Source organism: Ruminococcus sp. AF20-12LB, from assembly GCF_003478985.1.
Lineage (GTDB): Bacteria > Bacillota > Clostridia > Lachnospirales > Lachnospiraceae > Blautia_A.
In genome coordinates this window covers 656-58,326 of record NZ_QUGH01000015.1, presented here as the reverse complement: position 1 = coordinate 58,326, position 57,671 = coordinate 656, and the positions used below count along the sequence as shown (strand labels likewise).

General features: G+C 44.9%; 59 protein-coding genes and 1 pseudogene. 48 read left to right on the top strand and 12 right to left on the bottom strand.

Annotated elements, in window-relative coordinates; genetic code table 11:
• Positions 1–211: 211 nt before the first annotated feature.
• The 8 genes from DWX61_RS16070 to DWX61_RS19595 all read left to right on the top strand — a co-directional run bounded on the left by DWX61_RS16070 (position 212) and on the right by DWX61_RS19595 (position 7,797).
• On the top strand, positions 212–967 hold the full coding sequence (locus DWX61_RS16070) for a threonine/serine exporter family protein (RefSeq protein ID WP_021653091.1): 756 nt from the start codon (positions 212–214) through the stop codon (positions 965–967).
• 89 nt (positions 968–1,056) lie between these two features.
• Positions 1,057–1,560 (top strand): threonine/serine exporter family protein, encoded by a 504-nt coding sequence (locus DWX61_RS16065; RefSeq protein ID WP_015526384.1) that lies wholly within the window; start codon positions 1,057–1,059, stop codon positions 1,558–1,560.
• On the top strand, positions 1,533–1,742 hold the full coding sequence (locus DWX61_RS16060; protein WP_118626313.1) for a hypothetical protein: 210 nt from the start codon (positions 1,533–1,535) through the stop codon (positions 1,740–1,742). Before DWX61_RS16065 ends, DWX61_RS16060 begins: the two co-directional genes overlap by 28 nt.
• A 418-nt stretch (positions 1,743–2,160) precedes the next feature.
• Complete coding sequence (metG, locus tag DWX61_RS16055; RefSeq protein WP_118626311.1) at positions 2,161–4,128, top strand: methionine--tRNA ligase; 1,968 nt, start codon at positions 2,161–2,163, stop codon at positions 4,126–4,128.
• Positions 4,129–4,140: 12 nt separating this feature from the next.
• Positions 4,141–4,620 (top strand): cyclic pyranopterin monophosphate synthase MoaC, encoded by a 480-nt coding sequence (gene moaC / locus DWX61_RS16050; protein WP_118626309.1) that lies wholly within the window; start codon positions 4,141–4,143, stop codon positions 4,618–4,620.
• Positions 4,620–5,609 carry a GTP 3',8-cyclase MoaA gene (gene moaA, locus DWX61_RS16045; protein ID WP_118626307.1) on the top strand — a complete coding sequence of 330 codons (990 nt, stop codon included), beginning with the start codon at positions 4,620–4,622 and terminating at the stop codon, positions 5,607–5,609. Before moaC ends, moaA begins: the two co-directional genes overlap by 1 nt.
• Positions 5,610–5,612: 3 nt before the next feature.
• The gene (locus DWX61_RS16040; protein WP_118626305.1) at positions 5,613–6,101 is read left to right on the top strand and encodes a MogA/MoaB family molybdenum cofactor biosynthesis protein; all 489 of its coding nucleotides are present in this window, start codon (positions 5,613–5,615) and stop codon (positions 6,099–6,101) included.
• Between the two features lie 487 nt (positions 6,102–6,588).
• Positions 6,589–7,797, top strand: coding sequence for a TatD family hydrolase (locus DWX61_RS19595; protein WP_118626303.1), 1,209 nt, complete (start codon positions 6,589–6,591; stop codon positions 7,795–7,797).
• A 90-nt stretch (positions 7,798–7,887) separates the two neighbouring features.
• On the opposite strand, the gene DWX61_RS16030 is transcribed toward DWX61_RS19595, so the two are convergent.
• Genes DWX61_RS16030 through DWX61_RS16015 form a run of 4 tightly spaced genes read right to left on the bottom strand, consistent with a single transcriptional unit; the run spans position 7,888 to position 11,163 of the window.
• Positions 7,888–8,406 carry a nucleoside-triphosphatase gene (locus DWX61_RS16030; RefSeq protein ID WP_225877019.1) on the bottom strand — a complete coding sequence of 173 codons (519 nt, stop codon included), beginning with the start codon at positions 8,404–8,406 and terminating at the stop codon, positions 7,888–7,890.
• Positions 8,407–8,420: 14 nt separating this feature from the next.
• Positions 8,421–9,305 (bottom strand): class I SAM-dependent methyltransferase, encoded by an 885-nt coding sequence (locus DWX61_RS16025; RefSeq protein WP_015542409.1) that lies wholly within the window; start codon positions 9,303–9,305, stop codon positions 8,421–8,423.
• A gap of 12 nt (positions 9,306–9,317) precedes the next feature.
• Complete coding sequence (locus tag DWX61_RS16020) at positions 9,318–10,115, bottom strand: ABC transporter ATP-binding protein (RefSeq protein WP_118626301.1); 798 nt, start codon at positions 10,113–10,115, stop codon at positions 9,318–9,320.
• A 4-nt stretch (positions 10,116–10,119) separates the two neighbouring features.
• Positions 10,120–11,163 (bottom strand): FecCD family ABC transporter permease, encoded by a 1,044-nt coding sequence (locus DWX61_RS16015; protein ID WP_118626299.1) that lies wholly within the window; start codon positions 11,161–11,163, stop codon positions 10,120–10,122.
• Between the two features lie 169 nt (positions 11,164–11,332).
• Here DWX61_RS16015 and DWX61_RS16010 point away from each other — a divergent pair, with 169 nt between their 5' ends.
• Positions 11,333–12,457 (top strand): ABC transporter substrate-binding protein, encoded by a 1,125-nt coding sequence (locus DWX61_RS16010; protein ID WP_118626297.1) that lies wholly within the window; start codon positions 11,333–11,335, stop codon positions 12,455–12,457.
• Between the two features lie 90 nt (positions 12,458–12,547).
• Here DWX61_RS16010 and DWX61_RS16005 read toward each other — a convergent pair whose 3' ends face one another.
• The 4 genes from DWX61_RS16005 to DWX61_RS15990 all read right to left on the bottom strand — a co-directional run bounded on the left by DWX61_RS16005 (position 12,548) and on the right by DWX61_RS15990 (position 16,491).
• Complete coding sequence (locus tag DWX61_RS16005; protein WP_270427798.1) at positions 12,548–13,351, bottom strand: TylF/MycF/NovP-related O-methyltransferase; 804 nt, start codon at positions 13,349–13,351, stop codon at positions 12,548–12,550.
• A 53-nt stretch (positions 13,352–13,404) separates the two neighbouring features.
• Entirely contained in the window at positions 13,405–14,430 is a 1,026-nt protein-coding gene (locus DWX61_RS16000; RefSeq protein WP_118515221.1) for an XdhC family protein, read from the bottom strand.
• 65 nt (positions 14,431–14,495) lie between these two features.
• Positions 14,496–15,569: a histidine phosphatase family protein gene (locus tag DWX61_RS15995; RefSeq protein ID WP_118626293.1), complete on the bottom strand. Its 1,074-nt coding sequence runs from the start codon at positions 15,567–15,569 to the stop codon at positions 14,496–14,498.
• The gene (locus tag DWX61_RS15990) at positions 15,562–16,491 is read right to left on the bottom strand and encodes an NTP transferase domain-containing protein (protein WP_117676728.1); all 930 of its coding nucleotides are present in this window, start codon (positions 16,489–16,491) and stop codon (positions 15,562–15,564) included. The genes DWX61_RS15995 and DWX61_RS15990 overlap by 8 nt, the downstream gene beginning before the upstream one ends.
• Positions 16,492–16,701: 210 nt before the next feature.
• Here DWX61_RS15990 and DWX61_RS15985 point away from each other — a divergent pair, with 210 nt between their 5' ends.
• The 8 genes from DWX61_RS15985 to DWX61_RS15950 all read left to right on the top strand — a co-directional run bounded on the left by DWX61_RS15985 (position 16,702) and on the right by DWX61_RS15950 (position 25,844).
• On the top strand, positions 16,702–16,962 hold the full coding sequence (locus DWX61_RS15985) for a hypothetical protein (RefSeq protein WP_117676729.1): 261 nt from the start codon (positions 16,702–16,704) through the stop codon (positions 16,960–16,962).
• Between the two features lie 36 nt (positions 16,963–16,998).
• Positions 16,999–19,761, top strand: a complete 2,763-nt coding sequence (locus DWX61_RS15980) for a molybdopterin-dependent aldehyde oxidoreductase (RefSeq protein ID WP_019160621.1) — start codon at positions 16,999–17,001, stop codon at positions 19,759–19,761.
• A gap of 83 nt (positions 19,762–19,844) precedes the next feature.
• Complete coding sequence (locus DWX61_RS15975) at positions 19,845–22,139, top strand: pyridine nucleotide-disulfide oxidoreductase/dicluster-binding protein (protein WP_118515217.1); 2,295 nt, start codon at positions 19,845–19,847, stop codon at positions 22,137–22,139.
• Positions 22,139–22,360, top strand: coding sequence for a DVU_1557 family redox protein (locus DWX61_RS15970; RefSeq protein WP_019160623.1), 222 nt, complete (start codon positions 22,139–22,141; stop codon positions 22,358–22,360). The genes DWX61_RS15975 and DWX61_RS15970 overlap by 1 nt, the downstream gene beginning before the upstream one ends.
• Positions 22,361–22,894: a class I SAM-dependent methyltransferase gene (locus DWX61_RS15965; RefSeq protein ID WP_118515215.1), complete on the top strand. Its 534-nt coding sequence runs from the start codon at positions 22,361–22,363 to the stop codon at positions 22,892–22,894.
• 3 nt (positions 22,895–22,897) lie between these two features.
• Positions 22,898–23,329 (top strand): DVU_1555 family C-GCAxxG-C-C protein, encoded by a 432-nt coding sequence (locus DWX61_RS15960; protein ID WP_118515213.1) that lies wholly within the window; start codon positions 22,898–22,900, stop codon positions 23,327–23,329.
• Positions 23,326–24,651 carry a radical SAM (seleno)protein TrsS gene (trsS, locus tag DWX61_RS15955; RefSeq protein WP_118626291.1) on the top strand — a complete coding sequence of 442 codons (1,326 nt, stop codon included), beginning with the start codon at positions 23,326–23,328 and terminating at the stop codon, positions 24,649–24,651. The genes DWX61_RS15960 and trsS overlap by 4 nt, the downstream gene beginning before the upstream one ends.
• A gap of 20 nt (positions 24,652–24,671) precedes the next feature.
• On the top strand, positions 24,672–25,844 hold the full coding sequence (locus DWX61_RS15950) for a DVU_1553 family AMP-dependent CoA ligase (RefSeq protein ID WP_118626289.1): 1,173 nt from the start codon (positions 24,672–24,674) through the stop codon (positions 25,842–25,844).
• 107 nt (positions 25,845–25,951) lie between these two features.
• Here DWX61_RS15950 and DWX61_RS15945 read toward each other — a convergent pair.
• Positions 25,952–26,155, bottom strand: a pseudogene (locus DWX61_RS15945) (3-deoxy-7-phosphoheptulonate synthase); the annotation flags it as partial.
• A gap of 199 nt (positions 26,156–26,354) precedes the next feature.
• Here DWX61_RS15945 and DWX61_RS19385 point away from each other — a divergent pair.
• Complete coding sequence (locus tag DWX61_RS19385) at positions 26,355–26,483, top strand: hypothetical protein (RefSeq protein WP_255639164.1); 129 nt, start codon at positions 26,355–26,357, stop codon at positions 26,481–26,483.
• A 162-nt stretch (positions 26,484–26,645) separates the two neighbouring features.
• On the opposite strand, the gene DWX61_RS15940 is transcribed toward DWX61_RS19385, so the two are convergent.
• Positions 26,646–27,674: an acyltransferase family protein gene (locus DWX61_RS15940; RefSeq protein ID WP_118626287.1), complete on the bottom strand. Its 1,029-nt coding sequence runs from the start codon at positions 27,672–27,674 to the stop codon at positions 26,646–26,648.
• Between the two features lie 77 nt (positions 27,675–27,751).
• Positions 27,752–28,840, bottom strand: a complete 1,089-nt coding sequence (locus DWX61_RS15935; protein ID WP_118626285.1) for a pyridoxal phosphate-dependent aminotransferase — start codon at positions 28,838–28,840, stop codon at positions 27,752–27,754.
• A gap of 174 nt (positions 28,841–29,014) precedes the next feature.
• Here DWX61_RS15935 and DWX61_RS15930 point away from each other — a divergent pair, with 174 nt between their 5' ends.
• The 19 genes from DWX61_RS15930 to DWX61_RS15840 all read left to right on the top strand — a co-directional run bounded on the left by DWX61_RS15930 (position 29,015) and on the right by DWX61_RS15840 (position 47,716).
• Complete coding sequence (locus tag DWX61_RS15930) at positions 29,015–29,332, top strand: ketopantoate reductase family protein (protein WP_270427792.1); 318 nt, start codon at positions 29,015–29,017, stop codon at positions 29,330–29,332.
• Positions 29,333–29,448: 116 nt separating this feature from the next.
• On the top strand, positions 29,449–30,015 hold the full coding sequence (locus DWX61_RS15925; protein ID WP_118626283.1) for a LemA family protein: 567 nt from the start codon (positions 29,449–29,451) through the stop codon (positions 30,013–30,015).
• 56 nt (positions 30,016–30,071) lie between these two features.
• Positions 30,072–31,019 (top strand): TPM domain-containing protein, encoded by a 948-nt coding sequence (locus DWX61_RS15920; protein ID WP_182434031.1) that lies wholly within the window; start codon positions 30,072–30,074, stop codon positions 31,017–31,019.
• A gap of 220 nt (positions 31,020–31,239) precedes the next feature.
• The gene (locus DWX61_RS15915) at positions 31,240–31,914 is read left to right on the top strand and encodes a TMEM165/GDT1 family protein (RefSeq protein WP_118626279.1); all 675 of its coding nucleotides are present in this window, start codon (positions 31,240–31,242) and stop codon (positions 31,912–31,914) included.
• 89 nt (positions 31,915–32,003) lie between these two features.
• Positions 32,004–32,261 (top strand): sporulation transcriptional regulator SpoIIID, encoded by a 258-nt coding sequence (gene spoIIID / locus DWX61_RS15910; RefSeq protein ID WP_118626277.1) that lies wholly within the window; start codon positions 32,004–32,006, stop codon positions 32,259–32,261.
• Positions 32,262–32,413: 152 nt separating this feature from the next.
• The gene (locus DWX61_RS15905; RefSeq protein WP_021653044.1) at positions 32,414–32,818 is read left to right on the top strand and encodes an ACT domain-containing protein; all 405 of its coding nucleotides are present in this window, start codon (positions 32,414–32,416) and stop codon (positions 32,816–32,818) included.
• Between the two features lie 524 nt (positions 32,819–33,342).
• Positions 33,343–35,883, top strand: coding sequence for a YfhO family protein (locus DWX61_RS15900; protein ID WP_182434030.1), 2,541 nt, complete (start codon positions 33,343–33,345; stop codon positions 35,881–35,883).
• A gap of 83 nt (positions 35,884–35,966) precedes the next feature.
• A complete protein-coding gene (locus DWX61_RS15895) occupies positions 35,967–36,566 on the top strand; it encodes a hypothetical protein (protein WP_118626273.1) in 600 nt (199 codons plus the stop codon).
• Positions 36,567–36,647: 81 nt separating this feature from the next.
• Positions 36,648–37,337, top strand: a complete 690-nt coding sequence (locus tag DWX61_RS15890) for a flavodoxin family protein (protein WP_118626271.1) — start codon at positions 36,648–36,650, stop codon at positions 37,335–37,337.
• A gap of 229 nt (positions 37,338–37,566) precedes the next feature.
• Positions 37,567–37,986 carry a 30S ribosomal protein S12 gene (rpsL, locus tag DWX61_RS15885; protein ID WP_015526360.1) on the top strand — a complete coding sequence of 140 codons (420 nt, stop codon included), beginning with the start codon at positions 37,567–37,569 and terminating at the stop codon, positions 37,984–37,986.
• Between the two features lie 229 nt (positions 37,987–38,215).
• Entirely contained in the window at positions 38,216–38,686 is a 471-nt protein-coding gene (gene rpsG, locus DWX61_RS15880; RefSeq protein ID WP_207660371.1) for a 30S ribosomal protein S7, read from the top strand.
• Positions 38,687–38,704: 18 nt separating this feature from the next.
• Positions 38,705–40,828 carry an elongation factor G gene (gene fusA, locus DWX61_RS15875; protein WP_226844532.1) on the top strand — a complete coding sequence of 708 codons (2,124 nt, stop codon included), beginning with the start codon at positions 38,705–38,707 and terminating at the stop codon, positions 40,826–40,828.
• 125 nt (positions 40,829–40,953) lie between these two features.
• Complete coding sequence (tuf, locus tag DWX61_RS15870; RefSeq protein WP_118515188.1) at positions 40,954–42,147, top strand: elongation factor Tu; 1,194 nt, start codon at positions 40,954–40,956, stop codon at positions 42,145–42,147.
• A gap of 355 nt (positions 42,148–42,502) precedes the next feature.
• Positions 42,503–42,865, top strand: a complete 363-nt coding sequence (locus tag DWX61_RS15865; protein ID WP_118626269.1) for a DUF3221 domain-containing protein — start codon at positions 42,503–42,505, stop codon at positions 42,863–42,865.
• Positions 42,866–43,006: 141 nt separating this feature from the next.
• Positions 43,007–43,144, top strand: a complete 138-nt coding sequence (locus DWX61_RS15860; protein ID WP_081019441.1) for a helix-turn-helix transcriptional regulator — start codon at positions 43,007–43,009, stop codon at positions 43,142–43,144.
• A 208-nt stretch (positions 43,145–43,352) separates the two neighbouring features.
• Positions 43,353–44,042, top strand: a complete 690-nt coding sequence (locus DWX61_RS15855; protein WP_199650792.1) for a response regulator transcription factor — start codon at positions 43,353–43,355, stop codon at positions 44,040–44,042.
• A complete protein-coding gene (locus DWX61_RS15850; RefSeq protein ID WP_118004665.1) occupies positions 44,039–45,070 on the top strand; it encodes a sensor histidine kinase in 1,032 nt (343 codons plus the stop codon). The genes DWX61_RS15855 and DWX61_RS15850 overlap by 4 nt, the downstream gene beginning before the upstream one ends.
• A 151-nt stretch (positions 45,071–45,221) precedes the next feature.
• Entirely contained in the window at positions 45,222–45,887 is a 666-nt protein-coding gene (locus DWX61_RS15845) for an ABC transporter ATP-binding protein (protein WP_117825499.1), read from the top strand.
• 14 nt (positions 45,888–45,901) lie between these two features.
• Positions 45,902–47,716: an ABC transporter permease gene (locus DWX61_RS15840; protein WP_118004623.1), complete on the top strand. Its 1,815-nt coding sequence runs from the start codon at positions 45,902–45,904 to the stop codon at positions 47,714–47,716.
• 3 nt (positions 47,717–47,719) lie between these two features.
• On the opposite strand, the gene DWX61_RS15835 is transcribed toward DWX61_RS15840, so the two are convergent.
• Positions 47,720–48,760, bottom strand: a complete 1,041-nt coding sequence (locus DWX61_RS15835) for a hypothetical protein (protein ID WP_118224832.1) — start codon at positions 48,758–48,760, stop codon at positions 47,720–47,722.
• A gap of 302 nt (positions 48,761–49,062) precedes the next feature.
• On the opposite strand from DWX61_RS15835, the gene DWX61_RS15830 reads away from it, so the two are divergent.
• The 11 genes from DWX61_RS15830 to DWX61_RS15780 all read left to right on the top strand — a co-directional run bounded on the left by DWX61_RS15830 (position 49,063) and on the right by DWX61_RS15780 (position 57,662).
• Positions 49,063–49,287, top strand: a complete 225-nt coding sequence (locus DWX61_RS15830) for a helix-turn-helix domain-containing protein (protein WP_008368839.1) — start codon at positions 49,063–49,065, stop codon at positions 49,285–49,287.
• A gap of 145 nt (positions 49,288–49,432) precedes the next feature.
• Positions 49,433–49,636, top strand: a complete 204-nt coding sequence (locus DWX61_RS15825; RefSeq protein ID WP_117825505.1) for a hypothetical protein — start codon at positions 49,433–49,435, stop codon at positions 49,634–49,636.
• Positions 49,637–49,922: 286 nt separating this feature from the next.
• Positions 49,923–50,240 (top strand): DUF3847 domain-containing protein, encoded by a 318-nt coding sequence (locus DWX61_RS15820; RefSeq protein WP_182434029.1) that lies wholly within the window; start codon positions 49,923–49,925, stop codon positions 50,238–50,240.
• A 2-nt stretch (positions 50,241–50,242) separates the two neighbouring features.
• Complete coding sequence (gene mobQ / locus DWX61_RS15815) at positions 50,243–51,715, top strand: MobQ family relaxase (RefSeq protein ID WP_117825509.1); 1,473 nt, start codon at positions 50,243–50,245, stop codon at positions 51,713–51,715.
• A 47-nt stretch (positions 51,716–51,762) separates the two neighbouring features.
• Complete coding sequence (locus DWX61_RS15810; protein ID WP_118626265.1) at positions 51,763–52,503, top strand: CHC2 zinc finger domain-containing protein; 741 nt, start codon at positions 51,763–51,765, stop codon at positions 52,501–52,503.
• On the top strand, positions 52,388–53,728 hold the full coding sequence (locus DWX61_RS15805; RefSeq protein ID WP_117825513.1) for a virulence-associated E family protein: 1,341 nt from the start codon (positions 52,388–52,390) through the stop codon (positions 53,726–53,728). The genes DWX61_RS15810 and DWX61_RS15805 overlap by 116 nt, the downstream gene beginning before the upstream one ends.
• A 270-nt stretch (positions 53,729–53,998) precedes the next feature.
• On the top strand, positions 53,999–54,184 hold the full coding sequence (locus DWX61_RS15800; RefSeq protein WP_004614956.1) for a hypothetical protein: 186 nt from the start codon (positions 53,999–54,001) through the stop codon (positions 54,182–54,184).
• 38 nt (positions 54,185–54,222) lie between these two features.
• Positions 54,223–55,914 (top strand): recombinase family protein, encoded by a 1,692-nt coding sequence (locus DWX61_RS15795; protein WP_004849806.1) that lies wholly within the window; start codon positions 54,223–54,225, stop codon positions 55,912–55,914.
• 138 nt (positions 55,915–56,052) lie between these two features.
• On the top strand, positions 56,053–56,442 hold the full coding sequence (locus tag DWX61_RS15790; RefSeq protein ID WP_182434028.1) for a hypothetical protein: 390 nt from the start codon (positions 56,053–56,055) through the stop codon (positions 56,440–56,442).
• Between the two features lie 700 nt (positions 56,443–57,142).
• Complete coding sequence (locus DWX61_RS15785; protein ID WP_182434027.1) at positions 57,143–57,283, top strand: hypothetical protein; 141 nt, start codon at positions 57,143–57,145, stop codon at positions 57,281–57,283.
• Between the two features lie 88 nt (positions 57,284–57,371).
• Complete coding sequence (locus DWX61_RS15780; RefSeq protein ID WP_118626263.1) at positions 57,372–57,662, top strand: hypothetical protein; 291 nt, start codon at positions 57,372–57,374, stop codon at positions 57,660–57,662.
• Positions 57,663–57,671 lie beyond the last annotated feature (9 nt).

Here is a 57,671-nt window from a genome sequence, read left to right as displayed (position 1 = left end):
TGGATTTTCAAACACCAACACCATCCGGACAGAAGAGATAGACATCTTTTTTGTCCGGGTGGTGTTTTATTTTGAACAAAAATATCTGCTTATTACTTTGAGGAAATATAGAAGAAATGAATATTAAGACAAAAAATCCTTGTTGATTTTAATATTTACGTGTCCTAAAATAGATAAAAATGAAATAAAGCAGGAAAGTGAGGGATGCCGGATGACGCGGGAGGAAGCGGAACAGTATTTATATTATGCGATGACAATTGGTGAACAGCTTCTTTGCTGCGGAGCAGAGGTTGGACGTGTGGAAGATACCATACGGCGGATCTGCCTGGCATATGGAGCCACCCGGGCAGATGTTTTTTCTATCACATCCAGTATTGTGACGACTATTTATGGAGAGGATTTCGGTATTTGCACCCAGACGCGGCGTGTGCCGGGAATGTCCAATGATCTGGGACGGCTGGATGACCTGAACCAGCTTTCCAGATACATCTGTGAGTATCGGCCGAAGCCGGAGGAGATCCAGAAGGGGCTGGAAAAGATCCGGGATAAACAAGGATATTCTTTTAAAACGCAGATTTTGATCTATGCTGTAATTTCAGGTTCTTTTTCCGTGTTTTTCGGAGGAGATGTCAACGATATGATTGCTTCTGCGCTGATTGGTATCGCCCTGAAGCTGTTTGAGGCTTTTGTAAAAAAAGGTGCATTAAACTCGCTACTGACAGTGCTTCTTTGCTGCGGAGCCGGCGGAGTACTTTCCAATCTTACAGTTCTAATCGGGCTTGGACATCATGCGGATCTGATCAGTATCGGAAATATCATGCTTCTGATACCGGGAATTGCATTTACCAATTCATTGCGCGATATGTTTTCAGGAGATACCATTACAGGTTTGATCCGATGTATGGAGGCACTTTTGCTGGCATTGGTCGTGGGCCTTGGTTTTACGGTGGCGAATCTGTTGTTTTAACCGAATCAGGGAAGTTCTCTTGAAGGTTGCGAAAAGCAATAAGCAGTGAATGAGGAGTTTAGATACTGCATCAATTGCGGAGTAGCGAAATGCAGCAGATGATGGGAGTATTTGAGAGTAGTTATGATTTTATTCAGGAGGAAAACATGCGGGAAATCATACAGCTGGTCGTATCCTTCACAGGATCCCTCGGCTTTGCGGCATTATTTAATATCCATGGAAAAAAACTCTGGTTTGCGGCATTGGGTGGATGTCTGTCCTGGGCTGTATATCTGGCAGTAGAGTTCATAACGCCAAGTCCGTATGTGTGCGGTTTCTGGTCAACAGTAGCTATTACTTTGTATGCAGAATGTATGGCAAGAATTCATAAAACGCCGGTAACTGTATTTCTGGTTTCTGCGACAATTCCGTTGATTCCGGGAGCAGCACTTTACCGGACAATGAACTGGATGTTGATGAAGGACTGGGCAAAATTCCAGAAAGACGGAATCTATACGATCCTTTTTGCGGTGAGCATGGCAGCAGGAATGACGCTGACAACCATTGCGTTCCGGATGGCGTGGCGGTGGATGTACAGGCAGAGGAGAATGTAATACAGTATCGAAATTCCCCGTTTACAAACCATCGGAAATGTGTTACGATTTTCCCATATGGAAAACTCATGGAAGAAGAGAGTACATGTGTACACCGTACTACAGGGAAATCCCCGGAGGACTTTTTAGATGCAGGCTGTGATGCAGTTGAGGTCATAGATCTGCAGCAGGGTGAATGGTAAAGGTTCACTTTATGCAGGAGTTCCGAGACTGAGAGGGATGTGCAGGCGCAGATGGAAGATGGCTTCGGAGAGGCATTGCTGACTCGGTTTGAACGTGATAAGCGAAATGTGAATGTCCCGTTTAATGGACACCGGCAGGTAATGACAGGACCGCCTGTTATAGCGGAAAGGTATAGAAACTGCTGTACCTGATGAGGTTTTTGCCGCGAGGCAGGAACGAAAAGAAGTGGTAACACGGGTAATAACTCGTCTTCTCATATCGTTATGGTATGAGAAGGCGTTTTTTTATGTCGCTGAGAATTACTTGGTAATCTTCCAATGTCCCCGGACAGGAATTTTCCTGTTCTGACGGAATATATTTTCAGTCCGTTATGAGTAAGTACACAATTTATTTTTATATTTATGGAGGAAAGAAAAGATGGAAAAGCAGAGATATTATATCAGCACTGCCATTGCGTACACATCCGGCAAACCGCATATCGGAAATACCTATGAGGTTGTTCTTGCGGATGCGATCGCACGTTTTAAAAGACAGCAGGGTTATGACGTATATTTTCAGACAGGTACTGACGAGCATGGTCAGAAGATCGAGCTAAAGGCTGAAGAGGCTGGTGTTACACCGAAGGAATTCGTAGATAACGTTTCCGGCGAGATCAAACGTATCTGGGATCTGATGAATACATCTTATGATAAATTCATCCGTACAACAGATAAAGACCATGAAGAGCAGGTCAAAAAAATCTTCAAAAAAATGTATGCGAAGGGAGATATCTACAAGGGTCATTATGAAGGAATGTACTGTACACCATGTGAGTCCTTCTTTACAGAGTCCCAGCTTGTAGACGGTAAATGTCCGGACTGCGGACGCCCATGCGTACCTGCTAAGGAAGAGGCATATTTCTTCAAAATGAGCAAATATGCAGACAAGCTTATTGACTACATCAACACACATCCGGATTTCATCCAGCCGGAGTCCCGTAAAAACGAGATGATGAATAACTTCCTTCTTCCGGGACTTCAGGATCTTTGTGTATCCAGAACATCCTTTAAATGGGGAATCCCGGTAGATTTTGATCCGAAGCACGTTGTATATGTATGGCTGGATGCTCTGACAAACTATATCACAGGTATTGGTTATGACTGTGACGGAAACAGCAGCGATACATTCAACAAATACTGGCCGGCAGATCTTCACCTGATCGGAAAAGATATCATCCGTTTCCATACCATTTACTGGCCGATTTTCCTGATGTCTCTGGACCTTCCGCTTCCGAAACAGGTATTCGGACATCCATGGCTGCTTCAGGGTGATGGAAAAATGAGTAAATCAAAAGGAAATGTAATCTATGCAGATGAGCTGGTTGAGTTCTTCGGTGTAGATGCTGTCCGTTATTTCGTACTCCACGAGATGCCATTTGAGAATGACGGTGTGATCACATGGGAGCTGATGGTTGAGAGACTGAATTCCGACCTTGCAAATACACTTGGAAATCTTGTAAACCGTACAATTTCCATGTCCAACAAATATTTTAACGGAGTCGTTGAGAACAAGAATGTTACTGAGCCGGTTGATGAGGATCTTAAGAACTTCATCCTTCAGGTTCCGAAGAACGTTTCCGCAAAAATGGACAAGCTTCGTGTTGCAGATGCTATCACAGAGGTATTCTCTCTGTTCAAACGCTGCAACAAATATATCGACGAGACAATGCCATGGGCACTTGCAAAGGATGAGACAAAGCAGGATCGTCTTGCAACAGTTCTCTACAACCTGGTTGAGGGAATCTGCATCGGCGCATCTCTTCTGAAATCCTTTATGCCGCGTACAACAGAACGTATTCTTGTACAGCTCAACGCAAACGAGAGAACTCTTGAGGAGATGGAACAGTTTGGTCTTTATCCTTCAGGAAACCGCGTAACCGACAAACCGGAGATCCTTTTTGCGAGACTTGATCTGAAAGAGGTTCTTGAGAAGGTTGAGAAGCTTCATCCGAAGAAAGAAGAGCCGAAGGAAGAGGCAGAAGAGGAGAAAACAGAGAACGTGATCGATATCGAGGCAAAGCCGGAGATTACTTTCGATGATTTTGAGAAGCTGCAGTTCCAGGTTGGTGAGATCATCGCCTGTGAGGAGGTTAAAAAATCCAGAAAACTTCTCTGCTCTCAGGTTAAGATCGGAAGTCAGGTTCGTCAGATCGTATCCGGAATCAAAGCTCATTACTCAGCAGAGGAAATGGTGGGCAAAAAGGTTATGGTCGTTACAAACCTGAAACCTGCCAAGCTTGCCGGAATCCTCAGCGAGGGTATGATCCTCTGTGCAGAGGATGCAGACGGAAATCTTTCCCTGATGGTACCGGAGAAAGAGATGCCTGCAGGCGCTGAGATCTGCTAAGTATAGACAGATATGGAATTGAATCATTTTGATAAAAATGGAAATGCTGTTATGGTGGATGTGTCCGACAAACCGGTCACTCACCGTACAGCAATAGCCACGGGTTCCATTCAGGTAAGCCCGGAGATCATGGCCGCGGTAAAAAGCGGAAATGTGAAAAAAGGTGATGTACTTGGTGTGGCCCGTGTGGCAGGTATCATGGGTGTGAAGCGTACTTCTGAGCTGATTCCCATGTGCCATCCACTTCCCATCCAGAAATGTTCCGTGGATTTTGAGATCGATGAGGATGCGGGAGTGATCCGTGTATTCTGCACGGTAAAAACAGAGGGAAAAACAGGCGTGGAGATGGAGGCCCTGACAGGTGTTCAGGTGACGCTTCTGACTATTTATGATATGTGCAAGGCAATTGACAAGCACATGGTCATGTCTGATATCCATCTGGAAGAAAAAACAGGAGGCAAAAGCGGAGATTTCCGTTTTGAGGAAAAATAATGATAGACAGGTGCGGAAGAAATATTGATTATCTCAGGATTTCCGTAACTGACAGATGTAATTTGCGGTGTATTTATTGTATGCCGGAGGAGGGAGTGCAGCATGTGGAGCGCTCCCTCATTTTGCAGGAAGAGGAAATTTTGAGGATCTGCCGGGTGATGGCAGAGCTGGGTATCCGGAAGATCAAGCTGACCGGCGGGGAACCGCTTGTGCGGCCGCGGATGCCTCAGCTGGTGGAAAAACTGAAAAATATGCCGGGGATCGAGAAGGTGACTCTGACTACAAATGGTGTGCTTCTGAAAGATCAGATGAGTGATTTTGCCCGGGCGGGGCTGGACGGATTGAATATCAGCCTGGATACACTGGATGAAGCCTGCAGCAGGAGGATCACGCGGCGGGATGAACTTGGGCGGACGCTGGAAGGGATTTCGGAGGCAATGAAGTATCCGGAGATTTCACTGAAGATCAATTGTGTGCCTCTTGGGATCCCGGAGCAGGATCTTTGCCGGGTGGCGCTTTTTGCCAGGGATCATAGGGTGCATGTGCGGTTTATTGAGATGATGCCCATTGGGATGGGAAAAGAATTTCATGGGGTGTCGGAAAAGGAACTGCTTGGGATCCTTGGGGAAAAGCTACCACAATTTTCGCCGTATGTTGGGGAGCCCCTTGGGAATGGACCGTGTCATTATTATGATGTGGATGGGTTTTCCGGAAAGATCGGGTTTATCAGCGCGGTGAGTCATAAGTTCTGTGGGGAGTGTAACCGGATACGGCTGACTTCACAGGGCTTTTTGAAGACCTGTCTGCAGTATGCGGCGGGAAGGGATCTTCGGGAGGTGATCCGCGGTGGTGGTTCGGATGAGATGCTGAAGGCTGTGATCCTGGAGGCTCTGGCGGAGAAACCGGACGGGCATGCTTTTGGCGGAAGTCTGGAGAAACAGAAGGATGATAAGACGGAGAAGCTTTGTATGGCACAGATCGGAGGTTGAGTGATGAAGAGAGTTGCTGTGATCACTTCTAGTGATAAGGGTTACAGAGGGGAGCGTGAGGATCTTAGTGGTCCTGCTGTGAAGGAGATTATGGAGGCGGCCGGGTATGAGGTTGTTTCTGTGGATGTTTTGCCGGATGACCGTGGGATGCTTGGAAGCCGGATGGCTGAGATCGCAGATCTGGGGCTTGCGGAGCTGATTTTGACTACGGGTGGTACCGGGTTTTCTCAGAGGGATGTGACACCGGAGGCTACGGAGGATGTGATCGAGCGGCGTGTGCCGGGGATTCCGGAGGCGATGAGGGCGTTTAGCATGACGATCACGAAGCGGGCGATGCTGAGCCGGGCTACGGCTGGGATCCGGAAGGGAACGTTGATCGTTAATCTGCCGGGGAGTCCTAAGGCTGTCAGGGAATGCCTGGAGGTTATTATTGAGGCGTTGGGGCATGGGATTGAGATTTTGACTGGAGATGTGGGGGAGTGTGGTCGGTAGAACGGGGGTGTTAACGAACGGACGGTCCGCGCAGCCGGGGCCGTCCTGCAGACACGCTTCGTGCCCTGTTCGGCTGCGGCGCCGGTTTGCTGCCAGTCGCGCCAACTCGCCTGCGGCTCAAACAGGGCGCTTGGTGGCAGCAGCTATCCTCGCCTCTCGACGGGCACTTCGCTGACGTCTGCAGGACGGCCCCGGCTGCGCGGGCCTGACGTTTGGGGATGTTAGGTTCTACCGGACATAGAGAGAAGTGTGGCTGCGCGGGCCTGGTGTTTGAGGATAGTAGGTTTTAGCGGACATGGAGAGAAATGAGAGAGGTGTGGGCGGGTATACTAACGGACGCTCAACGGAGGCAGGGCCAGTTCGATGACACGCTACGCGGCTTGTTTTTTTACGGGTGTTGAGCTCTGCTGGTGATGATGGTTAAATGGTGTGAGAGATAGAGAGAAATAAATTTGGTAATGATGTGTAATTAATAGGAGTTATTATTATGGGAAAAGTACTTGCGGTTTGTATCAGTGAGAAGAAAGGAACACAGAAGAAGAATGTTGGTTCGGCGGTTTTTGTGGAGGACTGGGGGCTTGAGGGGGATGCTCATGCCGGAAAGTGGCATCGACAGGTGAGTCTTCTTTCCGGTGAAAAGATCGATGCGTTTCGTGCGAAGGGCGCAGAGGTCGAGGATGGTGCTTTTGGTGAGAACCTGGTTGTGGAAGGGATTGATTTTGCAAAGCTTCCGGTTGGCACCAGATTCCGTTGTGGTGAGGTTGTGCTGGAGCTGACTCAGATCGGAAAGGAGTGCCACAATGGCTGTGCCATTTTTCAGAAGATGGGTGAATGCATCATGCCACGGGAAGGTGTGTTTACAAGAGTGCTGAAAGGTGGAAAAGTTTCCGTCGGTGACGAGATGACTGTGGATAAAGCTATGATTTTTGATACCCATGCACATTACGATGATGAGGCTTTTGATGAGGATCGTTCTGACATACTGGATAGTATGCAGGAGAACGGGATCGGGCATATTGTGGATGTGTGTGCTTCTGTGGGACATTTTGACCGGGTTTATGATTTGGTGGAGAAGTATCCTTTTATTTATGGCGCAGTGGGTGTTCATCCGGATGATGCGGATAAGGTGGATGCAGCAGTTCTGGATGAGATCCGCAGATATTGCGACATGGAAAAGACTGTGGCTGTAGGTGAGATCGGTCTGGATTATTACTGGCATAAGGAGAAGGAGGAGCATCTTCTCCAGCAGAAGGTATTCCGCCAGCAGATGGACATTGCCCGTGAGAAACAGCTTCCGTTTATCATTCATAGCCGTGACGCTGCGGAGGATACGTTGAATATCGTGAAAGAATATATGAAGGACGGGATGTATGGTGGAGTTATCCATTGCTTTTCCTATAGCAAAGAAATTGCGAGAGAGTATCTGAATATGGGACTTTATCTCGGAATCGGCGGAGTGGTTACTTTTAAGAATTCCCGGAAGCTGAAGGAAGTGGCAGAGTATGCACCGCTGAATCAGATTCTGCTGGAAACCGACTGCCCGTACATGGCACCTGTGCCGAACCGTGGAAAAAGAAACAGCTCCCTGTATCTGCCGGAGGTTGTGAAGACGATTGCGGAGATTAAGGGGATCAGCTGCGAGGAGGTTGTGGCTGTGACGGAGAGTAATGCGATGAAGGTGTTTGGGGTGATTTGAGAATAAAAATATTGAAAATACACAAAGAGACTTCTCAAAAGCTACTTGACCCTTTGGTTAGTTCCGAGCGCATAGCCCCGGGAGTAATTATTAAGGAGATGAGATTTTATATTGAATGTGATTAAGTAAAGAGCAATCATTTCGATTGTCTTCAGAAATTATAATGATTTCTACCTTTGGGTGATTTACGATTTCAGGCCAGAAAGATTCTGCAGGTTCTTGCAATACCCCTAAAATGGGAGTCTGCCCATCCAAAAGGTTTAGGATTTTTCTCCGAAATAAAGCTGCGTCTGCTTCATGTGGACCAAGCTCATCCATAACAATTAAAGAGCAGTCAGAACACATGGAAAGAATATTGCATCCAAGGCGATCAAAGGTATCGGCAGTGTGTTCATCTGTTTTTCCGCATAAAAACAAAAGATTAGATTCGTTTGGGAGCTCCTTCTCTTTTAGATGGTACATATGAACTGAATACTGATCCTTCAGATAGTTTTTTGTGCGGACAGTCAGGAATCCATCAGAGGTTTTCTTATAATCATCTAATATCTTTTGGATCAATGTAGATTTTCCAATGTGTTTTTTACCAGTTAAAAATATATGTTGAGTCATAGTAAAGTCCCATTTCATTTTATAATAGTTCTATAGTCAGGTCGTATTGTTTTGTTTCGAACATCCCAGAGAATTCTTCCATAAGTGGAATCAGTTATTTCCTTGATCTGCCCATCTTTGTTTAAGTGAGATTGAATCCATTGCATGATTTTATTTGCGTTTTCCTGTGTATATTCTTCAGAAGGAAGCATGTGCTCCATGAGGGAATCAATATATTGTTCATCCGGAGTTACCCAGGTTTCACGATGGAGTTTTTCATAGCTTGTTTCAGGATTATATCCAAGCAGAAATAATATATTGAAAAGAGAGAAAAACCATCGCCCATTCCATTGGGGTGCTGTTTGTTTGCCAAATACTTCCTGTAAGATCTGTTCCCTGAGTGAATTTCGTCTGTCAAGATGCGTGATATTACAGCACCATGCCCTGCTCATTTCCATAGATTTTATCAGTCCGTCCATATTGTGGATTGCAGGTGTCATGGAACTGAATACCAAATCAAATGCATGCGTATACCCCGATTTATCAATATCTAATGTCTGAAAATTACATGTATAGAGTATAGCGTTATTTAAGCCTTCATTTTGGATATGTTCCATTCCGTGTTTAACCATTTTATCAGAAATATCCAGCCCCACTACTTTGTGTACATATTTGGCAAATGCAGCAGCAAACCGTCCGGGACCGCATCCAATATCTGCGACATCATAATTTTTTTCAAGAAGTCCTTTGGAATCCAGGTAGTTTATTGCGCTGATGACACGTTCATCACCTTTTTCTTTCTTTTTGCGTGCGTCTTCCCAAAAGTCTGCACGTTTATTCCATCTTTCTATAGCCCGCTCAGGTAATTCTGCAGGCTCAGATTCCTGCAGAGAAATAAAATAATCCAATATAGAGTCCATGTATCATTTCTCCTAAAATGCTTTTGTTGAGCTATTTACCGGTAAACAGATAGTTCGTTCACGGCCATAGCGGTCGTGTGTAGTTATCACATCCATTTCAATATCGTAAACAGATTGTAAGGTTTCAGATGTAATGATTTCTTTGGGAGAGCCGAATCCCATAACCTTTCCGGATTTCATGAGAAGAACTTTGTTTCCCACGGAAAAGGGATGCTCAGGACTATGTGTTGACATAATAATGCAATAGCCCTGATTGGCCAGCCCTGAAATTACTTCCATGAGAAGCTGATGATTGGCATAATCCAGATTGGCGGCTGGCTCGTCCATGATGAAGATTTTTGCAGACTGACAGATTGCACGGGCAATTAAAACCAATTGCCTTTGTCCTCCGCTTAAGGAAGTATATTTCCTGTTGGCAAGAGGCAGGGCATTTACTTTCTCCAAGGCAGCAAAAGCTGCTTCCTGATCAGGCTCTTTTGGGGTTTCAAATGCGGAGAAATGAGAAGCACGCCCCATAATTACCATATCAAGAACTGTATAGGCAAATACAGGGGAATGATATTGGGGAATATATGCAATCATATTTGCCAGTGTTTTGGTTGTAAAGTCACTAATATTTTTTCCGGCTATCTTTATTTTTCCATTAGAAACAGGAAGGGAACCTAATATCATGCGGAACAGAGTGGTCTTTCCGCAACCATTAGGGCCAAGCAGACAAAGCACATCACCATAGTCTGCGCTGCAGCTGATACCCTTTAAAATATCACCATTGCCGTAACCGCCAAAAACATTTTCAATTTCCAGAAGCATATAATTACGCGCGCTCCTTTCGTTTGATGATAAGATAGATAAAGAAGGGGGCGCCCATGATACTTGTGACAACGCCAAGTGGAAGTTCCATGGACAAAAGGGAACGGGAAATATCATCAACAAGTATCAGGTATCCGCCGCCAAGGATCGCACTTGCAGGTATCAGCCTTCTGTAATCAACGCCAACCAGTGCACGTGCCAGATGGGGGATCATCAGCCCGACCCATCCGATCAATCCTCCAAGACAGACTGCAGCGGCGCTGAGTAATGTGGAAGCGACTATAAAAATCAGACGATATTTACGCACATTGATTCCTAAACTTTTGGCTTCTTCTTCATCCAAAGTCAGCAGATTGATCTGCCATCGAAAAATAAAAATCAGACTTAATCCAATGATCATTGGAAGAACACTCCAGCAAAAGGATTTGGTTGTGGTTTTGGTTAAGCTGCCCATAAGCCAGAAAGTAATTTGCTGGAGAACATCATTGGGGTCTGCCACATATTTGATCATTGTGACACCGGCATTGCAGAGTGACATGATCATAGTTCCGGTCAGAACAAGACTGAGGGTCTGGGAATGTGCGGATTTTCGGCTGATAAGATAGGATGCGGCTACTGCGGCCACACCACCTGCAAAAGCAGAAAGCTGAATCATCCAGTTGGAAGCTCCGTTTAAAATTGCAAAAGCAGCTCCGAGACTTGCACCGGAAGAAACTCCAAGGATATCCGGAGATACCAGTGGATTGCGAAACATTCCCTGATAGGTTGCACCTGCTACCGAGAGGGAAGCACCAATAAATAAAGCAGACAGAATACGGGGCAGACGGATATTCCAGAATATGGTAACTGCCTGGGGTAAAATATCTCCTTTAAAACCAAATTTTGATAAAAATGCATTTAGTACCTGCACTGGTGTAAGCGGATAATATCCCACCCAGAATGAGAGTACTATAATGATAAACAAAAGTACCAGCATAACCGCCAACAGCAGAACATATCGTCTTTGTCGGGCAGCGGCGGCATTTTTTTCATTATTTGTCAGATTCATAATCCTTCATCCTTGTAACTTGACTAATCAAATTTACGGTGTTATACTCAGAAAAACCGAATTGTTTTTAAAAACTATTCGCATATACATTATAATACTTAAAAATTGTATAGTCAATTTCAATAAGCGTCAATTATGAGTAATGCGGAGAAAAGAAAGGAGAGAGTCTATGAAAAAGCACAGACAACTTTTGGCTCTGTTTATATGTCTGGTGATGTCAATCAGTCTTTTAACAGGATATTCTGAGACGAAAGCTGCTACTGAAGAGCCGACGCAGAGTGCGGAGCAGGATGCCACGCAGGAAACTGCTGAAACCCGTGAGATCACAGACATGGCAGGAAGAAAAGTAACTGTCCCAACAGCAGAAAATATTGAATCTGTTTTTTCAGCGGGTCCTGTAGCTGCAATTTTTCTGTATATGGTTGCACCGGATAAGCTTCTTGGGTGGAATTATGAACTGAATGATGTTGAGAAATCTATTATTCTGGACAAATATCAGGATCTTCCTAATTTTGGAATGGGTGATGCTGTCAATTATGAAGCAGTAATTGCTGCCAATCCTACAATTGCTATTAATAGTGGAAAGATTAATGATGCAATGGTTTCTGATTGCGATGCGTTATCAGAAAGCCTTGGAATTCCGGTTGTTGCAGTAGACAACGAGCTTAATAATTCTGCGGAAGCTTTTCGTTTTATGGGCGAACTTCTTGGTGTAGAAGATCATGCAGAAGAGCTTGCCCAGTATGCGGAGCAGGTATTTACTGATATTAATGCACTTTCAGATATTCCAGAAGAAAAGAAAGTCAGTGTATACTTCGGTAATGGAGAGGATTCACTGGAAACTGCACCCAGGGGATCCCAGCATGCACAGATTCTTGATGTCATCAATGCAGTCAATGTTGCAGATCTGGAATTGGGAGATGGATCTCGTGTTCAGATTTCAGCAGAACAGCTTCTTGCATGGGATCCGGATGTGATTGTTGTAAATGGTGAACCAAAGGCAGATAAAAGCGGAAGTTCTGCAGCAGAAGATATCCTGAGCAATCCTGATTATGCTTCATTAAAAGCAGTACAGGACCAAAAGGTTTATGGAACTCCGAATGCACCGTTTAGCTGGGTGGATCGTCCGGCAGGACCAAATCGTCTGATCGGTATGCGATGGTTCTCAGCATTGATTTATCCGGAATATATTAAATGTGATATCAATGAAGAAATACATAAATTTTTCGATCTTTTTTATCATGTTGATCTGTCCGATGAACAGTTGGAAAATGTTCTGAAAGGAACTTTATAAAGGTTAGGCATGGACGTGAAAAAGGGCTATACAATAAATAAACGAAAAAGAAACGCTGGTTCCGGTAAATACCGGTTCCGGCGTTTCTTTTTATAATTTTCGGATTATTGCGCTTCCATGCAGATCGCATACAGGATCTGCAAACAGATGGTTTTTCAGACAGAATTCCCCAACCGCTTTTCGGCATCCGGAAAACTGTGTACTGTACACATCGTGAACCAAGAGAACTCCTCCGGTGGCCAGGCGTTCATAGAACAGAGGAAGTGCAGCAGCAGTTGGAGCATAGAGATCCGCGTCCAGAGATACAAAACAAAAAGTTTCATCTCTAACATCGGAAAAGGTATCTGGAAACCATCCTTTGTGGATCACAGTACGTGTAGGATCTGGCATAACATGAAGAACAGAGTCAATATCAGTAGAAGAAAAATCACCTGTTTTGGCGCGGGACAGATTACCGGAGGCTTCTATTGTGATATCCTTTTCTGAAAAGCCCTCAAAAGTATCAAAAAGATGGATTTTTCGGTCTGGAAAGGCTGCACTGATCAGGGAAGAAAATTCACCTCGGAAAACACCCAGTTCTGCAACATTTCCCGGAATATCCAATTGATAGATCTGCTCAGATAAAAGACGCATAACAGCAACCCGTGCGTCAAACATGCGAAGGACGGAGGGATCACGAAAAGGTCCGTGATAACCCAGGTTTTCCATCTGTTTTATCATAGAATTACGCCGTTCTTCATCCAGAACTCCCAGGATGACCAGATCCGGGAGAAGTGCTACTGCAGCATCCGGAGAATAGACTGGAATATTCCCAATATAGGATCCGTGTTTATGGGGGTCATTATCAGCAAAGCACAGGAGCTGACAGGGACTGTTGAGAAGTCTTGCTGTCATTTGTCCAATTTGTCCGGCACCAAATATTACAGCTTTATATACTGATTTTGCCATCATTTTGATGTAGCCTTTCTGTCAGCACGAACCTGGATCATCTGTCCTGTGATGGAAATGGCGATTTCAGCCGGTGTTTCTGCTTTGATCTCCAGTCCTATAGGTGAGATGATACGGTTTAAATCTTGTTCATTAATGTTGTATTCTTCAATCAGACGGCGAAATACAGCAGCTTTTTTTGCGCGGCTTCCAATGACGCCTATATAGCATGCAGGTGTAGCAAGAAGCTGTGCCTGTACAATGGTATCATAGGAATGTCCGCGTGTCATGACGCAGCAATAATCAGCAGCTGTGATAGAAACATACTGCTTTAGATGGTTGAAATCACAAAGTATTGTTTCAACTGCTCCCGGGAAAAGAGCAGGATCTGTAAATTCCGGCCGGTCATCCAGGACAACACAGCGAAAATCAACGCTTGCAAGGATTGGGACAAGCTTTTGTGAGACATGTCCGCCGCCGAATACATAGACAGTTCCTGAGGTTCCAATCTGCTCAGAAAACAGATCATAATCTTCACTATGATATCGGTGTGGCTTTGCAGATAAAGAAGATAATACAGAAGAAGGAACATTGGCAGTTCCGATGAGACCGCATGCAGGACTGTAGAGGCTCACACCGGAGGTGGTGAGAAGATCGCAGATCAGCCAGAAATCTTTTCGCTCTTCATAGAATTTTTCCGCAGTTTCCGTGATTTCCATAATAATCGGATCGTTATGATCAAGATACTGGAAAAAGGCCGTAACATCACCACCACAGATCATACCAATATTTTCAACATCTTTATGATTCAGCCGGAATTCATGCTGGCAGGATTCCTTTTTTTCAAGAATATCCAATGCCATACATTCAGCACGATATTCTACAGCTCCACCTCCGATGGTTCCGGAAATTCTGCCGCTTTTTCCGACCAGCATGCGGGAACCGGCACCTCTTGGTGTAGACCCTGAGGATGCTGTAACGGAAACAAGTACAAGATCGTTTTCCTCTAGGAATTGTTGTTTTATTGTCTGAAATAATGTTCTCATATAATAAAATACCTCCTAACTAAATTAAGTGATTTTTTTGCTCCAGTTGTGTATGTCTGCCTGGACTAAAGCGTGATATGGCAGAGCGACTGTATCATGTCCTGCAGTTTGCGGGCTTGTTCTAACTGCTGCTCATGAGCTTTGCAAGCTTCCGGACTTTTGCATTTACTCATGCTGTCGGCAAATCTTTTTTCTATGGTTACACGTTGTGTTTCCTGAATCAGTTTATCAGCCAGAAATACAATAGCTGCTTCATCCAGCTTGGTTTCCAGCAGACCATGGTGCTGTGAAATAATCTGGCTGATCTCAGGATAACCTAACTGTGAGAAAAGTTCACCGCCTGTTTTGGTGTGATGCCTCTGAAGTCTGGCAATATCATGCAGAAGTGCACCGGAGCGAACAAGCTTCTGATCAAAGATATAACCATTGGATTCCAACATATTGCATAAACAACAGGCAAGTTCAGTAACAGCATCACTGTGAGCCTGTACATGACGGGGCAGAGAAACCGCATTGCGAAGCCTGAAGCATAGCCCGTCATTTAATTCAGGATGAGGCAGTATATAACTGGGATCAGAGAAAGAAATATTATTTCTTTCATTCACTTCCAGATGATAGTAAGAGCCACAGGGAAGACGAAACCGCTGCCTGCTGTACATACCGGAATGTAATGCATATATATAAGAAGAGATTACATCTGTATGAGCTACCACTGCAATATCACCTTCAGAAGCGCAAAGAATCTTATGAACTGCCTGCGAAAAGCGAAAACCAGATGCAGCAGGAGTTTCTGCTCCCGGGATCGGATGATCAGGGTTATTTTCACGGGCTTTATAAATGTCCGGCCATCTCTGGCGTATTTTATCAAAAGAAAGGCCATCCCATTCTCCCAGATTTCGTTCTGACAGATCAGAAATAATTATATGTGGAAGCTCAGGTGCCATATGGCCTGCTGTCTCAACAGCTCTTAACAAAGGACTGCAGTATATCCTTGATATTTTATCGGACAATTCTTCATTAAGAAGGACTGCCTGCAAGTGTCCAAGCATGGATAGAGAGAAATCTGTCTGTCCCACACAGTAAGAATGTTCATCCGGATACTGTGGTTTTCCATGCCGGACCAGATAAAGGCTACGCATTTAAAAATCCTCCGAAACATTCTTCAAATATTTTTTTTGAACAGGAACGTGTTTCTTCTGAAAAACGGGCATATCGTTTCAGAAATTCTTCGCCGTATGGTGTCAGTTCGCTATGGCTTCCCCTTGTACCGCCCTGGCTTCTGATGATCAGAGGTTCATGAAGCTGTGATTCCAGGGTATGGATCAGGTTCCAGCTGGTAGAATAGGAAATGTGCATGCGCTCACAGGCATCACGGACAGATCCTGTTTCATGGATCAGTGTAAGCAGCGAATAGAGCTTTTCATCAAAAAAAACTTTTTCCCGGGCTAGCTGAATATGGATTTCAGAACGGATCAGGCTCTGGTTGTGTATGCGGAGGAGTTCATCGTAATCCTCTGGTGTATCAGCATCATGAATAATACCGGGATCCTCTACATTAAGATAATACATGGGTTCCCCGCAATTATCCACAGCACCTTTAAGTCCTGATTTTCCGTCATCACTTAGAATGGAATCAATCAGTGTGGAACGAATCAGAATGGGATGACCGGGATTGCCATTACAGACCGGAGTTACAAGGGGACGCCCCAGAGAGAGCATTTGCGTGACTGTCTGGGCTGTGAACAGCGGAACATCAACAGGTGTAAAGAGTACCGTATCCACTTTGTCTTTCAGATACTCAAGTCCGATCCTGACAGAATCAAACATATGAGTGTTTGCATAGTTCTCATTTCGAAGAAAGACTACATTATTGGAAGCCAGGTGGCATTCCAGAACATCTGCATGATATCCGGTTACCACTACTACTTTGGAGATTCCGGCCTGCCGGAAATTATTGATCACGCGCTGTGCGATGGAAATGGAGCCAAGCTGAAGCATGGGTTTAAAGTCTCCCATTCGTGATGATTTCCCCGCAGCCACGATGAGGGCGCCTGTCTGCATTCAGATACCTCCTTCTTTCAATGATATTATACAAATTTGATATTATTATAACATATAAAAGAATAAAAATAGTTAAAATTTACAATAAAACAAAATAAAATTGTCTGGAATATATAAAGTAGCCAACTGTTAATTATTTGTAATTTGTATAATTGTGCAAAATCATGGTAGTATGGATATATAAAATAACGTGGACAGGAGAACTTTTTTATGGATAAGATTTTTGAGATTACCGCAAAAGAAGTTACTGTACAGGTAAAAGATGAGCGTACAGGGGTTGTATACAGCCGGACGCTTCCCATCGATTATTATGAGAATGCAAATGTTTTAAAGCTCAGCGGTGAGAATCTGGACGGAAGCAGTTCTTCCATTGTTTTCTATTCCGCCAGAGGAATAGAGAGACTGAAAGATCTGACAGGCAGAGGAGCTGACCATGATCCGTGCGGAACGCATAAGCCTGAAGATCAGTAAGATGGAAACGAATATTTTTAAAAGGAGGAATGGGACATGATTAAAAAGACATTGAAGATTAATGGTGTTGAGAGAATACTTATTCTTGATAAGGATGAGACACTGGCGCAGGTACTCCGTAATCACCTTCTTCTTACAGGATGTAAGATCGGCTGCGGTGAAGGTCACTGTGGAGCCTGTAATGTTATTATGAACGGAAAAGTTACAAGATCCTGTATCTATAAGATGAGTCGTGTTCCCGATCATGCAGAGATCACAACCATTGAAGGTGTGGGAACAATTTCTGATATGCACCCGATCCAAGTTGCGTGGATGGCATATGGATGTGCACAGTGCGGTTTCTGTTCACCGGGATTTATTATTTCCGCAAAAGTACTTCTGGATAATAATCCAAGTCCTACCCGTGAGGAGGTAAGAGACTGGTTTAATAAACAGCGTAATCTCTGCCGTTGTACAGGTTATAAGCCGCTGATTGATGCTACTATGGCAGCAGCAGCAGTTATGCGCGGTGAGATGACAAAGGAAGACCTTGTGTTCAAACAGACAGGGGATTCTATTGTTGGAACAAATTATATCCGTCCGTCAGCAGCACAGAAGGTAACAGGTACCTGGGACTTTGGTGCAGATGATGCGTTAAAGATGCCATCAGGAACACTTCGTCTTGCTCTTACACAGGCAAAGGTTTCTCATGCAAATATCCTCAGCATTGACACAACAGAAGCAGAGAGCATGCCTGGTGTTGTCCGTGTTATCACAGCAAAAGATATTAAGGCAGCAGGCGGAACCAATAAGATCAATGGTCTTGTAATGCTTCCAAAACACAACAAAACAGACGGATTCGAACGTCCTGTACTCTGCGATGAAAAAATCTTCCAGTTTGGTGATGCGATTGCCATTGTAGCTGCTGATACAGAAGAGCATGCACGGGCAGCAGCAGAAGCAGTTAAAGTTGAGATTGAAGAGCTTCCTGCATACATGAATGCAATGGATGCCATCGCACCGGATGCAGCGGAGATTCATCCCGGTACTCCGAACGCATTCTTTGAGACAAACTGTATCAAGGGTCCTGATTTTGACTGGGACAGCATTCCGGATTCACAGCAGGTTGAGATAGAATCTTACTGTTCACGTCAGCCTCATCTTCATCTTGAGCCGGACTGCGGTTATGGTTATATTGACGAAGACGGTATGATAACTGTTCATTCCAAATCCATTGGTATCCATCTGCATATGCCTATGATCGCTGATGGTATCGGTGTGCCAATGGAGAACTTACGAATTGTTCAGAACCATGCAGGAGGAACCTTTGGTTATAAGTTCTCTCCTACAAATGAGGCTTTGATCGGTGCTGCTGTTAAGATTCTTGAACGTCCAGTATCTCTGGTATTTAATCAGTTCCAGAATATTACATATACGGGAAAGAGATCTCCTGCATTTATGAATATCAAGCTTGCAGCAGATGAAAACGGTAAGCTTCTTGCACTCTGGGGCAATAACTATGTGGATCATGGTCCATACTCAGAATTCGGTGACCTGCTTACAATGAGACTTTCCCAGTTTACAGGTGCAGGTTATGGAATCAATTCTATCCGCAATAAATCTACAACAGTATTTACAAACCACGCATGGGGTTCCGCATTCCGTGCTTACGGTTCTCCGCAGTCTTACATGGGATCTGAGATCGCGATAGATGTTCTGGCAGCAAAGATGGGAATCGACCCGTTCGATATCCGTGAAATGAACTGTTACAAAGAATCCGAAGGCAGTACAATCCCTACAGGTTATCCGCCTGAAGTATACTGTGAAGAAGATTTGTTCAAGACAGCACGTCCACTGTATGAAGCAGCTAAGAAACGTGTGGCTGAAAAGAATGCAGCTTCTGATGGCAAGATCAAATATGGCATCGGTGTATCTCTCGGTGTATATGGCTGTGGCCTTGACGGTGTTGATACATCAAACGCATTCGCAGAGCTGAATCCGGATGGAACAGTTACAATGTATGCTGCATGGGAAGATCACGGACAGGGCGCTGATATGGGTGTTCTTGTATCATCTCATGAAACACTTCGTCAGGCAGGAATCAGACCGGAACAGATCAAACTTGTTATGAATGACACCAAGACATGTCCTAATGCAGGTCCTGCAGGTGGATCACGTTCACAGGTTATGTCAGGTAATGCATGTCGTCTGGCAGCAGAAAACCTTGTGGCAGCTATGAAGAAAGAAGACGGAACCTTCCGTACTTATGATGAGATGGTGGCTGAAGGTCTTGCAACAAAATATGAAGGTAACTGGGTGACAACCTTCTGTGCAGATCATCCGATCGATCAGGATACAGCACAGGGTGATCCGTTTGCAACCTACATGTACACGATCTTCCTTCCGGAAGTTGCTGTTAATACAGAAACAGGTAAAGTTAAAGTTGAAAAATTCACCTGTGTGGCTGACGTAGGTACGATCATGAACAGACTTCTTGTAGAAGGCAACTTCTACGGTGGTCTTGTACAGGGTATCGGTCTTGCTCTTACAGAAGATTTCGAGGATCTGAACCATGATACTTCTCTGAAGAACTGTGGTATTCCGTATCCAAATGATGCGCCGGATGATATTGAACTTCATTTCAATGAAACATATCGCCCAAGCGGTCCTTACGGTGCTGCCGGCTGTGGTGAGGCTCCGCTGGATGCTCCTCATCCTGCGATCCTGAATGCAATCTACAATGCTACAGGCGCACGTATCACACGTGTTCCTGCCCGTCCGGAAAAGGTTCTTGCAGCATTAAAGGAACTTGAGAAATAATTCTCAGTATAATTTTATCATATGATATAATAAGGGGAGACGGGAGACTGTCTCCCCTTTGGAAATGAAAGGAGTATCGGGTTATGACATATATACAGGAGAGAGGTTCCACTCATGTTTATCACGTAAATCGAATGTCAAAGGAAGAGATGGATCATATGATCAGCCTCTGTGTTCATGAACAGCCGGCGTACTGTGTTGCAGCCTGTCCTTTCAAAGCAGATACAAAAGAAATGCTGTTTTATGCTGCAAAAGGAAATTTTAAGAAAGCTCTGGGGATCTATGAGAAGATCACACCATTTCCCATGATCCTCTGTAGCGGCTGTACTGCACCCTGTGAGGAGAAATGCAGGCTTTGTGAGCTGGGTGATGGCATATCCATACGTGAAGTAGAGCGTGCCATTGTCCGATATGGGGAACCTGGAAAACGGAGCAGTGTATTTCGTATCAGAAAGAAAAAAAAGGCTGTGATTTTTGGCTCAGGATTATTCCCGCTGTTTCTTGCAGGGGAGCTGGAAAAGAAGATGTATCCTGCAACCATTTACTGTCAGGAGAAAGATTATGAAGCCTATATTGCAGCAGCAGCACCAAAGCTTTCGGAATCAGATTGTAGGAATGAAGCAAAACGTCTCAGTTCCATGGATCTTTCCTTTGAATTCGGATGCAGTCTTGACCTTCCGTTTATCAGAGAGAAAATGAAGGAGGCAGATGTGGTCTGTGCTTCAGAGGAGGTGGCCAAAAAGCTGGCTCCTGAAGAAACAGCAGATGCAGAGATCATGCTGAGAGAACAGGCGGGAATTGTCAGCGGTCTGGCCCAGTCTGTGATGGATGCGGCTTTTGCTGCAAAGAGAGCTGCCCTGACTGTAGATCTCCTTGTACAGAATCTTTCGCCCCACAGCAACAGAGGCAGTGAAGGAGCAGTTACTACCAGGCTCTATACAAATATGGAAGGGATGAAAGGTTCCAAAAAGATTCCCTGCAGCATAGATGGATATTCAAAAGAAGAAGCTATGGAGGAAGCAAAGCGATGCATTCAGTGCCACTGTGATGAGTGTATGAAAAGCTGTGTCTATTTAAGTGAATATAAAAAGCACCCTGGTCTTCTTGCACGTGAGATTTATAATAATACCCAGATCATTATGGGAGATCACCAGATGAATAAACCGATGAATTCCTGTTCGCTCTGCGGACAGTGCACTGTAACCTGTCCAAATGGGTTTGATATGAGCCAGGTCTGCAAATCTGCAAGAGAAAATATGGTATCTACAGACAAGATGCCTCTGGCACCTCATGAATTTGCACTGATGGATATGCTGTTCTCCAATTCGGAGGCTTTCTTATGCAGACCTCAGCCGGGATATGAAACCTGCAGATATGTATTTTTTCCGGGATGTCAGGCAGGAGCCATAGCGCCGGATGTTGTCACAGAGGCATATGAGGATCTTTGCAGGAGGACAGAGGGCGGTGTTGCCCTGATGCTGGGATGCTGTGGTGCTATCAGTGAATGGGCAGGACGCTATGAAATGACAGAAAAGGTAAATGAACAGCTGAAGCAGGAGCTTGCAAAGCTGGGAGATCCCATGATCATAGCAGGCTGTCCAAGCTGTATGAAACAGTTAAAAGAGAGTCTTGGCGTCAGAGTCACAGGAATCTGGGAGATCTTAAAGGAAATCGGACTTCCCGCACAGGCAAAAGGGCTGGAGATACCTGTTGCAATACATGATGCCTGCGGAGCCAGGGGTGATGCGCAGACACAGGACATAATAAGAGAGCTTCTTGCAGATATGGGGTGCACTGTTGTAAACACAGAATATTCCAGAGATCTGTCTCCCTGTTGCGGATACGGTGGACTGACTTCCTACGCTAATAAAGAGATGGCAGATAAAATGACAGAAAAGTGTCTGGAACGATCCGATGCCCCATATATAACGTACTGCATGGCATGCAGGGACCGATTTGTCAGGGAAGGCAGGGAATCCAGACATATCCTTGAACTTCTGTATGGCACAAATGCCGTCAATATGCCGGATATCAGTGAAAAACGCTACAACCGGCTTGTGCTAAAAGAGAAGCTTTTAAAAAATATATGGAATGAGGAACTGATGATGGAGAAAAAAGATTATACCGTTGCATATACAGAAGATGCTATCAGTATGATGGATGAACGCATGATACTGAAAAGTGATGTGGAGCGTGTATTATCAGATTATAGAGAAAACCAGGAAGCGATTTTTGATGAAGAGACAAAAGAACTGGTGACAAGGAGCAGACTTGGAAATGTGACATTCTGGGTGCGATTTGTGGAAACTGAAGAAGGGTATCTGGTACGCAGAGCATACAGTCACAGAATGAATATTATGAAAAGGGTGGGACAGTAATGGCAGCAGAGAGAACATATTATACCATTGATCCTGAGGGAAAGCTGACCTGCATGAAATGCAAGGTTCCTCTTGTAAAAGGAAAAGCAAAATTTATGTATCTGGAGAACGGTTTTCCTGTTGAGATGCCGGTCTGTCCCAAATGTGGCTTTGTCTATGTTCCGGAGGAACTGGCTCTTGGAAAGGTTCTGGCAGTGGAACGTGCACTGGAGGATAAATAGATGAACAGACATCCCGGAGGGGAAGAGCAGACACTTCATCTTCTGAAAAGCATAGAACTGAAAAAAGGAATGAAAGCTCTGGATCTGGGAGCAGGAGAGGGAGAGACAGTGCGGATCATGAAAGCATTTGGTCTGAATGTGCAGGGGGTGGATCTTGCTCCGCGAAGCAGTGAGGTGCAGAGGGGAGATTTTCTGAACCTTCAGTATGCAGCAGACAGTATGGATCTCTGTATCAGCCAGTGTGCATTTTTTGTCAGCAGAGATCAGAAAAAGGCAGTTTCTGAATGCTGGCGTGTACTGAAAAAGGGAGGATTTCTTTTACTGTCAGATCTGGATCCGGGCAATCTTTTGGAAATTGTGAAAGAAACAGGGTTTACGATTCTCTGTCAGGAGGATCAGACTGCTCTCTGGAGAGAATATTATCTGGAAGCAATCTGGAATGATTCATTCTGCTGCGAGGATCATAAGCTTTTGCAGAATGAATATAAAGGCAGAAAAATAGGCTATACCATGGTGGTTGGCAGAAAGGAGTAATGTATGGATCTTTACGAAAGAATAATGGAATTAGGCAGCATGGGATATCATTGTTCACAGATCATTATGATCATGACTCTGGAAACCATAGGAGAGGAAAATCCACAGCTTGTAAAGGCAATGGGAGGACTTGGAGGAGGAATTGGTTACTGTGGAGATACCTGTGGGTGTTTGACAGGAAGTGCCTGTGCCATCGGATATTTTCTCGGCAATCTGGCTCCTGAAGAGAAGGAAGATACACAGATGAAGCCGGCTGTACAGGAATTATATCAGTGGTTCCGCCAAAAGACAGAAGAAGAATTTGGAGCTTTTTACTGTAAGGATATCACTCATCTGGACTGGGGCATAATTATGGAGAAATGTCCCGGACTTATTGCAGATACTTATACAAAAGTTATGGAAATACTGACAGAACGGGAGGTGCTGGAGCTTTGATCACCATTGGCAAAACAAAAAGTGTCTGTCCGGAATGTATGAAGGTAGTTCCTGCCAAAAAGTGTATTGGTGAAGACGGGATTTATCTGGTAAAAGAATGTAATGCGCATGGGAAATTTCAGACTCTGATCTGGGAGGGAAATGTAACAGATTATCTTTCCTGGGGAAGAGAAAATCTCTCAGCGGAAACTCCTGTAAATCCGAAGGTTAAAGAAAAATCCTGTCCGGATAATTGCGGACTCTGTGAGGAACATGAAAGAAAAGGGTGCTGTATGATCCTGGAAGTCACAAAACGCTGTAATATGCATTGCCCTGTCTGCTTTGCTTCAGCAGGAGAAGGCGGGGAAAACGGAGATATTCCTATCAGTGAAATAGAAAAACAGTATGATTTTCTGATGGCTCACGGAGGTCCTTTTAATATACAGCTCTCAGGAGGAGAGCCAACCATGAGAGATGATCTGCCTGAGATCATACATATGGGAAGAAAAAAAGGATTTACATTTTTTCAGTTAAATACCAATGGGATCCGGCTTGCCAGGGAGGATGGATATGCCAGAAAGCTGAAAAAAGCAGGACTGAATACAGTATTTCTTCAGTTTGACGGTGTGACAGATCAGGTTTATGAGACTTTGCGTGGGCAGGCTATGATGGAACTGAAGAAAAAGGCGATCTTAAACTGTTCAGAAGCAGAGCTTGGTATTGCTCTTGTGCCGGTCATAGCGCCGGGAGTAAATGATATGCAGGTAGGGGATATCCTGAAATTTGGTCTGAATCATATGCCCTTTGTCCGTGGCGTACATTTTCAGCCTATCAGTTATTTTGGCAGATGTTCCCAGAAGCGCCCCACAAATCCCATCACCATACCAAAGATGCTGAGACTTATGGAAGAACAGACAGAGGGACTGATGAAAATTGAGGATTTTGCAGGCGGCGGAGCAGAGAATCCCTACTGCTCCTTCCATGCAAGTTATCTGAGAAAAGGGGAGCGGGAACTGAAGCTTCTTGAAAAAAAATCAGGAAAAGGATGCTGCTGTACCACCAGTGATGATTCCAGACAGTATGTGGAAAATCAGTGGAGCTACAGTACAAAAAACTATGATGAAGGAGAAATGACACAGACAGATGCGCTGGATGAGTTTCTGATCCGGATACATAATGAAACCTTTGCAGTATCAGGCATGATCTTTCAGGATGCCTGGAATCTGGATCTTGACCGTCTGAAACGCTGTTATATCTGTGAAGTGGATCCTGATTATGGAATGGTGCCGTTCTGTGCATATAATCTGACTAATCTGAAAGGAACCTATTTATACAGAAAGTGAAACGATCCAATATAGATGCAATGATCTGTAAGCAGGAAGAAATTACAGATATTACAAGGGAAGCAATAAACAAAATACAGCTGGATAAACTGAATGCTGTTTTGAAAAAAGAAAAAGAAAGGCAGGGTTTTTACAGAGATCTGCCAGAAAGGCTGGAAAGCCTTGCTGATCTGAAAAACCTTCCCTTTACAACGGAATCCGACCTTGCTCAGAAAGGGGGCAGGATGTTACTGTGCTCCCAGGGAGAAATACAGAGGATCATTTCAGAACAGACAAGTGGAACAACCGGTGCAGGTAAACGTGTATTTTATACAGAAGGAGATTGTGAACATACCATAGAACTTTTTATGGCCGGACTTGGTGAGTTTATTTATCCGGGAAGCCGGACTATGGTTGCCATGCCGTTTTCCGGTCCTTTTGGACTGGGAGAGCTGATCGCAGAGGCAATCAGACGTATAGGTGCACACCCCCTTTTAACCGGGAACAATAAAACCTATGGTGAGTTAAAAACAATTCTGGAAGAGGAACAGTCGGACACTTATGTAGGTATGCCGACAGCACTGCTTTCTATGCTTAGAATGTGTGGAAAAGGAAGTATAAAGAGAGCACTGATATCAGGGGATGCCTGTTCGGAAACAGTAATGAAAGAAATAGAAAAAATTCTGGGAACACCTCTCTGGCCTCATTATGGTTCCAGAGAGATGGGACTTGGGGGCGCGATCTGCTGTCAGGCTCATGAGGGCATGCACATGCGAGAGAATCACTGTATCATAGAGATCATAGATAAAGAGGGAAATGTTCTGCCTGACGGTCAATGGGGAGAACTGGTGATCACAACCATTGGGATGGAGGCACAGCCTTTGATCAGATACAGGACCGGCGACCATACACGTATTATCCCCGGAAAATGTATCTGTGGAAGTGAGATAAAGCGTCTGGATTTTGTAAGGCGCATCGACCAGTCAAAAAGTATGAGAGAAATGGATGAATTACTGTTTCAGATTCCGGAACTGGTAGATTGCTGTGTAAGGAGTGTTGGAGAGACGAAAGAAATCACAGCACTTTTTACATCAGACAACGGAGAAGAACTGATCAGAAATGTCTGTGCAGAGAAAAATATTATTTCTTTGGACTGCAGAAAAGCAGAATGGAGCGATAGGGCATTGTATCCTGCGAAACGTATTATTTTATAGAGAAACTATTAGAAAACAGAACGAAATCCACAGACTGTCAGCCGGATTTCGTTCTGTTTATTGTTTTATGAATAGTTATTTGTTCACATTTGTATTATCCATAAAAATCAGCATTTCTCAGCAATATCATAAATCAGCCGTTCTGTATCTTCCCATCCGAGGCAAGGATCTGTGATGGAACAGCCAGGAGTCATATGATCACTGATATCCTGACGGCCCTCCAGAAGATAGCTTTCAATCATAACACCCTTCACCAGCTTTTTAAGTTCCGGATTATAATTACGACTGTGAAGTACTTCTGAGACAATTCGGCTACATAAGCTTTAGATTTGCCTCTGAGTGGTATGCAGGGGGAGTTGGAGAAAGCAGAGAATATGGCTTAACATATCGTCTTAAAGACGGAAAGAAGTTGGCGGTTCAAGATGTTGCGTCTGGAAAAAAAGTAATGTAAAGAAAAATATAGCAACAGCATATTCGAAAAAACTTTCCGGCCAGGGGTATTCTTATGTTATGAAAATGAAGTATTCAGACTTTCAGTTTTATATTAAACCCGGAAAAAAAGTCGTTGTATGTTTTGGTCCATATGGAGCATTGGGAGCACATGGAAAAGTTGTGGTTGAAATAAAAGGCAAATTATAAGGATTGATCAGCTGCAAATTCTGCTTGAACGGTACGCCTATTCTGAAATCGGCGGTACATTCATTCTGATTTAGCGGTATGCGTTTTCTCTTTAGAGCTGACAGCACCAAACAAAAATATCCTGACAGTTACAGAGCTTTCTGGCTCTGCAACCTACAAAGTCTATGAAAAAATCTTCCCCAGTACTTTCTCATCCACCATCTCGCAAACCCAGCTAAACCCAATCCCCACCAAATACATAAGCAGAAAACAGACCACTGCATAAACATAAGCATTTGCTCCAATGGTGGTATGCTGCAGCAGGGCCATAGGCAGTCTCTGCATAATATACAATCCGAACAGATGCTTTCCGGTGAATTCCAGGAGTGAATTTCCAAGCTGCATTTTCATGGTAAACATCACAACCACCAGTGCGAATACAACAGCGCCGATGGCATACATACAGATCTGCTGGCGGGTTTTGTAAACTACGAGGAGCAGGGCCAGGAGTATAAGGGCTGCAAGGATGTAATTCTTTGTGGCCTTTAATTTTACATCAATTTTTTCCTTAAAGAATCCGTACCACATGCCGGCGGGGTAGCAGAGCATGGTGTTGTACCAGTAGTCGGTTTTGTGGAGGAACAGGATGTACATGCTTATCACGGTCAGAACTGTGATGAAAAGCAGAGAGGGTACAGGGCTGTTTTTTAAGATCCGGAATGCGAACCAGGTGATGAGGTACAGGATCAACATGACAAAAATGTACCAGTTGCTGTTGCCGAGGCTTTCCCAGCCCAGCAGTGCCAGGAAAATTTTTTGCATGGAAAAGGTTCTTCCCATGAAAGAATAGGCTGCCAGATAAAGCAGTACGGCCAGATCAAAATGCACCAGTGTCCGCAGCACTCGGTGAACTGGGATGCGGCGGACGTAGGGCGTGCCTTTTTTCATGATGGAGACGAAGACACCGTATCCGGAATAAAGCAGGAACAGGGTGACTACCAGCTGGCCAGAGTGGGTGCGCCAGAACTGGAAGATCCGGTCTGTGGGGCTGTTCATCTGGATGTACTGGCAGAAGTGGATCATGAATACCAGCAGCAGAAAAAATCCGCGGATGATGTTGGTCTGTTTCATCGAGATATATTCCGGATTGAATTCCACAGGCCTGGATGGAATGAGCAGCAGAAGGATTGCTGCCAGAATGAAAAAGTCCATAAAATAAATTCTCCTTGAGATGTTTTTGGAGTGCTGCCCCGTTTGTATACGCAGGTTATACAGAAAAACTTTGAGGACTACAGTGATTTCAGCACTTTAACAAGCCGTGAATTATCCTCCGGCATCATAATACAGAATCGCACAAATTCCCCGTCCAGGCACTGGAAGGAAGAACAGTCACGGATCATCATGCCTTGTCTGATGCAGGCTTCAAATACGTCATAGGAGGTCAGTCCGTTTTTCAGGATCCTGAGCAGGATAAAGTTTGCATAGGCGGGATAGATTTTGTAGGTGTCTGTATCCTTCAGCTCCCGGATCATCCGATCACGTTCGGAAAGGATCAGATTTCTGGTTTCTTTAATATAATCTTCATCCCGCAGCATGATCTCTCCTGCAAAGGCACCAAGGCTGTTAAGTGACCATGGTGTCTGTTTTTCGCGCATTTTTGCAAGAAATTCCATGTTTCCGGTGATGCCGTAGCCCAGGCGTATTCCGGGAGCGGCGAAGAATTTCGATACGCCGCGGAGTACCATGAGATTGGTGAATTCCCGTGTCAGCGGAACTGCGGTGATGGCGTTGATATCCGGGGCAAATTCTACATAGGTTTCGTCGATCATCACGAAGATATTTTTTTCAGCACAGAAACCGATGAGTCTGCGAAGCTCTTCCTGGGTGATGGCAGAGGAGGTTGGATTGTTGGGGTTGCAGAGAATGAGAAAATCATAGCCCTGCTCCAGCTTCCGGCAGAGATCCGGAATGTCTGGCTCGAAATCATTGCTTTCCTGAAGGTGGTAATATTCCTGGGTACTTCCGGAGAAGGATAGCTCTCTGGAGTATTCAGAATAGGTAGGCCCAAGGATCAGAGTGTGCTTCGGGGCACGCTCCTGGATCAGAAGGGAGATCAATTCGCTGGAGCCGTTTCCCGGAAGAATGAAATCAGCGGGAATATTGCAGTAGCCGGAAATCGTATTCCGAAGGGATGTGTATTCTCTGTCCGGGTAGGAGGAAAGAATATCCACGTGTTCTGCAATGGCTCTGCCGGCTTTTTGGGAAAGGCCCAGAGGATTGACATTTGCACCGAATTTGACGATGTTTTCTTTTTTCAGATTGTAGTAGCTGCAGATCTTTTCTATATCACTTCCGTGAAAAACGGGTTTGGTATCCATTTTTGTCACCTCACATTTTTATTTTTTTCGTAAAAAATTTATATCCAGTATACACCAGAATACGGGACAAAAAAAGACGGGATAAAAAGTTTCTGTATTTTTTTGAACAGGATATTACTGAAAATTGCTTTCTGGAAATGTATGGGAATATTTGATACAATGAGCAGGTAGCGAATGCGGATGGCGAATATCCATGCTGTTTGCCAATGTGGATTTTCCATTGCCCGGCAGGATGCGTTTACGTGGCTTTGTATTGGAGTCAAAGATGCGGATGAACGGCAGCAGAAGAAAATTGCAGAAGTGACAGAGATCCTGAAAGGTGCAGATAATGCAACCAGTTCCCTGCAGAGGGATTTTCGCATCCGGAGAAAACAGACGGAGCTGGAAACCTTCAGCGGCTATATTGTGAAAGAAGCGAAGAAACTGGGTGTTTCCATTCCGCTTTCCGAAAAAATATATCAGGGACTTATGGAAATGGCAGAAAAATTCTGACTGAAAAAGGTGAGTTTTTCTGGTGGAATCCTGTATGCTCTGGTACAATGGGGATATAAAAAATCCTGTATCGCGGGCTGACAGGTTATCTGTGATACCGGAAGGGAGGAAAAGAGATGAAAAAAGTATTTTTTGCTGTTATTGCAGTGATCGTGATCCTTGCCGGAGGACTTATGCTCAGTTACAACGGGCTTGCCGGAGGTAAAGAAGCTGTGGAAACTGCAGAGGCTGATGTGGATACCATGCTGCAGAGACGGGCAGATCTGATCCCGAATCTCGTCAGCACGGTAAAAAGTTACACGAAGCATGAGACGGAGATTATTGACAAGGTTCTGGCGGCGAGGGACCAGCTGATGAATGCGGATACTGTAGAAGAGAAATCTGAGGCAGATCAACAGATGGACAGTGCACTTTCCGGTCTGAAGGTTGTGGTGGAAAATTATCCGGAACTGAAAAGTGATACTACTTATGTGGGCCTGATGGATGAACTGTCCGGAAGCGAAAACCGGATCTCTGTAGCGAGAAAAGATTATAATGAGGCTGTGAAAGCTTATAACACAAGGCTTGTGAAATTCCCCGGGAATGTATTTGGTTCCATGCTTGGCTTTGAAAAGGCGTCATATTTTGAGGCCGATGATTCAGCAGCAGATACGCCGGATGTAGGGGATATGCTGGCAGAGTGATAAGATCAGACCATTGTTCTGATGAAATGAAAGAACGGATAGAGGGAGAATATCCTATGAAAAAATGGATCGGACGGATGGCTGTGTTGCTGGCTTTTGTATTGACGCTGTCCGGAAGTACGCTGGCAGTTTTCGGGGAGATCCCGTCTGCCACAAAAGAATTCTATGTTAATGATTATGCAGGGATTTTCAGCGATACCTGGAAGGAAGAGCTTTGCAAGGCTGGTGAACAGCTGTATGATGATACCACAGCGCAGCTGGTTGTCCTTACCGTGGATACCACCGATGGGGAAGACATCAGTGATTATGCAGTGGAAACCGGTCGCAAATGGGGAATTGGTTCAAAGAAGAAAAATAATGGTATTCTGATCGTCCTTTCGGTTTCAGACCGTAAAGTCTGGGTATCTGTCGGCTACGGTCTTGAGGGAAAGCTGCCTGATTCAAAGACCGGACGACTTCTGGATGAATATGCAGTTCCTTCCTATAAAGACAATCAGTTTGAAAAAGGTACCGTGGAGCTTTATTATGCACTGTTAAATGAGATCCGTGAGGAATACGGTCTGGATAAGATAACAGCTCCCAGATATGAGAAGGTGCAGCCGGATGTGGACGATGATGAGGATGAGGATGATGGAACTGTCTGGGAGATCGCACTGGGGCTTGTGATGATCGTTTTGATCATGGTGGGCGCATATCTGCTGTGCGTGATGCTTCCTGTATTTCTTATCGTAACTATGGTTCTGGTTCTGAAGGGCCTGATAATGAAATTGTCGGGAAAGGATACCGCAGACTACTGGAAAAAGAATTTTAACCGTATGAGTGTACTGCATCGGCTCTTTAATTCCCTGTTTCCGCTGAGCTGGATTCTGGGAAGAGGAGGAAAAAGCAGCGGTGGAAGTTCCGGCAATGACGATGACAGAGACGATGATTATGACAGCTACGACAGCGGAAGCTCCGGAGACGGAGGAAGCTTCGGCGGTGGCGGTGCCGGCAGGGATTTCTGATGCTATTGACAAAATTTCTCAACTTTGCTACAATGACGAAAATCAATTCCGTGAGGGAGTAATTCGCGTGTAGACGTGGTTTGTCAACATACTGGTGCATGCACCTGGCAAATCTTAAAGAATGAGACTCATGTATATTTTATTTCTGTTACAGAGATAGAGTATACGTGGGTCTTTTTTTATGGCTCCGGAGCGGATGAATATGCAAAGGAGAAGAAAAATGCTGTTATTTATGAAAGTTCTTTTTACCCAGTTTATTGCGGAAATGGGTGACAAAACACAGCTGATGCTGGTGGCAATGACTTCCAGGTTCAAGCTGAAGGATATTTTGCTTGGAACCGGTGTTGCGATCCTGGTGCTCAACGGACTGGCAGTGCTGGCAGGAGGTATTATCAGTACCGTGGTCCCTACCTGGCTGATCCGTCTGATCGCAGGTGCGGCGTTCCTGTTTTTTGCGGTGACAACGCTGAAGGGTGACGATGATGAGGAAGAGAATGTTAAGGATCGTAAGATCAAATTTGCACCGCTGTCTGTATTCTGCACATTTTTTGTTGCGGAGCTGGGGGATAAGACACAGCTTACTGCAATTACATTTGGTGCCAATGAGGGGCTGAGTTCAGCGGTTGTGGTATGGCTTGCCTGTTCACTGGGACTTTTTGCGGCGGATGTGATCGGACTTCTGATCGGGTATCTTCTGAAAAGCAAGGCACCTGAGGGAATCCTCAATACAGTTGCATTTGTTATTTTTTCCATTTTTGGAATCCTGACGCTGAGACAGGGATTTGGCCTTCTGCTCGGGGCGGGCTCTTCTATGATCCTCCCGCTTACCTTAGCGGTTACGGTTATGTTTGTGATCGTCTGTCTTGTGCTTTATAAGCAGGCGAAAAAGAATTAAATTATTATAAGGAGCTTTGCACAGAATAAGGCTCATACCGGAAAAAGCCTTCGCATACACTGTAAAAAAGCGTCTTCGGGGGCTTGGCAGTGAAGGATTATATTGAAGAACGTGCAGTTGAGATCGCAGGATATATTGTTGAAACAAAGGCTACGGTGCGGCAGGCGGCGAAGAAATTCGGGATCAGTAAGAGTACGGTACATAAGGATTGCGCAGAACGCCTGAAAGTGATCAATCCGGCTCTGGCCATAGAAGTTCGCAAGGTACTGGATGTAAACAAGCAGGAGCGACATATCCGGGGAGGTATCGCTACCCGGGAAAAATATCTCCATGCTCATATCCGATGAACAGGCGGTCCGGATTAAATGCTGATCATAAAATATGAATGTCTGTGTTATTATCCGGCTTGCTTTGGTTGACATACCTGATAAGATGTGCGAAGATTTATCATACGATAGAAATAGCAAAATACAGCACATAGGAAAGAGAGGATTTTATCATGCTGAAACAGTTATCCATCTATGCAGAAAATAAAAAGGGTGTTATGCAGAACATTACCGGTATCCTGAAGGACGAGGATATCAACATTCTGGGCTCTGTAACCAATGACAGCGCAGAGTACGGAATCGTACGAATGGTAGTTTCGGAGCCGGATAAGGCAATGGAGGCTCTGATCGCTGCCGGATATCTCTGCCACGTGATCGAGGTGATCGGAGTGGAGGTTGAGGATAAGACCGGAAATCTGAACGATCTGCTTCTTACACTGAAGGACAGTAATGTGAGCGTGGATTATCTGTACCTCTCCTTTAACCGTGATTCCGGCAAGCCGATCATGGTATTCCATACCGAGGATATTATGGAAGTGAGAGCCTGCCTGAAATCCAGAGGCTATACCGTTTTATAAAAACAGGATTTCACTGTGTGGCAGATACTTTTATCCATCTGGTAAATATTAAAAAGTCCTATATTATAAACACGAAATATTAATTTTACAAATGTATATGACCATGCTATCATATACCCATAATAGTTCTTAACCTGTAAACAGCCACCTCAGGATATGTGAATATCCGTATCATACAGGCCGGGAACTAAAAAACTCATCACATAAAGTTAATAATTACACCCATGAAGAAATCTGTGGATCAGCGTACACAGATTCCTTCAGAAAGAAGCTGTTACATCGGCGGAGTTTCTGTGTCTCCAAGGATGTGGCAGCTTTTTTCTTTTACTCTGAAAAAATTCGCAGTAATTTCACAAAAACATGATACAGTAGGAAACATGTTATGATCTGTTTTGTAAAAATGCTCAGGTTTATGAGCATGTGATAAAGTAAGACGCAGATGTTCGATTTACAGAATACAGAGGATCAGAAAAAACGACGGAAAAGAAATGCCTGAAGCTGCTGCAGACAGACGAGGAAATGAAATGAGACCAATAAGAATACAGAAAGCGGAAAAAAATAAAAAAAGGGGAAACAGAGGGGGAATCTATCTCCTGGCATTTCTATTTCCGGTGCTGATCTTTACGCTGGGCTTTGCACTGAAGGGTGTTTATCCTTTTGGAGAAAATTCGGCGCTGGTAGTAGATGGAGTCCATCAGTATACAGTCTTTTACAGGGAACTTTCAGAGCAGCTTGGAAAGGGAGCGGGCTGGACCTGGTCCGCACATGCCATGGGATATAATTTTTATGGATTGTTTTGCTATTATCTCTGCAGTCCGTTCAGCTTCCTGGTACTGCTGTTTATGAAATTCATGTATGTAAACGAGGCTGTCACTGCGGTGATCCTGATCAAGGTAGGGATTTGCAGCGTATCCATGGCATGGTATTCCGGGAAAAAATATCCGGGTAAAGACTGCATGGCAGTTTCTGTGGGGTGTATGTATGCACTGTCCAATTTTCTGATGGGATATTACAGCAATGTGATGTGGCTGGACTGTATCATGCTCCTGCCGGTTCTGGCATATCTTATTGAACGGCTGGTAAATACCGGAAAGTGGAAAGGGTACTGCCTTGTTCTGGGGTATGGTATCCTGACAAGCTATTACATGGGATTTATGCTGTGCACCTTTGCGGCTCTGTATTATGTGGTACAAATGATTATTCTGGAAAAGGAGAAACGCCCGGAGAAGATCCCACATTCTCTGCTGAAATTTGCCGGAGCCTCCATTGGCGGAGCCGGCCTTGCAGGAATCACGCTGATCCCGGGAATCGTTGCAGTATCCCGGACACCGGCTGCGGCAGAAGCGGGAACCGGCCTTCAGGGTGTCTACGGAGATATCTGGAAACAGCTTGGCGCATTGATGGAAGATTCCATGTCTTTTGTAAAATCCGGGGAGCAGGGAGATGTAAACCTTTACTGCGGATGTGCGGTGCTTCTTTTTGCAGGAATCTATTTCCTGAACAAAGAGATCCGCAGGACAGCAAAGATCATGTTAGGGGCAATGGCTCTTCTGTATTTTGCAGGCTTTCATATCACAGCGCTGAATCTGTTGTTTCACGGAATGCACAAACCGGTGGGGATTCCCAATCGTTTTGCGTTTATTCTCATCTTTCTGCTTTTGAAAATAAGCTGTGATGCCTGGGGAAAACTGGAGAAGGAAAGCGGGAAGAGGATTTTGGCAGGATTTATCCTGGCAGAGATATTTTGTACTGTTGTAGGGCTGAAAAGCGGAAAAGGGCTGGGAACCCTTCTTACAGACGGAGTGATCGCGGCATTTTTTCTTCCGGTGTGGACGGGCAGTTTTCTTTGTGGAAAACTTCCGTCACATCCGTTGGGACGTGTGGAAATCAGGAAGATCGTATCTCTGGTCCTGGCCGTAATGATACTTGCGGAAACCGGAATCCATGGTGTTTTCAGTATCACAGACAACGGAACTGCCAACCGTGATGTTTATGCGGAAAGTGACAGGGAAGTGACCAGTCTTATGAAAAAGACAGGGGCGGATCAGGTAAACTACCGGTCGGCCATTGTAAATCCCCTTGTTCGAAATGAGGAAATGCTGTACCAGCTGAACGGAATCTCCATGTATTCTTCCACGAATACAGAAGAAATGTGGGATTTTGTCCGAAACATGGGATTTGAAAATCTGGAAAATCGTTATCAGTATGCGGGAGCTACCGAGGTGATGGACATGTTGCTGGGAATCCGGTATCTTCTTTGTAGAAATACAAGAACGCTGCATACGGCATATGAAAAGATCGGCGAAAGTGCATCCTTTGATCTGTATGAGAATCCCCGGGCATTGAAAGGGGCATATATGATAAACAATTCTGTAGCGGATTATGCCATGGAAGGAACGGATCCGCTGGAAGTGCAAAACCGGCTTCTCAGCGGGATCGTGGGAAAAAGACTGTACAAAATGCAGACGATAAATTCAGATTCCCTGCTGGCCGGAAGAGCGGTTTTTACAGTGCGGTTGAAAAAAGGAGAGCATGGATATCTCTATATTCCGGGGACGGAGCCGGAGAATGTGACCATTAACGGGCAGAGCCAGACATCGGATTACTGGAACAATAATTTTCTGGATCTTGGAACCTGTCAGTCGGATACCACAGTGCGGGTAACGGCAGACTGTGGCATGGAAGAGGCAGTTCTGGGAACCTATCAGGAATCGGATCTGGATGAGATCTACCGGAAGCTTTCGTCCCAGCAGACAGATCTTTCCGACGGGAAAGGCAGTATATCTGTGAAACAGGATGGGATATTGCTGATACGAAGCTTTTATGATCCGGATATGCAGATATTTGTGGATGGAAAAAAAGTACAGGCAGTAAGTATTCAGGGACTTACAGGCATAAAGCTTTCCAAAGGCAGTCATGAGATCGTTATGAGATATAGCACCCCGGGATTAAAACAGGGAGCAGTTCTTTCTATATTAATGGTTATGATCCTGGGAATTTCCCAGATTGTAGTGGAAAGGCGGAAAAAGACGTGCTATACTTCCAGGAAGGAGCGGAGGCCATAACCGGATAAAAAGGCCGTTTCCGGCTTGCGGGAGCCGGCGGCTTTGAACCTGCAGGAGATGCTGCAGTACAGAAAGGAAAGGCCATGGAAAAACTGTGGAAAAAACTGGAAGCGCAGATGATACAGTCTTACGAAAGTATGGTGCGGGATGATGGAGATGTGACGGCGTGGAATCAGGCGTTTGATACTTTGATGAAAATCGTTGAGAGCGGACGCAGGGAAAAGCACAATTTTGCACCGGAGCTTTTTTGCCTCAGCGGCATGGAAGGGTTTTCTTTTGATCTGAAAATATGGATCAATGATTATCTGGAAACACTGGAACAGGAAGAGGACCAGGCTCAGATGGAAAAAGTCTGCAGAAAGCTTCTGGATCTTTTTGCGTGGAAAGAGGAAGCTCCGGCGGATCTGAGATTTCGTCTGGCGTCATCGATGCTGTCCCTGGACAAAAAAGAAGAGGCCGGTGATTTCTGCCGGGAATGGTACCTGCAGGATGAAGATGATCCTACAGCTGCAACGGCGCTGATCTATACCTGGATCGCAGGAGGAAGGCTGAAGGAAGCCCAGAAGATCGTGGACCGCTGGATGGAAAAAGAAGAAGGATATACGGAAGAGAATGCGGAGATTTTCGGAGCGGCGTCTCTTTTAAGGACAGTTTCCGGGAATATATCCGTGGAGAGAAACTGAAAGTTACAGAGGATCGTTGTAAAGAGATCGTGATCAGGCAGGATAGAGATGACGGAGCTGTAAAAATGGGGGATGGGATTTATGAAGATCACAATGGTGCATGGGCAGAACCATAAAGGTTCTACTTATCATATAGGAAAAATGCTGGCAGACAAGCTGGGTGGAGAAGTGACAGAGTTTTTTCTGCCAAAAGATTTCGGGCATTTCTGCATTGGATGTAACCAGTGTATTGTGAAGGATGAGAAGCTTTGCCCATATTATAAAGAACTGAAACCGCTGACAGATGCCATTGACAGCGCAGATGTGATCATTCTTACAAGTCCGGTATATGTTTATCACTGTACCGGTTCCATGAAAGCATGGCTGGATCACTATGGCTACCGATGGATGCTGCACAGGCCAAACCCGGATATGTTTTCCAAACAGGGAGTCTGTATTTCTACCGCAGCAGGTGCCGGAACGAAATGGACCAACAAAGATATGGCAGACAGTATGTTTTTCTGGGGGATGGGAAAGATATACAGGTACGGTACTGCCGTTCATGCCATAAATTATAAATCAATTTCTCCGGAAAAGATGGCGGAGATTGAGAAAGCGACCGATAAGCTGGCAGAAAAAATCCGTAAGAACTATGGCCATGTAAAACCGGTGTTGAAGACCAAAACATATTTCGAGGTGATGCGTAAGCTTGTAAAAAGTGGATGGAATGAAGTGGATGTGGCTTACTGGAATGAACACGGGTGGACAGAAAAGGCCAGACCCTGGAGGTAAAACCGTCATTTTCGCAGGGTTGTGACATCTATGAAGAAAACTGTGTTAAACCCCTGTAAAATCAGCAAAAATTCTTCATAAAACACCTTGACAAGCCCTGTATTTACGGTCTATAATGAGCAAGCGTGCGAATGAAACGTTATATTTTCGCATGCCGTAATTTTGTAAATAGCAACCGCGAGGCCCCATGGGAAAGCCCATGGAGAAATAAATCGGGAGGTGAAATGGAATGCCAACATTCAACCAGTTAGTAAGAAAGGGCCGTCAGACAGCTGTTAAGAAATCTACAGCACCGGCTCTGCAGAAAACATACAACTCTTTAAGAAAGAAAGCAGTTGATCAGGCTGCTCCACAGAAACGTGGTGTTTGTACTGCTGTTAAAACAGCTACTCCTAAAAAGCCTAACTCAGCTCTTAGAAAGATCGCCAGAGTTCGTCTTTCCAACGGTATCGAGGTAACAAGTTATATTCCAGGAGAGGGTCACAACCTTCAGGAGCATAGCGTTGTTCTTATCCGTGGAGGAAGAGTTAAGGACTTACCTGGTACAAGATACCACATCATCAGAGGTACTCTTGATACTGCAGGTGTCGCTAACAGAAAACAGGCTCGTTCCAAATACGGAGCTAAGAGACCTAAAGTTAAAAAATAATTTTTGTAGATCAGAAATCTACACCGCTTCCTGATTGCAGATAATCAGGAGGATTACAAAGATATTATTCATCTAATGTATTACAGCGGAAGACTATAAGGATTTGTACGGTATTCCATATACCCTGTCGGTTGCGGGTTAAATATAGGACCTTACCAGTGCGAACATGCAATAGTTTTACTGCGTGAGTACCGATGATATAATCAATATGATTAAGGAGGGAAGTAACGTGCCACGTAAAGGACATACTCAGAAAAGAGACGTTCTGGCTGACCCGATGTACAATAACAAAGTGGTTACCAAACTTATCAATAACATCATGTTAGACGGTAAGAAAGGTGTTGCTCAGAAAATTGTATACGGTGCATTCGCCAGAGTAGAGGAAAAAGCTGGTAAACCAGCAATTGAAGTATTTGAAGAGGCTATGAACAACATCATGCCAGTTCTCGAGGTAAAAGCAAGACGTATCGGTGGTGCTACTTATCAGGTTCCGATCGAGGTAAGAGCAGACAGACGTCAGGCACTTGCTCTTCGTTGGCTTACAATGTTCTCACGTAAGAGAGGCGAGAAGACAATGGAAGAAAGACTGGCTAATGAGCTTCTGGACGCAATGAACAACACAGGTGCATCCGTTAAGAGAAAAGAAGACATGCATAAGATGGCTGAGGCAAATAAAGCATTTGCTCACTATCGCTTCTAATTCGAGGAGGAAAATTCATTGGCTGGAAAAGAAGGAAGAGAATATCCGTTAGAGAGAACCAGAAATATCGGTATCATGGCGCATATCGATGCTGGTAAAACAACTCTTACAGAGCGTATTCTTTATTATACAGGTGTTAACTACAAGATCGGTGATACTCATGAAGGTACAGCAACAATGGACTGGATGGAGCAGGAGCAGGAGCGTGGTATCACAATCACATCCGCTGCTACAACATGCCACTGGACTCTTGAGGAGAACTGCAAGCCAAAGCCAGGTGCTCTTGAGCATCGTATCAACATCATTGATACACCAGGACACGTAGACTTCACTGTTGAGGTTGAGCGTTCCCTTCGTGTACTTGATGGTGCTGTCGGCGTTTTCTGTGCTAAGGGTGGTGTTGAGCCACAGTCTGAGAACGTATGGCGTCAGGCTGATACCTACAATGTACCTCGTATGGCATTCATCAACAAGATGGATATCCTTGGTGCAAACTTCTACGGTGCAGTAGAGCAGATCAAGACTCGTCTTGGTAAAAATGCTATCTGCCTTCAGCTTCCAATCGGAAAAGAGGATGACTTCAAAGGAATCATCGACCTTTTCGAGATGAAAGCATACATCTACAATGATGACAAGGGCGACGATATCTCTATCGTTGATATCCCGGAGGATATGCAGGAAGATGCAGAACTTTATCATACAGAGCTGATCGAGAAGATCTGCGAGCTGGATGATGACCTCATGATGGAGTATCTTGAGGGAGATGAGCCTTCTGTAGACAGACTGAAAGCTGTCCTCAGAAAAGCTACATGTGAGTGTACAGCAGTACCGGTTTGCTGCGGTTCCGCTTACAGAAACAAAGGTGTTCAGAAACTTCTGGATGCAATCCTTGAGTACATGCCGGCTCCTACAGATATCCCGGCTATCAAGGGTGTTGACCTTGACGGCAACGAAGTTGAGAGACATTCTTCTGATGATGAGCCGTTCTCCGCTCTTGCATTCAAGATCATGACTGACCCATTCGTAGGAAAACTTGCTTATTTCCGTGTTTATTCAGGAACAATGAACTCCGGTTCTTATGTACTGAATGCCACAAAAGATAAAAAAGAGCGTGTTGGACGTATCCTTCAGATGCACGCTAACAAACGTATGGAGCTGGACAAAGTTTACTCCGGAGATATCGCTGCAGCGATCGGATTCAAATTCACTACAACAGGTGATACAATCTGTGACGAGCAGCATCCGGTAATCCTTGAGTCCATGGAGTTCCCGGAGCCGGTTATCGAGCTCGCTATCGAGCCTAAGACAAAAGCTGGACAGGGCAAACTTGGTGAGGCACTTGCTAAGCTTGCTGAGGAGGACCCAACATTCCGTGCTCATACAGATCAGGAAACAGGACAGACCATTATCGCTGGTATGGGTGAGCTTCACCTGGATATCATCGTTGACCGTCTTCTTCGTGAGTTCAAGGTTGAGGCTAACGTAGGTGCACCTCAGGTTGCTTACAAAGAGACAATCACCAAACCTGTTGATGTAGACAGCAAGTATGCAAAACAGTCTGGTGGTCGTGGACAGTATGGTCACTGTAAAGTTAAATTCGAGCCTATGGATGCCAACGGAGAAGAGCTGTACAAGTTCGAGTCCACAGTTGTTGGTGGTGCTATTCCGAAGGAATACATCCCGGCAGTTGGCGAAGGTATCGAGGAAGCTATGAAAGCTGGTATCCTCGGAGGATTCCCGGTAGTTGGTGTACATGCTAATGTATACGACGGTTCTTACCATGAAGTCGATTCTTCTGAGATGGCATTCCACATTGCAGGTTCTCTTGCATTCAAGGATGCTATGCAGAAAGCAGCTCCGGTTCTTCTTGAGCCAATCATGAAGGTCGAAGTTACTACACCAGAGGATTACATGGGTGACGTTATCGGTGATATCAACTCCCGTCGTGGACGTATCGAGGGTATGGAAGATATCGGCGGCGGTAAGATGATCCGTGGATATGTTCCGCTTTCCGAGATGTTCGGATATGCTACAGACCTTCGTTCCAGAACACAGGGACGTGGTAACTACTCTATGTTCTTCGAGAAATATGAGCAGGTTCCGAAGTCTGTACAGGAGAAGATCCTTTCTAAGAAGGACTGATCTACTATAAAATAATAAAATGCTTGCAAATAACCTTGGTTTGCAATATAATCAAGGTTAGCAAGTTTAAATCTGAAAAAATGCTCTGAATACAGAGTCAAGTTTTTTAAGGAGGACATTTTAAAATGGCAAAGGCTAAGTTTGAGAGAACAAAACCGCATTGTAACATTGGTACCATCGGACACGTTGACCATGGTAAAACAACTTTAACAGCAGCTATCACAAAAGTTCTGTCTGAGAGAGTAGCAGGAAACACAGCTACAGATTTCGCTAATATCGATAAAGCTCCAGAGGAAAGAGAGCGTGGTATCACAATTTCTACAGCACACGTTGAGTATGAGACAGAGCATAGACACTATGCACACGTTGACTGCCCAGGACATGCTGACTACGTTAAGAACATGATCACAGGTGCAGCTCAGATGGATGGTGCTATCCTTGTTGTTGCTGCTACAGACGGTGTTATGGCTCAGACTAAAGAGCATATCCTTCTTTCCCGTCAGGTAGGTGTTCCTTACATCGTTGTATTCATGAACAAATGTGATATGGTAGACGATGAGGAGCTTCTTGAGCTCGTAGAGATGGAGATCCGTGAGCTTCTTTCCGAGTATGACTTCCCAGGAGATGACATCCCGGTTATCCAGGGTTCTGCTCTTAAAGCACTTGAGGATCCGAGCAGCGAGTGGGGCGACAAGATCATGGAGCTTATGGATGCTGTTGACAGCTACATTCCAGACCCACAGCGTGACACAGATAAGCCGTTCGTTATGCCTGTAGAGGATGTATTCTCTATCACAGGACGTGGTACAGTTGCAACTGGTAGAGTTGAGGCTGGTGTTCTTCACGTATCTGATGAGGTTGAGATCGTTGGTATCAAAGAAGAGACTCGTAAAGTTGTTGTAACTGGTATCGAGATGTTCCGTAAACTTCTTGATGAGGCTCAGGCTGGTGATAACATCGGAGCACTTCTTCGTGGTGTTCAGAGAAACGAGATCGAGCGTGGACAGGTTCTTGCTAAACCAGGAACACTTACATGCCATACAAAATTCACAGCTCAGGTTTACGTTCTGACTAAAGACGAGGGTGGCCGTCATACACCATTCTTCAACAACTATCGTCCGCAGTTCTACTTCAGAACAACAGACGTAACAGGTGTTTGCAACCTTCCAGAGGGAACAGAGATGTGCATGCCTGGAGATAACATCGAGATGACAATCGAGCTGATTCATCCGATCGCTATGAGCCAGGGTCTTACATTCGCTATCCGCGAGGGTGGACGTACTGTAGGATCAGGACGTGTTGCTACAATCATCGAGTAATTTTAGCATAACATCTTAATTTTATAAATAGAGTACCGCAAGGTACATTGTGTCCAAACGTAAGATACCCCGGAACCGCAAGGTTTCCGGGGTTTTTCTGTTATGTGAAAGATTTGAATACAGCTATAAAGAATAGCGAATAAATTAAAACAGGCAGGTATGTGAAGAATTTTATTTTCTTCGCATATTGGCAAGGGAATGGTATCTGGCAGGAACACCGTACTGTGGAGATCTGGAATATATCTAGGCGAGAATAAAGGAAGAGGATATGCGGATACATACCGCAGGAAGAAGGTTTCCGCACAAAAAAATTGTAAGATTTCTTCAACTGTGAAGTCTAAAGGAGTGTGATTTTATGAAAAAGTTGATAGCATTGGTTCTAGCATTGGTTTGTGTGTTTGGTCTGGGCGGTTGCAACACCAAGAGTATGAATTATATTATTGAGAACAAACCAAGTGTAACGGGTATTGTAGAAGAGGTGCATAACGATTATGTCATAATGTACTCTGATACAGCAGATGGGTATCCGAATGGGTCAAGGTGGTCAATATCTTTGAGTGTAGAAAACAAGGACAGTTATACCAACCTTTCTGTTGGTGACGAAATTGTTGTATATCACGACGGAAATGTTATGGAGACAGACCCATTAAAAGTGGGGACAGTTTATGCCATTACATTGAAAACTCCTGATGACAGAACAGAGAACAACAAAGGCTGACTAATTCCAGTTTGTATAATTGAAAAAATAAAAAACGCATAGACAACTGTGTCTATTAGTGAAAATACGACATTTCTCGCTTTGTGTCGTGTTATTTGCAGATAACAGATTCTATATTTGATGATGAAAGGAGGAGTTGAGGTGGACCAAGTAAAAATCGGGAATTTTTTAAAAAAACTTCGCAAAGAAAAAGGCATTACACAGGAGCAGTTGGCAGAAATATTAAATGTCTCTGGAAGGACCGTATCCAGATGGGAAACCGGAGTTTCCCATAGTTAAAGATACCACACCAAATATGATGAACCCACGCTTATACACTACCAGCTATAATAAGCCGTAAGGACAGCAATTTGACACTGCTGTCCTTTCTTTTATAAAATTGCAGTACACAGAAAAAAGCTGTAAAATGGAAAATATATTTGTCCTTGTAACAATTCTCGGACATTTGCCTGTTATACTATCTGCAAAAAGAAAAGGAAGTGACAATATGAAGCAGATTTTAATTGTCGAAGACGATAATCTTTTGAATAAAACGCTTACTTATAATTTGGAATTGGACGGTTACACAATAACTTCTGTTCTGAATGCAAGGACAGCCGCTGAATCATTAAAAACAAACATTTTTGATTTGGTATTGCTGGATATAAATTTACCAGACGGAAATGGTTATGACCTATGCCGTCTTATCAAGCCAGAGCATCCTGATACAGTAGTTATATTTCTAACTGCCAACGATCAGGAAAGCGATCAGATACGAGGATATGAAGCTGGTGCAGTGGATTATATCACGAAACCTTTTTCGATTAGTGCTTTGCAGCGAAAGATCAAAGCCATGTTCGCTATGTTGGAACATCACAAACCAGCTAAGGATATTTACGAGGATGGTAGCCTGTTTCTGGATTTTTCGGAACAATTTGCAAGTTTGAACGGGAAACCATTAGCGCTTTCTGTGATGGAATATAAAATGCTGAACCTATTTCTTAAAAATCCGAAGCAGGTACTTACCCGCCAACAACTTTTGGAAAGGCTGTGGGACGTTGATGAAAAATATGTAGATGAACATACCCTTACTACTTCTATCAGCCGCATTCGCAGTAAGATTGAAGCGGATGGCGACACATATATCAAAACGGTTTACGGTATGGGTTATCAATGGACAGGAGGCGAAAAGAAATGAAACTGAATAACCTTTCTGCTAAGAAAATTTGTAGACTGATTAGTGCTGGCATGGTTTTCTCTATGCTGGTAATTACCGGTATTCTCGGCGGTATAATGCAGGATATACGAATTTTCATAGCAGGTGGAACATTGACACTCTGTGCATTTTTCTGGATTTGGCTATTGGTGCTGTTTTTTGGAAAACGCCTTTCTCATTTTACTTCTAATTTGTGCCGGACGCTGGACAACATGATTGATGGAAACGAGGAATTACAAAAGTCAAATGATAGTGAAACTCTTTTTGCCCGTATCAACCACCGCTTAATCCGGTTGTATGAGATTATGCAGGAAAACCGGCACAAGGTAGACATGGAACGACAGGAGCTTCAAATGCTGATTTCTGATATTTCGCATCAAGTCAAAACGCCTGTCAGCAATTTGCAAATGGTAACGGATACACTTTTAACAAAGCCTGTTTCAGAAGAAGAACGGATGGACTTTTTGCAAGGCATACGCAGTCAGACTGATAAACTGGATTTTCTGTTCCAAGCACTGGTTAAAACATCCCGGTTAGAAACCGGAGCAATACGATTAGAAAAGAAAGACAGCAGCTTATTCCATACGCTTGCACAAGCTATGAGCAGTATTGTATATGCCGCAGAGAAAAAAGAAATTGCTGTATCCGTGGATTGCCCGGAAAATTTGATAATCTCCCATGACAGCAAGTGGACAAGCGAAGCCCTTTTCAATCTGCTGGACAATGCGGTAAAGTACACACCGCCGGGAGGAAAGATTTCTGTATCGGTGGTTCTGTGGGAAATGTATGTAGAGGTCAAAGTTACCGACACCGGAAAGGGCATTTCTGAAAGCAATCAGGCATCCATCTTTCGGCGTTTCTACCGGGAGGAAGAAGTACATGAGCAACAGGGCGTGGGGATAGGTTTGTATTTAGCCCGTGAGATTGTGACAAGGCAGGGCGGCTATATCAAAGTCGTTTCAGAGCCGGGACACGGTTCAGAATTTTCTATTATGCTTCCTGTCAGGTAAGATACAGCCACTTTTTTTGAAATGTCCGAGCATTGTAACATTTCATCTCGATTTTCGATAAAAATTTTTCCTACCTCGGACATTTGTGTAACATTTGTGGTTTACAATGACTTCATCAACAGGTAGAAAGCCTTGAAAGGAGCATTTGAATATGAGCATTTTACAAACAATCGACTTAAAGAAGTATTATGGCACAGAACCAAACATCACTCGTGCCCTTGATGGTGTAAATTTTACTGTGGAACAGGGAGAATTTGTTGCCGTAGTTGGAACTTCCGGCAGCGGCAAGTCTACGTTACTCCACATGATGGGAGGACTTGATACCCCCACTTCCGGCAGCGTGATTGTACGGGGGGAAGAACTTGCGAAAAAAAATGATGATGAATTGACAATTTTCCGCCGTCGTAACATAGGGTTTATTTTCCAAAACTACAATCTGGTTCCGATTTTGAATGTATATGAAAACATCGTCCTGCCTGTGGAATTGGATGGTGATACCGTAGATAAGAAATTTATGGACGAAGTTGTGTATATGCTGGCTTTAGAAGATAAGCTGGAAAATATGCCAAACAATCTTTCAGGCGGTCAACAGCAGCGTGTAGCGATTGCACGAGCTTTAATTACAAAGCCGGCGATTGTCCTTGCTGACGAACCGACTGGAAATCTCGACAGCAAGACCAGTGCAGATGTGTTAGGGCTTTTGAAACGTACCAGCGGAGAATTTAATCAGACCATTGTAATGATTACTCACAATAACGAGATTGCCCAGCTCGCAGACCGCATTGTGCGGATTGAGGATGGCAAAATTGTAGGTTAAAGGAGGTGGGAATTATGAATTATCCTTTTGAAAATGATACAGAGAGAATAGAGAAAAGGATTGCTGAAAAGAGTGTATTCTCTGAAAAGAATAGGACATTTCTAATCAGAGTTATCATCTTGATTGCGGCATTTCTGTTGAGCTTTTCTGGTATTCTTTTGTGCAACGCAACGCTTAGTACGCAGCAGATCGCCCATGTAAATAATACAACTGAAGCAGTAGGAACTGTTTTAGGAATTGTTATTGTACTTCTTTGTACGGCAGGGCTGGCTGTCAAAAATATTCTTTATGTATCTGTACTGCAACGAGTACATGAATTTGCACAATTACGGGCAATCGGCGCAACATACCAGCAAATTAAATCAGTGGTCAAGAAAGAACGTGACAAAATAGCAAAACCTTGCATTGTATTGGGAACAGTCATCGGTTTTCTGGTAAACATAGTTTTACCACTTCATTTTTACTGGATACCAAGCATTGTATGTGCGGTAATCTCCGGCATATTTATTTGGATTATCACAGCTTTGGCTTTTCAAGCACCAGCGAAAATGGCTGCATCTACATCACCAATAGAAGCACAACATACACAGGCAACAAACTATTTTAGAAGTGTTGGGGCAAAGCGTAAACTTACGCCTATAAGAATCGGGTGGATGTATTGTAGAGCCAATAGAAAGAAAGCTGCCTATACATTTTTATCTCTCATTATGAGTGGGATTTTAATGTTCGGTGTTTTTTCAATATTGAATGCGATAAATCCCGAAAGACTTGCGTCACAACCTTATCAGGGAAATAGTGATGTATTTGTACTACTAAATTCAACGGCTGATGAAGAATCCACCTATGATTTAATGAAATCTACACCATTTACAGAAGAACAAAAGCAAAAATTGTATAACATTTCAGGTGTAAAAGATGTTTATGAATTGTATATGCTGGACGGCATTCTGACAAATTCCGAGGGGGAAAAATTTGAACTGTCCATTGAAAATGCTGTAAATCCAGAAACATTTAAAAATGAAATTGTTGAGGGTATGCAACCAAGTCATGAATTACAGAATGGAGCAATTCCTGTTGCTATCAATAGACAGTCTCCTTATTATCAGAAACTGAATATGCAGCTTCAAGTTGGAGATTATCTGCCGTATATCATAGATACAGGATATGGTCAAAAAGAAGTGGCGTTAGTTGTAAGCGGATTTGTAGAAAACAGCGATACCGGGCTTGTTATTTATACAAGTGGTGAAAATATGAAATCACTGTCAGAAATGAATTGTACGCTTGCATGGTATATTTGTTTGGATGATAACGGAAAAGACGTAGCAACAGAGATAATCAAAGAAATTTTTATAGATGACGACAGAGTTGATGTGTCTGTTTTGGCTGATGATGTTATGGCATTGGAAGATTACTTCCATAATGCGAAAGTCATCATTACAGTTTTGGTGGTGCTTATTAGTCTGTTTTCATTTATAAATATGCTGAATACCAGCATTACAAATGCAATTGCCAGAAGACACGACTATGCACTACTGGAAGCTACAGGTATGACAAAATTGCAGTTGCGAAAAGTACAGCAGTCGGAAAGTTTCATCTATCTGGTTGGAAGTTTTATAGGAAGCTGCATTTTAGGCATACCAATCGGATTGCTGCTTTGTACCCAAATATCAAAAATTCCCGGACTTTCATACTTTGAATATCACTTCCCAGTTCTTTTTGTGTTTTTATACCTTGCTGCGGTTGTGATGGTCTATCATGTAGTATCAGTATATCAAAAGAAATCTTTGCAACAGCACTCAATTATAGAGCGCATTAGAACGATAGGCTAAGTTTTAATAATCCGTCAGCTCCACAATTACATTACTCTGCTGATACAGCCAGTCCGTAAATTCTTTCGGGCTGGCTGTTCCTGTTTTTACAGCCTTTTTTCTCTGCAATGCTTCTTTCTTAAAGTCGGAAAAGGCAGCCTGTATTTTTTCCAGACGGTCAGCCGGAAAGCCTGCGGTATTTTTTACCCGGTTTATTTTGTTGCGCCAGTTCTGGCATTCATTTTTATAAAGCAGGTCATAGTTATTTTCTCTTGCCCTCTCGTCAAATTCCCGCTTGTTTTGAAGCGCCTGTACTTTTCGGCACTTGTCGCTGCACAGCTCATACCGCTGGCTCTTTGCCAGAAAATATTTCCCGCAGACCTTGCACTGCCGGAAGCAAAGCCCCCAGTCATTCAGCCTGTTCAGATAATAGGTAATCAAGGGGTAGAGGGACGCATAGGCAGACACACATTCTTCTGTGCGCCGGTTGTCCGGGAACCAGAGGTCAAGCCGGGTATCTTCTGACGGTGCGCCTTTGAAATAAAGGCTGCCAGCTTGAAAATGTTTCGGTTTTCCTGTTTCTCTGTCAAAGCTCATGGTTTCGTTATGGAATACCCCGGTCAGGCTGCTCATTTTATCCATGAAGCGGTCACAGGCAGCGTTACGGTCACGGGGTTCTCTGGCAAGCAGATAGCTGTTCCAGATACGGAACGCCACATACATTTTCAGAGGGTCGTTGCTAAGATATTTCTCCCAAAGAAATTCGCTTGCCGCCTGCTCCAGCTCCGGCTGTTTCCATCGGTTGGAGTGGAGGGCTTGCCGCAGCGGAGAAAGCCCATATAAGTTCCAGTCTCTGTCCGTGTCACGCTCAAAGTTTATCAAAAAAGTCCCCAGTGGGCGTGTCATATCACAAAGCACCTCTGCGTTTTGGCTCCCGTTCAGACGGAAGCGGATCTGCTGTTCTTCCCCAATCAAAATCCTCTCTTTCATTTTCTTCCTGTCCAGCGTCAGGACGAACAAAATCCTCTCAAAACATGGCTCATGCCGTATAAACTGATTCTCCATCCCTATCCCCTGCCTTTGTTTATGGTAATTATATAATTTAGTTATATCAGTTACACTCATGGTATCGCAGAAGTATTGTTTTGTCAAGGATAGTCCGCTATGATGATTGCAGTTGGTAATTTCGTGCCACACAGCACCTTGACAAGTGAATGACCGTCCAAAAGGGATATGACCGGCAGGAGAAGTGACGCATCCGGCGCACCAATGCAGGGAAACACCGCAGGAATGGGGCAGGAAAACGGCTTTTGGGGAGAACGGCAGCAGGAAGCATTTTAACCTATTTGATTTATGGGAGGAACAGAATGAACGATAAAAAGAGATTGAACAGCTACGAGGATTTACCGCTGGTTCTGGATGTGGCGGACATCCAGCGGATTATGGGAATTTCAAGAGCGAGCGCCTATGAGCTGGTACACACCCCCGGCTTTCCGGCGTTCCGCAGGGGCAGGCTTATCAAGGTCAGCAAAATTGCTTTCTTTGAATGGATGGCAAAAGGCTCCGAAACCGTACCGAGAAGCGACAAATAAGCGTGAGGTATCATTCCCTGACTGCATACTGCCGCACTTTCCAAAGGGGCATACAGAGGGAAAAAACCTTAAAAATGATACCGAAACGCTACACCAAAACAGCCTGTCTGCGTACATCAGATAGAAACGGAGAAAGGAGCCGGTTATGGCAAGAATGAGCAACAAGCGGCGGCTGGAATGGTCTTTCTTCTTAAATGACCGCAGCCGTATCACTTACAACGAACTGTGCCGGAAATGCCAGCACCAATGTAAACAGAGCTTCCGGGCGGTTGTGGTTGACTGCCCGAAGTATCTTTCCAAGCGTTCCAAGAAAAAGGACAAGACTGCCGGAAACGGCAAAATCCCTTAGGAACTAAGGGCGCACTTCTATACATAGTCTAAAGACCATGTATCGTGCGTCCTGCGGAGCTTACCTCTGCCGCTGATAAAATCAGCAATCCGAGGTCTGCGTTCGCTTCGCTCCGACAAGGCGGCTGCACCCCCTTGCGCCGCTAAAGCGGCTATCCCCTGTGTACCCGCCGAAAAGAGAAATCCGCTCTGCGGTTTTCCCTTTTCATCGGGTTTTATAGAAGCACTGACACACGGACTGTCTGCGGATGGTCTTTCTTTATCTTATAAGTAAAGGATGTGAGAACATGGAAAAATCTTTGGAACAGTTGAAGCAGGAATATGAAAAAACCACTGTCCTGCTGGAACGGGAAAAACGGAAAATGCAGCGTTTGAAAAACCGGCAGGCGTATCTGGAAAGCGGTTCCCGGAAACAGAGGACGCACCGGCTGATTACCCGTGGGGCAGCTATTGAGAGCATTGCGCCACAGACAAAGGAGCTGACCGAAGCGGAATTTTATTCCCTCATGGAAAACATTTTGAATCTGCCGCAGGCGGAGCATTTCATCCGGTCTGCCGCAGAGAACCACGCCCGTATTTCCGGGCAGGAGAAAGGCGGTGACTAAGGATAGCACTTTATCATTTTTCAATCGCACAGATAAAGCGCAGCGCCGGTCAGAGCGCCATTGCCAGCGCAGCCTACCGAGCCGGGGAGCGTCTTTACAGCAGCTACTATGGAGAAGTCAGCGACTACACCAAAAAGGGCGGCGTGATCGCTTCGGAAATCATGCTGCCGCCCCATGCGCCGGAAATATATCTTGACCGGGCGACCCTCTGGAATGCTGTGGAAAGCTGCGAGAAACATCCAAAAGCCCAGCTTGCCTATTCCTTTGATATTGCCATGCAGAATGAATTGACGCTGGAAGAAAACATGGAGCTGGCGAGGAAGTTCGTGCAGGAGCAGTTTGTGGCAAAAGGCATGATTGCCGATCTTGCTTTTCACAGCCCGGAGAAAGAGGACGGCGGCATCCCTAACCCACATTTCCATGTGATGACAACCATGCGCCCTTTGAACCCGGATGGCACATGGGGACAAAAACAGCGGCGGGAATATCTTCTTGATGAAGATGGAAACCGAATCCGGGATAAAAACGGCGATTATGTGTTTAACGCTGTCCATACAACAGACTGGCACGAGCCGGAAACGCTGGAACACTGGCGGGAGCAGTGGGCGGCTGCCGTTAATACAAAATTTGAGGAAAAAGGGCTGGATGTGCGTATCGACCACCGTTCCTATGTGCGGCAGGGGCTTGACCTGATACCTACTGTCCACGAGGGAGCTAATGTCCGGCAGATGGAAGCAAAGGGCATCCGCACCGAGAAAGGGGAACTGAACCGCTGGATTAAAGCCACCAACCGGCTCATGCAGGATGTGAGGAAGAAGATCAAAGCCCTGTTTGTCTGGATGGCAGAGGTAAAAGAAGAACTTTCCAAACCGCAGACACCGAACCTTGCCGACCTGCTGATCGCTTATTACAACCAGCGCAACGCAGGGGCATGGAGCAATAAAGCCAGAACCGGAAACTTAAAACAGTTTGCCGAAGCCGTCAATTATCTGACGGAAAACAAGCTGCTCACATTAGAGGATTTGCAGGAGCGTCTTTCCTCTGTCAGTGAAGAATTTGAAGCATTAAGCGGCTCCATGAAAAAGAAATCTGCCCGGATAAAGGAATTGCAGGAATTGATACGGGAGGGCGAGAATTACCAGCGGCTAAAACCTGTTCATACGGAATTGAACAATATCAAGTTTAAGAAACAGAGGGAGAAATTTGAAACATCCCACGATGCGGAGTTACGGCTGTTTTATGCTGCCCGCCGTATTCTGAAAGAAAAACTGGACGGAAAACCCATTGCCCTGAAAGCATGGAAACAGGAATACGCACAGTTAAAAACAGAGTATGCCGAACTGTCTCCGCAGCACAAGCCGCTCCGGGAGGAAGTCATACGGCTGCGGCAGGTGCAGAACGCCGTAGATACCGCACTGCGCCGGAGGGAGCAGCCACAGGAAGTACAGAGAAAGAAACACGAGATGGAGCTATGACATAACCGGCAGCTTTACCGCTACCGGCATTTTTATGGAGGGAGCATTTGAATGTATTTGAAGCGGTGAAACAGTCTGTTACCACCCGGCAGGCTGCTTCATTCTATGGAATCCGGGTGGGGAGAAACGGCATGGTCTGCTGTCCATTCCACAATGACCGCATGCCCAGCATGAAAGTGGACAGCCGCTTTTACTGCTTCGGTTGCGGGGCTTCCGGGGATGTGATCGACTTTGCCGCTTTGCTGCATGGATTGGGGAAACGGGAAGCTGCGGTCAGGCTTGCGGAGGACTTCGGCGTTTCCTATGAGAAATCCGGCAATGCGCCGCCAGATAGGAAGCGTCACAACAGGTCACAGTCTCGACAAAAATCAGCGGAGCAGAGATTTCAGGAAACGGAACGGTATTGTTTCCGGGTGCTATGCGATTATCTGCGCCTGCTGGAGCATTGGAAAACAGCATACGCCCCACAGCCGCAGGATGCCATCTGGCATCCTCTTTTTGCGGAAGCGTTGCAGAGGATAAGCTACACAGAATACCTTTTGGATATTTTGTTATACGGAGAAATAGAAGAAAAAGCGGCATTGATCGCCGCACAGGGAAAGGAGGTGCTGCGGCTTGAACAGCGAATTTCAGAGCTTGCCGCCGGAAACGCAGGAAGCGGTCAAAAGGACGATGGACACAATGGAACCGGCGCAGACACCGGCAGAAATCCGGGAGACATTAGAGGGGACGCAGAAAGGCGGCGTGAAGAACAGCATCCGAAACTGCCTGACGGTGTTCCAGCGTGACCCGCTGTTTCGTGGGGCGCTGCGCCTGAACCTTTTGACGGAGCAGATTGACATTGTGAAGCCGCTGGGCTGGGAGCGCACCAGTACCACGCTGACCGACATGGACATGAACTACCTGCTTTTGTATCTGGAAGAAAACTACGGGCTTACCAGCGAGAAAAAGGTGCAGAGCGCCATCAAGATTGTTGCCAATGAAAACCGCTACCATCCGGTCAGGGATTACCTGAACAGCCTGCAATGGGACGGCACAGAGCGCATCCGTTACGCCCTGCATCACTTTCTGGGAGCCGATACGGACGAATACACTTATGAAGCCTTGAAACTGTTCCTGATGGGAGCCATCCGGCGTGTATTCAGACCGGGGAGCAAGTTTGAGGTCATGCTCTGTCTGGTTGGTGGTCAGGGAGCCGGGAAATCTACCTTTTTCCGGATGCTGGCAGGCAGGGACGAATGGTTTTCAGACGATTTGAAGAAGCTGGACGATGAAAATGTGTACCGCAAGCTGCAAGGGCATTGGATTATCGAGATGTCGGAGATGATCGCCACAGCCAACGCCAAGAGTATTGAGGAAATCAAGTCATTCTTAAGCCGCCAGAAAGAAACCTACAAAGTGCCGTATGAGACACATCCGGCAGACCGGCTGCGGCAATGTGTATTCGGAGGGACGACCAACCGGCAGGACTTTTTACCCCGTGACCGCACCGGCAACCGGCGCTTTCTCCCCGTGACGGTGTACCCGGAACGGGCGGAGGTTCACATACTGGACGATGAAGCGGCGGCGAGGGCGTATATCGAACAGATGTGGGCGGAAGCCATGACGGTTTACCGCAGTGGGAAGTATAAGCTGTCATTCAGCATGGAAATGAACCGATACCTGAACGCCCACCAGCAGGACTTCATGCAGGAGGACACACAGGCTGGCATGATCTACGCCTATTTGGAGGACTACACCGGCGACAGGGTATGCTCCAAGCAGCTTTATGAGGAAGCGCTGGGGAACTTAAATTCCCCGGCAGACTGGGAGACACGGGCAATCTGCGAGATTATGAATACCGGCATTGCGGGCGGCATCATACAGGGCTGGGCAGCCTACAAAAGCCCGAAGCGGTATAAGAAATACGGTTCTCAAAAAGGTTGGGAGCGTGTCAACCAAGCTCCGCCGGAGGGGGACGGTTTTCAGGAAATCACGGAAGAAGAAGCCCGGCAAATGGAACTGCCATTCTGAAAAGCCACCGGTTGACAGTTTGGTTGACGCTTCGGTTGACAGCCGGTTGACGGGGAAAAGCCTGATATTTGGGGCATTTCTCTCCTTTGTCAACCATGTCAACCAAGAAATCAAAGAAAAAGTAAAAAGTAATCATAGAGCGCCTATGGATTGTTTTCAAAGTCTTTTCTGCCGGTTGACACGGTTTGGTTGACATGGAGACAGTCTGCGGCTGTACACCTGCCTGACATTCCCTTGTCGGGCATATTTCATTTATGGAGGTAACTGCCTATGGCAAAAAACAAAAACGAGAGCAATAACAAAAACAGCGGCACCCTGCTTACCGAAAAAGACGGCACCCAGTATTTTGTCATGGGGAAAGTCCGTATCAAGGTATCGGAGCATTTCGCACAGGATGGGAAGCCGCTTGACAGTCTGCTGGAAGATGTGATCCAGCACGCTGCCGCCGCTTCCTGAAAAAATACGGAATAACGACTGTCAATCAGCCCACGCTTATGATATACTTGTACCAGCGAGTATTGTATAAGCGTGGGTTGTTTCTTTTAGAAGGAGGATTTTTAACCGTGAAACAACCATACAATACAACGATTTATAACACTGCACTATATTTGAGATTGAGCCGTGACGATGAATTACAGGGGGAAAGCGGCAGTATCCAGACCCAGCGCATGATGCTTAGGCAGTATGCCGCAGAGCATGGGCTGACTGTTGTAGACGAGTACATTGACGACGGATGGAGCGGGACAAATTTCGAGCGTCCAAGTTTCCAAAGGATGATTGATGACATCGAGGACGGGAAAATCAACTGCGTTGTCACAAAGGACTTATCCCGTCTGGGAAGAAACTATATCCTGACCGGTCAGTACACGGAAATCTATTTCCCCAGCAAGGGAGTACGCTACATTGCCATCAATGACAATGTGGACACCATCAACGGAGAAAGCGAGCTTGCCCCGTTCTTAAACATCCTGAATGAAATGCACGCCCGACAGACCAGCAAAAAGGTCAAGGCTGCCATGCACACAAGATTTGCCAATGGCGCACACTATGGAGCCTATGCACCACTGGGCTATGTAAAAGACCCGGACAAAAAAGGTCATCTTCTGATCGACCCGGAAACGCGCTGGATTGTAGAGAAGATTTTTGACCTTGCCGTACACGGGCGTGGAGCCGCCAGCATTACACGGATTCTGGTGGAGGAGAAAGTACCTACCCCCGGCTGGCTGAACTATGAAAGATACGGGACTTTCGCCAATATCTACGCCGGTGCGCCCGCAGAAAAAGCCTATGCGTGGACGATTGCACAGGTCAAGAGCATTTTGAAAGAGGAAACCTACATCGGTCACAGCGTTCACAACAAGCAGAGCAACATTTCATTCAAGAACAAGAAAAAGGTGCGGAAGCCGCAAGAAGAATGGTATCGTGTGGAAAATACCCACGAAGCCATCATTTCCGAAGAAGTGTTCCAAAAAGTTCAGGAGCTGATTGCAAGCAGACGCAGGCGACAGAAGAATGGCACAACGCAGATATTTTCCGGGCTGGTAAAATGTGCGGACTGCGGATGGTCATTGGCTTATGGTGTAAACAGCCAGAACAAAAATCCCTATGCACACTACCATTGCAGTAAGTACGGACAGGGATTACGCCAGTGTTCCATGCACTATATCCGCTATGATGTACTGTATGCCTATGTGCTTGCAAGACTGCAATACTGGTCTATGATGGTACAGAAAGACGAGGACAAGCTGCTGAAACGGCTGCTCAATGCCAGCGACAGGGAAAGAAACTCTGCGAAGAAAAAGCAGGCTGCGGAGCTGAAAAAGGCAGAGAAGCGTAAAGCCGAGGTTGACGGGCTGTTTGCTAAAATGTATGAGGACTGGTCTGCCGGACGCATAACCGAGTATAACTTCAATATGCTGTCCGAGAAGTACCAGAACGAGCAAAAGGAGCTTGAAACAAAAATAAGGCAGCTTCACGAAACGATGGAAGCCGCCGTACAGACCGCAGCGGACGCTGAAAAGTGGATTGCCCTGATGAAACAGTATGTCAACCCTGTGGAGCTGACCGCCGAACTTCTGAACACTCTAATTGAAAAAATAACCGTCCACGAAGCTGTCAAGGGCGAGGACGGAAGCCGTGAGCAGGAAGTAGAAATCTACTACCGCTTCATTGGCAAAATCGACTGACCTTTCTTTTTTACCCAACAATATCTTTAATTAAGGGAAACGGGAAACAATATGCCGGATATCAGTATTCTTGTGGATATTGCAGATTATTATGATATCAGTATTCCGGAGATTATCAGTGGGGAAAGGAAAAGCGAGATGATGAACGAAGAAGAAAGAAAAATTGCTAAAACAATGTCAGATTATGCAACTACAGAGAAAGAGAAGATTTTTAAAGAAATGAAGCTCCAAAGTGTCATGGGAGTTTGTGCATTGGTTCTATACTGGATTCTGCATGAAACAGGTGCATATATGTATAATGATGTGTTAGGAAAGCTTGCCGGCTATTGTGAGACCTTGGTATCTGTGTCAGTCATAATGATGGCAGCATTTACGACAGGATCTTTAAGCAAGGTGCGGAGCAAGAGTAGGAAAGTTTTTGTGTTCGAAAATTTCCCAAAACCTATGCAATTAGTTGTAACTGCAGTTGTTGCTTTTGGTGGAGCTGCTGTGCTCAAGCTGGTACTGGTGCATTTTTTCGGCTTATAAGTATTTTCAAAGTTACTGTTCACTGGTAATGTTCCGCGAGGTGTTTTTTGTGAGCGAAGGTCACAGACAACCAGAGACATACTGCGCGAATTTATGCGATCAGCATAAATTCTGTGCATCGCGAAGCGTGTTACTGAGAACGGAGTGAACAGTAACTTTTCAAATTCGTATTACATACTATGGAAAAAGAACTTTTTGACATTTTCACAGATGCGTGATAATATGATTTTAGAAATAGAGTGCTACCGATAGACGGTTAGTACGTTTTACTATTAAGATATCAAAGATAACCGCTTAGTTTGCAGGCTGGGGCGGTTATTTTTGTGATTTATTATTATCTTTGCCAAAGGTATATCCAAGACCAAAGCAGGTTAAGCCGAAGCTAACCACAGCTATGAAGTCAATAATACTCATGGCTTAGCCCTCCTTTCCAGTGGATTCCCTTTCGGGTTTCTATGTAATCAGAGGGGTGCTGAGTGCCGGTGGCACTCGTTTAGCACCGACCGTAACGGAGTGTAGACCATAGTCCCTCTGGAGAAGAACTAACCGCCTACCGTTATGGTAGCACCCATGTTCAGATTATAATAATAAAAAATTACGGGCGCAATAAGAAAATGGCAGAGGAAGTAGTAGGCGTTGGCAATAAAGAATTTAGGACAACCTTATTCCAGTAAACGAAAAAATGGCAGATTCCAGGATCATGATTCTATCATCCAGGGTCATTGATAAGGTAAAGAGCCTTGAGGAAGAGAATGTTCTGGTAGTAGCAGGCCGTGGAGTGCGAAATGAAAAGGATGTGGAAATTAAAATTTTATCAGAACTGAAAAAAATCCCGGAGTAGAAATACTTTGGGATTTTTTTGAAAGGTTGACTTTTACACGGTAAAGTGCAATACTTATTGTAAGTGACGAATGTGAGGAGTGTTTTTTATGCCGGATGATAAAGTACTGCAGGTAGCGATACTTATATGGGGATGTGCATTTTGTGCCATAGCTACATTATGTATATTTCTGAGCAGTAATTATGACAGGGAAAAGCGTCGGTATCTTATCCTGATGGAGAGTTTTGCTTCTCTGTTATTGCTGATGGATGCTATGGCGCATATTTTCAGCGGATATCCCGGAGTTCCGGGCAGTGTGATGGTTCGGATTTCGAGTTTTCTCGTATTCGTTTTAACAAATGTAGCAAGAATTCTCCCACCTCTTCAGGTGGTGAGATGAATTGCACAT

Excerpts from the sequence above, each read along its gene's own strand:
- DWX61_RS16070 (WP_021653091.1), top strand. The coding sequence starts at position 212 with ATGACGCGGGAGGAAGCGGAACAGTATTTATATTATGCGATGACAATT.
- DWX61_RS16065 (WP_015526384.1), top strand. The coding sequence starts at position 1,057 with ATGCAGCAGATGATGGGAGTATTTGAGAGTAGTTATGATTTTATTCAG.
- metG (WP_118626311.1), top strand. The coding sequence starts at position 2,161 with ATGGAAAAGCAGAGATATTATATCAGCACTGCCATTGCGTACACATCC.
- moaC (WP_118626309.1), top strand. The coding sequence starts at position 4,141 with ATGGAATTGAATCATTTTGATAAAAATGGAAATGCTGTTATGGTGGAT.
- moaA (WP_118626307.1), top strand. The coding sequence starts at position 4,620 with ATGATAGACAGGTGCGGAAGAAATATTGATTATCTCAGGATTTCCGTA.
- DWX61_RS16040 (WP_118626305.1), top strand. The coding sequence starts at position 5,613 with ATGAAGAGAGTTGCTGTGATCACTTCTAGTGATAAGGGTTACAGAGGG.
- DWX61_RS19595 (WP_118626303.1), top strand. The coding sequence starts at position 6,589 with ATGGGAAAAGTACTTGCGGTTTGTATCAGTGAGAAGAAAGGAACACAG.
- DWX61_RS16030 (WP_225877019.1), bottom strand. The coding sequence starts at position 8,406 with ATGACTCAACATATATTTTTAACTGGTAAAAAACACATTGGAAAATCT.
- DWX61_RS16025 (WP_015542409.1), bottom strand. The coding sequence starts at position 9,305 with ATGGACTCTATATTGGATTATTTTATTTCTCTGCAGGAATCTGAGCCT.
- DWX61_RS16020 (WP_118626301.1), bottom strand. The coding sequence starts at position 10,115 with ATGCTTCTGGAAATTGAAAATGTTTTTGGCGGTTACGGCAATGGTGAT.
- DWX61_RS16015 (WP_118626299.1), bottom strand. The coding sequence starts at position 11,163 with ATGAATCTGACAAATAATGAAAAAAATGCCGCCGCTGCCCGACAAAGA.
- DWX61_RS16010 (WP_118626297.1), top strand. The coding sequence starts at position 11,333 with ATGAAAAAGCACAGACAACTTTTGGCTCTGTTTATATGTCTGGTGATG.
- DWX61_RS16005 (WP_270427798.1), bottom strand. The coding sequence starts at position 13,351 with ATGACAGCAAGACTTCTCAACAGTCCCTGTCAGCTCCTGTGCTTTGCT.
- DWX61_RS16000 (WP_118515221.1), bottom strand. The coding sequence starts at position 14,430 with ATGAGAACATTATTTCAGACAATAAAACAACAATTCCTAGAGGAAAAC.
- DWX61_RS15995 (WP_118626293.1), bottom strand. The coding sequence starts at position 15,569 with ATGCGTAGCCTTTATCTGGTCCGGCATGGAAAACCACAGTATCCGGAT.
- DWX61_RS15990 (WP_117676728.1), bottom strand. The coding sequence starts at position 16,491 with ATGCAGACAGGCGCCCTCATCGTGGCTGCGGGGAAATCATCACGAATG.
- DWX61_RS15985 (WP_117676729.1), top strand. The coding sequence starts at position 16,702 with ATGGATAAGATTTTTGAGATTACCGCAAAAGAAGTTACTGTACAGGTA.
- DWX61_RS15980 (WP_019160621.1), top strand. The coding sequence starts at position 16,999 with ATGATTAAAAAGACATTGAAGATTAATGGTGTTGAGAGAATACTTATT.
- DWX61_RS15975 (WP_118515217.1), top strand. The coding sequence starts at position 19,845 with ATGACATATATACAGGAGAGAGGTTCCACTCATGTTTATCACGTAAAT.
- DWX61_RS15970 (WP_019160623.1), top strand. The coding sequence starts at position 22,139 with ATGGCAGCAGAGAGAACATATTATACCATTGATCCTGAGGGAAAGCTG.
- DWX61_RS15965 (WP_118515215.1), top strand. The coding sequence starts at position 22,361 with ATGAACAGACATCCCGGAGGGGAAGAGCAGACACTTCATCTTCTGAAA.
- DWX61_RS15960 (WP_118515213.1), top strand. The coding sequence starts at position 22,898 with ATGGATCTTTACGAAAGAATAATGGAATTAGGCAGCATGGGATATCAT.
- DWX61_RS15950 (WP_118626289.1), top strand. The coding sequence starts at position 24,672 with ATGATCTGTAAGCAGGAAGAAATTACAGATATTACAAGGGAAGCAATA.
- DWX61_RS19385 (WP_255639164.1), top strand. The coding sequence starts at position 26,355 with ATGAAAATGAAGTATTCAGACTTTCAGTTTTATATTAAACCCGGAAAA.
- DWX61_RS15940 (WP_118626287.1), bottom strand. The coding sequence starts at position 27,674 with ATGGACTTTTTCATTCTGGCAGCAATCCTTCTGCTGCTCATTCCATCC.
- DWX61_RS15935 (WP_118626285.1), bottom strand. The coding sequence starts at position 28,840 with ATGGATACCAAACCCGTTTTTCACGGAAGTGATATAGAAAAGATCTGC.
- DWX61_RS15930 (WP_270427792.1), top strand. The coding sequence starts at position 29,015 with ATGCGGATGGCGAATATCCATGCTGTTTGCCAATGTGGATTTTCCATT.
- DWX61_RS15925 (WP_118626283.1), top strand. The coding sequence starts at position 29,449 with ATGAAAAAAGTATTTTTTGCTGTTATTGCAGTGATCGTGATCCTTGCC.
- DWX61_RS15920 (WP_182434031.1), top strand. The coding sequence starts at position 30,072 with ATGAAAAAATGGATCGGACGGATGGCTGTGTTGCTGGCTTTTGTATTG.
- DWX61_RS15915 (WP_118626279.1), top strand. The coding sequence starts at position 31,240 with ATGCTGTTATTTATGAAAGTTCTTTTTACCCAGTTTATTGCGGAAATG.
- DWX61_RS15905 (WP_021653044.1), top strand. The coding sequence starts at position 32,414 with ATGCTGAAACAGTTATCCATCTATGCAGAAAATAAAAAGGGTGTTATG.
- DWX61_RS15900 (WP_182434030.1), top strand. The coding sequence starts at position 33,343 with ATGAGACCAATAAGAATACAGAAAGCGGAAAAAAATAAAAAAAGGGGA.
- DWX61_RS15895 (WP_118626273.1), top strand. The coding sequence starts at position 35,967 with ATGGAAAAACTGTGGAAAAAACTGGAAGCGCAGATGATACAGTCTTAC.
- DWX61_RS15890 (WP_118626271.1), top strand. The coding sequence starts at position 36,648 with ATGAAGATCACAATGGTGCATGGGCAGAACCATAAAGGTTCTACTTAT.
- rpsL (WP_015526360.1), top strand. The coding sequence starts at position 37,567 with ATGCCAACATTCAACCAGTTAGTAAGAAAGGGCCGTCAGACAGCTGTT.
- tuf (WP_118515188.1), top strand. The coding sequence starts at position 40,954 with ATGGCAAAGGCTAAGTTTGAGAGAACAAAACCGCATTGTAACATTGGT.
- DWX61_RS15865 (WP_118626269.1), top strand. The coding sequence starts at position 42,503 with ATGAAAAAGTTGATAGCATTGGTTCTAGCATTGGTTTGTGTGTTTGGT.
- DWX61_RS15855 (WP_199650792.1), top strand. The coding sequence starts at position 43,353 with ATGAAGCAGATTTTAATTGTCGAAGACGATAATCTTTTGAATAAAACG.
- DWX61_RS15850 (WP_118004665.1), top strand. The coding sequence starts at position 44,039 with ATGAAACTGAATAACCTTTCTGCTAAGAAAATTTGTAGACTGATTAGT.
- DWX61_RS15845 (WP_117825499.1), top strand. The coding sequence starts at position 45,222 with ATGAGCATTTTACAAACAATCGACTTAAAGAAGTATTATGGCACAGAA.
- DWX61_RS15840 (WP_118004623.1), top strand. The coding sequence starts at position 45,902 with ATGAATTATCCTTTTGAAAATGATACAGAGAGAATAGAGAAAAGGATT.
- DWX61_RS15835 (WP_118224832.1), bottom strand. The coding sequence starts at position 48,760 with ATGGAGAATCAGTTTATACGGCATGAGCCATGTTTTGAGAGGATTTTG.
- DWX61_RS15830 (WP_008368839.1), top strand. The coding sequence starts at position 49,063 with ATGAACGATAAAAAGAGATTGAACAGCTACGAGGATTTACCGCTGGTT.
- DWX61_RS15825 (WP_117825505.1), top strand. The coding sequence starts at position 49,433 with ATGGCAAGAATGAGCAACAAGCGGCGGCTGGAATGGTCTTTCTTCTTA.
- DWX61_RS15820 (WP_182434029.1), top strand. The coding sequence starts at position 49,923 with ATGGAAAAATCTTTGGAACAGTTGAAGCAGGAATATGAAAAAACCACT.
- DWX61_RS15805 (WP_117825513.1), top strand. The coding sequence starts at position 52,388 with ATGGACACAATGGAACCGGCGCAGACACCGGCAGAAATCCGGGAGACA.
- DWX61_RS15800 (WP_004614956.1), top strand. The coding sequence starts at position 53,999 with ATGGCAAAAAACAAAAACGAGAGCAATAACAAAAACAGCGGCACCCTG.
- DWX61_RS15795 (WP_004849806.1), top strand. The coding sequence starts at position 54,223 with ATGATATACTTGTACCAGCGAGTATTGTATAAGCGTGGGTTGTTTCTT.
- DWX61_RS15790 (WP_182434028.1), top strand. The coding sequence starts at position 56,053 with ATGATGAACGAAGAAGAAAGAAAAATTGCTAAAACAATGTCAGATTAT.
- DWX61_RS15785 (WP_182434027.1), top strand. The coding sequence starts at position 57,143 with ATGATTCTATCATCCAGGGTCATTGATAAGGTAAAGAGCCTTGAGGAA.
- DWX61_RS15780 (WP_118626263.1), top strand. The coding sequence starts at position 57,372 with ATGCCGGATGATAAAGTACTGCAGGTAGCGATACTTATATGGGGATGT.